We start from the raw sequence: 56,212 nt of genomic DNA, 5'->3' as shown, positions 1-56,212 counted from the left end.
CGCTCCGACCGCCCCTGGCTCCTCGTCCTGGACAACGCGGACGACCCCGCGGTGTTGAGGGACGGCGGCTGGCTACGGACGAGCCCGAGGGGGACGGTCCTGGTCACCACCCGCCAGGCCGCCCGCCACTGGTGGCCGGGCGCGGAACTGCTCCAGGTGGGCGTGCTCCCGAAGGCGGACGCGGCGCGCGTGCTCTGCGATCTCGCCCCGGCGGCCGGCACGGTCGAGGAGGCCGAGGCGGTGGCGGAACGCCTGGGCCGCCTCCCACTGGCCCTCACCCTCGCCGGCGGCTTCCTCGCCCACCAGGTCATCGACCCCTGGACGATGGCCGAGTACGGCCGCAACCTGGACGGCGGCCACGGCGCCGACCCGATCGACCTCCTCGACCAGGGTGCGGTCTCCGCGGGCGCGGACTCCCGCCACCTGGTGAGCAGCACGTGGCAGTTCTCCCTGAACGCGCTGGTCGCCCAGGGCCTCCCCGAGTCCGTCACCCTCCTCCGCCTCCTCGCCTGCTGGGCGGGCGACCCGCTCCCCCTCTCGCTCCTCTCGGGCGTCGAGATGGGCGACGCACTCCCGAGGCGGCGAGTGGAGGTGGCCCTGCGCGGCCTCCTCGACCAGTCCCTGACGGAGGTCGTCCCCGGCACCGTCCGGTGCCTGCGGACGCACGGGGTGCTGCTGGACAGCGTGTGGCGCGGGACGTCGGCCGACCAGCGCGATTCGCTGGCGGCGACGGCGGCCGGGCAGCTGCTGTCGGTACTCCCGGAGGTCCCGGAGCGGGGAAGGCCGGACCCCCGGACCAGTCTGCTGGCACCGCACGCGGTGGCGCTGCTGCGACGGGTGGTGGAGGGGCCGGACGTTGGCCGGCCGACGGTGGACTCCATTGCGGAATCGTTGCTGCGACTGGTCGTGGCCCTGCACCGGGCCGGTGACTATGCCCCGGCGCTGACCGTGGCGGAGAAAGCTGTGGAACTGGGTACGCAGCAATTGGGCGCGGACCATCCGTCGATTCTGCGGCTCCGCGAGCGGGTGGGGCGGTCCCTCTGCAGGCTCGGCAGGTTCGAGGAGTCAGAAGCCGTTCATCGCCAGGTGCTGGCGGACTGTGAGCGGGTCCAGGGACCCGCCGCGCCGGACACGCTGACGTGCAGCCTCGGTCTGGCTCGCCCCGTGAACGTACTCGGCCGGAGAGAGGAAGCCGTGGCACTTGCACGGCGAGCTGTCGCAGGCCGGACCACCACGCTGGGACCCGTTCACCCACTGACGCTGATAGCGCGCTCGCATCTCTTGTCCGTGCACCCCGAGCCGGAGGCTGGGGCGGAGTTCATGGCGGACTGCCAACGGGAGCTGGGACCGGAGCATCCGATCAGTGTGGGGGGCGCCCTCGATCATGCCTTCGCGCTGTTTTCCCTCCAGCGGACGAGTGAGGCGCTCCCCGCTGCTCGGGAGGCGTTGCGATTGTTCGAAACGAAATTCGGGGTCGACTACCCGATCACCCTGAACGCCGGTGCCTTGCTGAGCCAGGTGCTGGAAGCGCTGGGCAAGCACGCTGAGGCGCTGGGACAGGCGGAAGCCGTCGTCGAAGGGCGGATGCGCGTACTTGGTCCGGAGCACCCGTGGACGGTGACGGCGCAGGAACGACTCGCCCGCTTTCGCGGCGCGTAAACCGCGCCCCAGGCGCGCCCCCATGCCGAGTCCCCCGTGCTCGGCGTCCCCCGGTGGGCGCGCCTCAGGGCGCACGCTGCTAACGCGAAGTGACTCGCGTTAGCGGTCTGGACAATACTTGTTGTGATCGATCGCTGGCAATCCGGAGTGCCTTCATGAGCACAGCGCAGCACCCCCCGGGCCAGGCCCGCCCCGGGGGCCGTACCGCACGTACCCGTGCCGCCGTGCTCGCCGCCGTCTTCGACGAGCTGGGGGACAAGGGGTTCGCCGCGCTGTCGATGGAGGGCGTCGCACAGCGGTCGGGCGTGCACCAGGCGACGATCTACCGCCGCTGGCGCACCGTGGAGGGCCTGGTCTGCGCGCTGCTGACCGAGCGCTCCGGCAGCATCCCGGTGCCCGACACCGGCACCCTCTGCGGCGACCTGCGCACGCTGGCCCGCGGTATCGGCGCGTTCTACGAGGACGCGCGCAACCGGGCCATGATCGAAGCGGTGGTCTCCGCCGCGGCCCGCGACCCGTGCGCCGAGGAAGTGCTGCGGGAGTTCTTCGACGACCGCCTGGGCGTGGCGGGCGTCATGGTGCGGCGCGCGGTGGACCGCGGCGAGCTGCCGCCCGGTACGGACGCGGAGGCGGTCGTCGGCGCCCTCGGCGCGCCCTTCTACTACCGGATGCTGATCGTGCGCCGGCCGGTGGACCTGGAACTCGTGGAGCAGGCCACCTTCGCGACGTACGCGGCGGCCAAGGCGGGCGCGTACGTCCGTACCGCCGATGCCCAAACGAGCGAAGCCTTACCCCAACCCGCCGAAGCGCAAACCGGGGAAGCCCACACCGGCGAAGCCCAACCCGGGAAAGCGCAACGGGTGGGCGTTCAGGAGAACGCCCACCCGTGAGTGCGCCGGCCGGCAGACCGCCGGCCACCGGCGCAGGTCAGCCCTTAACGCGCGCCATCCACGCCTCGACCTCGTCCGACCGGCGCGGAAGCGCCGCCGAAAGGTTTCGGTTGCCGTCCTCGGTCACGAGGATGTCGTCCTCGATACGGACGCCGATGCCGCGGTACTCCTCCGGCACGGTCAGGTCGTCGGCCTGGAAGTACAGCCCGGGCTCGACGGTCAGGACCATGCCGGGCTCGAGGATGCCGTTGACGTACGACTCGGTGCGGGCGGCGGCGCAGTCGTGGACGTCCAGGCCGAGCATGTGACCCGTGCCGTGCAGGGTCCAGCGGCGCTGCAGGCCCAGCTCCAGTACGCGCTCGACCGGGCCCTCGACCAGGCCCCACTCCACCAGGTGCTCGGTGAGCACCCGCTGCGCGGCGTCGTGGAAGTCACGGAAGCCCGCACCCGGCTTCACGGCCGCGATGCCGGCCTCCTGCGCCGCGTACACCGCGTCGTAGATCTTGCGCTGGAGGTCGGAGTAGCGGCCGTTGATCGGCAGCGTGCGGGTGACGTCGGCCGTGTAGAGGCTGTTCGTCTCCACGCCGGCGTCCAGGAGCAGCAGGTCGCCGGAGCGGACCTCGCCGTTGTTGCGGACCCAGTGCAGGGTGCAGGCGTGCGGCCCCGCGGCGCAGATCGAGCCGTAGCCGACGTCGTTGCCCTCGACGCGGGCACGGAGGAAGAACGTTCCCTCGATGTAGCGCTCGCTGGTCGCCTCGGCCTTGTCCAGGACCTTCACGACGTCCTCGAAGCCGCGGACGGTCGAGTCGACGGCCTTCTGCAGCTCACCGATCTCGAAGTCGTCCTTGATCACGCGCGCCTCGGAGAGGTACACGCGCAGCTCTTCGTCGCGCTCGGCGGTGACCTTGTCGGTCAGCGCCGCCTCGATGCCGGCGTCGTGGCCGCGTACGACGCGGACCGGGCCGGTCGCCTCCTTCAGGGCATCGGCGAGCTCGCGCACGTCCTTGCAGGGCATGCCGTACAGCAGTTCGGCCTCGGTGAGGCTGTGGCGGCGGCCGACCCACAGCTCGCCCATGCCGTTCAGCCAGAACTCGCCGTTCTCGCGGTTGGAGCGGGGGAGGCGGTACAGCGTCGCGTCGTGCCCGTCCGCCCCGTCCGCGCGCGGCTCCAGGACGAGGACGCTGTCGTCCGTCTGGTCACCGGTGAGGTAGACGTACTCGGTCGCGGCGCGGAAGTCGTACTCGGTGTCGTTCGAGCGCGTCTTGAGGTTGCCCGCGGGGATCACCAGGCGCTCGCCGGGGAACCGGCGGGAGAGCGCGGCGCGCCGCTCGGCGGCGTTCGCGGCCTGCTCGATGGGCTGCAGGTCGCGCAGCTCCGTGTCGGCCCAGCCGGACTTCATGTTGTCGGCGAGCTCATCGGAAACGCCCGGGTAAAGGCCGTTCTTGCGCTGCTTGATCGGCTGCTCGTCGCCCTCCGGGGTCTCCGGGGGCTGCGGGCTGAGCTCGTCGGTCACTATGCCTCCTCGTTAAGACTGAACCGTTCTCCATCGTATGTGCGGACGGAAAGCGGGCCAGAGGCGGGAAGCTGTGACTTCTCAGGTCTTACGGCCTTGAAAGGTGAGCCGTAGGGCGCTGCCGCAGGGTCCTACGGCGAGCCATGGGGCCCGGCCGCAGGGCCCTCGTACGCCGTACGGGCGCCCTCACCCCTCGAAGTGCACCGCCAGCAGGACCACGTCCTCGGGCGAGCCCGGGTCGGTGAGTCCCTGCGGCAGCATCGCCCGTACGACGTGGTCGACGAGGGCCTCCGGGTCCTGGCGTACGGACTTCGGCAGACCGGCCGCCGCGGCGTGCAGCCGGGAGAAGGCGCGGTCCACCGGCTCCCCGGTGCGGTGCAGCAGCCCGTCGCTGTACAGAAGAAGGGTTTCTCCGGGGAGCGGTTCGAGCTCCACGCTCGGCGCCTCCCAGCACGCGAGCATGCCCAGCGGCGCGGACAGCGAGGTCTCCACGAACTCCGTGCGGTGCTCGCCGATGATCAGCGGCGGGCAGTGGCCCGCGCCGGCCAGCACGATCTTGTGGGCCGGCGGCCCGCCGAGCGGATCGGCCACCGGCGGCTCGGCGAACGCGAACAGCGCGGTCGCGCTGCGCGCCGGCTCGGTCAGCCGCAGCAGCAGTTCGAGGTCGGAGAGGACCGCGACCGGGTCCTCGCCCTCCATGACCGCGTATGCGCGGAGCGAGGCGCGCAGCCGCCCCATCGCGGCGACCGCGCTCGGCCCGGAGCCGGTGACGGAGCCGACGGACAGGCTCAGCGCGCCGTCCGGGAGCGGCAGTGCGTCGTACCAGTCGCCGCCGCCGTACGGCCCGGCGGCGTGCCGTACGGCGAGCCGGACGCCGGGCGCCCGCGGCAGCCGGGCGGGCAGCATCTCGGTGCGCAGGGTCTGCTCGGCGTGGCGTCTGCGGTGCAGTTCGATCAGGCGGGAGACGTGCCGGGTGGCGTAGGCGCGGTACAGGGCGAGGAGGCGGCGCCCGCGTTCACCGGGCTCGGCGGGCTCGTCGTAGAGCCAGACCACGGCCCCGAGGGGACGGCCGGCTCGCTCGGTCCCCTCGGGGCCGTCGGCCGACGGGTCGGTGATCAGCGGTACCGCGTAGCTCGCCGCGTACCCGAGACGCGCGGCGACCTCGCGCAACCGGGGGTCGAGCCCGGGGTCGCCGGCGAGATCGGGCTGCGCGAGCTCGGTGGGGACACCGGTACTCGGACGGGGCAGCGGTGGGGTGCTCCCACCGGGCAGCGGTTGCTCCACGACGCCCGCGTCCGGGGTGACGGCCGTACTTCCCTCCGCGCCGGCTCCCGCTTCCGCCCCCACGTCCGCGTCGGACGCCGCCCCCAGCCCGTCCAGGAGCCGCCCCAGCGGCATCGCGCGCCGCGGGACCGTCTCCAGGTGGCCGATGTCCGCGGGGCCGAGGCCGAGGCCGACGGTGGTCTCGGGGCCGAGGCCGTCGGGCGGTTCGAGGGTGACCAGGCCGCGGCGGGCGCCGACGAGCGCGGCGCCGGCCCGCAGCAGTTCGTGGAGCGCTGCCTCGAGGGTGTCCGTACGGGCCAGCCGGCCGGTGAGGTCGTGGAGAGCGGTGAGGTCGGAGAGGCGGGCGGCCAGCCGCTCATGGGCGGCCGCGAGTTGAGCGAACGGGCGGGTTTCCGGGGCGGCAGGGGCCGCAGTGTGCGCCGGGGCCGGAAGAGTGGGTTCGATTCCGGCCACTTTCGGGACGTGGGGGGTCGTCATGGCCGGCGGCTTACGTCGGCCCGGGCGTCATCCGAGGTGGAAGCGTCGTCCGGGGAGGTTCGCGGCGGTTTTGTGCAGGCATTTGTCCGATGTGCCCGCCAGTCGTTCACACTCAATAGCATCGCAAACCCCCATGTCATGCTGCTCCGCTATCAATGGGATCCACATGTACACGCCCCGTTGTTGCGTGTCCAGCATTGCCCTGGTGAGGATTATGGTGTCAGTGTGGCGAACAGGTTGGCCGAAAAATAGCCCCTGGAAGGTCAATTTGCGGTCGACTGACGGCGATCAACAGCGCGTCATCTCCACCATGGGGGTACGTACTCGGATAGGTGCGGGGCCAGTTGGGGCCGTGCCGGAACTCTCCGAAGGGCGCGGGCGTCTTACGCGGTGACGACCGGGCCGCACCCCCACGTGGCGGGATTGCACCACAGGACAGGCAAGCGCCATGCGCGCGCCACCCTCCGCCATGTTCCACGCTCGGCGTACGGCGTGATGCGCTGCCTTGTACGCGCAGTGATGACTGATCCACGTGACACGTGGTGTGATCCGCGCCCGGCGCGGCGGCGCACCGCACAGCGGCATGAACCGGCATGTAGTGCGATGGACATGGCCCTCGGCGTTTACGGAAAGGAACGAGCGCTCATGCGCGAGATCCTCGGAAGGCGACGCAAGTTCCAGCTCCGGCGCGGCGGACGATCGGCACTGCTCGGCGCGGCGCTCCAGTGCGCCACCGAGTGGCACTGGCCCGTCCTCCCCGGCGTCGGCCTGCGTTCGGGCGGCAAGGCCGCCCGTGGTGCGCAGCAGCAGCGACCCTGCGGCTGCCCCGACCCGGACTGTGCGGTGCCCGGAGCACATCTCTTCGACCCCGGCCTGCTGGCCGCCACGACCGACGCACGGATGGTGCGCTGGTGGTGGACGAACCGCCCGGACGCACCGGTCGTCCTGGCCACGGGCGGGAAGGCGCCCTGCGCCGTGAGCCTGCCGGCCGTGGCGGGCGCGCGGGCGCTCGCCGAGCTGGACCGTACGGGCGTGGCGGTCGGCCCGGTCGTGGCGACCCCGACCCGCTGGACACTGCTGGTCGCGCCGTACTCCCTGCCGGAGCTGGGCGAACTGCTGTACGCGCAGGACCTGGTGCCCAGCTCGCTGCGCTTCCACGGAGAGGGCGGCTACGTCGTCCTGCCGCCGTCGCAGACCGGCGCGGGCAAGGTGCGCTGGGAGCGCCCGCCGGCCGCGCGCGCCTCGGCAGCGCGCTCCGGCGCACCTTGGCTCCCGGACGTCGCCACAGTGGTGGACGCGCTGGTGGAGGCGAGCGCGGGCGCCCCGGGCGGCGGCAGCCGGCTCGCGTACTGACCGCACGCCCGCTCCCACACCCCCCACAGCACGGTTTCGGGCGCCGCGGAACAGAAGCGTTTCAGTCGCCCGGCACCGCCCACTCGTCCCTCTCACGGATGTCACGGCGCGCGGAAGATTCACTCGTACGGGTGTGAGCGAGGCGTCCATTCTCGGGAATCGGGTGTGAGGCCCCCGGAAGGGCGCCCCGTACTCGATATGTTCGGCCCACCGTCCAGCCGTTCGGGGTGCCCGGCGGCTCTCCGCATGTGTGTCGCGGAGGCCCACCGGACTTCCCGGAGGCGTCTCCAGAGCCCGTGCGCGCTCCCCCGGTCACCGGGGCGGCCCGCGTGCTCTCAACCGCAGGTGGGTCCCATGGTTCGCGAGTCGAACGTCCGTATGATCGCGCTCGCGAGCACCATCGCGCTCGCCCTCACCCTGCCGCTGGCCGCCGCAATCGCCGGCCCCTCGGAGCCCGGCGAACCGTCGCCCGGCGCGAAGCCGTCCGCGTCGTCGCAGTCCCGCGGCGAGGCCGCCGGGCGGACTGCCGGGCAGGCCGGTGAGCTGCCGCCGGGCACCCCCCGGGGCTCGGCGCAGGACGCCCCGCTGCCCGGCCGTCACGGGCCCCCGCAGGACGGCGCCCGGCACAGCACCATGGCGGGGAACGGCGCGGCACGGAACGGCGACACGTCCGGCGCCCTGCTGAGGAACCTCGGGCTCGGAAGACTCAGCGAGGATGCGGGCGACGGCCGCACCGCCCGCTGCGGCCCCGAACTCTCCTCGCCGCACGGCATCCGTGCGCAGACCTGCGTGGTGGCCGAGGACGGCCGCACGAGGGGCGTCCTGTACTACCGCAACGCCTCGGGCGGCCCGCTGCGCGCGGTGCTGACCCTGATGCGGCCGGACGGCCGGACCGTACAGACGCACTGCGCGCTGTCGGCGGCGGACGAGCCCGGTACGTGTGCGACGCCGTCCGGGGCGACCGTGCGCGGGAGTGCGCCGTACGCGGCGATCGCGGAGATCGCAGACGTACGGAGTGATCAGCTGCTGCTGCGGGCGGGGAGCAACTCCGCGCCGCCCGAAGCGGATTCGGCCCGCTGAGCGAGCCCGGTCCGAAGCCGGACCGGGTCCGGACATGGAAGCGCCCGGTCGCTGGCGACGGGGGATGCACCAGCGACCGGGCTCCTAGAACGGTAACAAGAGATCGGCCGTTCGCAAATTCGATCGCGAAATTCCGGACGCTTATTTACCGGTGAGTACGGTCGGTGTGACAGGAGTCACCGCAAACGTTTCAGGCGCGGTTACTGTCAGCTCAGCGTCACCTGACGGTTGGTGAGCCCGCCGCGCGCCCGGCGCTCGGCCGGCGTGAGGGGCGCGTCCGCGGCGAGCGCCTCTGCCAGCCGCTCGCCGAACTCCGTGGCCGGCTTGGTGATCTCTTCTGCAGTCAGCTCCGTCGGCAGGTCCCATACCGGTACGACCAGGCCGTGCGCCCGGAACGAACCGACCAGCCGGGTGCCCTCGCCCAGCGAGGAGGCGTCCGCGGCGTGCAGCCGGGCGAGCGCGTCCAGCAGCTTCTCCTCGGGGTGGTCCATCACCCAGCGCAGGTGGTTCTTCTCGCCCGCGTCGCACCAGTACGCGCCCGGGAGGCCGGCCAGGCGGGCGGTGGGGAGGGCGGCCGCGTTGGCCCGCTCCAGGGAGGCGGTGACCTCGGCCGTGGCGTTCTCGGCGTCCTCGATCCAGAACTCGAAGCCGCTGTGCACGGTGGGCTCGAAGGCCGCGTCCTGGTCCAGCAGGTCCTGCAGGCGCGGGCCGTCGGCGGGGGCGCGGCCCGCCGCGACCGGGGTGCCCGGATCGGCGGCCAGCGCGCGCCGGAGCGTGTCGGCGAGGTCGCGGCTGAGGTCGCCGGACGCGGTGTCGTTCTGCAGGCCGAGCAGTACCGAACCGTCGTCGCGGCGCAGCGCGGGCCAGGCCATCGGCAGTACGGTCGCCAGCGTTACCGAGGGCACGCCCTCGGGCAGGCCGCCCTTCAGGGACAGCGCGGCGGTGGCGGCCGGTACCAGCTCGCGCAGCGCCACCCAGTCGCACTCGCCCGGCAGGCCCTCGAAGGGGCGCTGCACCAGCTCGGTCACCGCGTGCGCCGCGGCCCGTCCGTGGCATGCCTTGTAACGGCGGCCGGACCCGCAGGGGCAGGGCTCGCGGGCGCCGACGACCGGCACCTCGCCGTCCGTGATCTGCGGGTTCGACGTGGTTGCCGACTTGGTCTGGGGACGGCGCTTCTTGCCCATGGCGAGGGGTTCTCCTGGTCGTTCCGACGCGTATCGGCGCGAGCCTAGGGCATGTGCCGCGTCCTGGCCCGGCCTTGACGCCGGCCACGGGTGCCGGCGTCGGCCATGGGTCCCGGCCCGGCGCCTGCCATGGGTTCCGGGCGCCGCGCTGGGGCCGCGAGCGCCGTGTACGAGCCCCGAGCGCCCGCACACGCGGCGCGCTACGCCGGCTCGTCCAGATCCGCCAGGGCCTTCGTCAGTTCGGCCGGGAGGCCGGCCGCCAGCTCCATGCGGGTCGCGAACGCGTCGTGCAGCGACAGCGTCGCCCAGACCGTGACCTCGCCGTGCCCGTCCCGTACGCCCCAGTCCTTGGCGAGCGAGCGGATGATGGCCAGCCCTCTGCCACCGCGTGCGGTGACCGAGGGAGTGGCTGGAAGTGGTCGGGTCGGACCACCGCCGTCGGTGACCGAAACCGTCAACTGACCCCGCGCGTCGATGCGCCAGGCGGCCCGGACCGAATTGCCTTCGCCATCCGGTGAGCCGTCCGCGCATATCGGACGCGCATGTCTGCAGGAATTGCTGAGCAGTTCGGAAAGAATGAGTACGGCGTCGTCGACGACCGTGTCCTGAACTCCGCTTGTCAGCAGCTCATCGCGCATTCGCCGCCTGGCCGAGCCCACGCCCGCAGGACCATGGGGTACGGCCATGGTCGACGACGTCGGCACCTCCTGTGCCACCACCAACGCCACCCCCGAGACCTCCTTTGCCCCACGCCACGGGATGAATGCCCCATGGCGATGGACCGGAAACCGGCCAATCCGTGTCCGGTGACGCACTTGGGACGATCAGACACGGTCTGAATGCGCCGGTGCACTCCCTGTGAACAATGGGCCACCGATATGTCCGCTCGGGCATTTCCGGGCCACCGTTTATCAGCCCTCGCCCCTTACGTCAGATTCAGCAGATTCCTCACCTGCTTGGGGCGATTCGTAATGATTGCGTCCACTCCCAGCTCGCGGCAGAGGGCGACGTCCGCCTCCTCGTTCACCGTCCACACGTGGACCTCGTGCCCGGCATGGTGCGCCTTGGCCACGTAGTCGGGGTGCGCGCGCAGTATCCGGATGCTCGGCCCGGCGATCTCCGCCCCCGGAGGCAGCCGCCCCTCCCGGTGCCGGGGGAGGATGAACTGCATGAGGTACACGGCGGGCACGGCCGGGGCCGCCGCCCGTACGCGCTGCAGCGAGCGGGCCGAGAAGCTCATGACGCGGACGGCGGACGGCGTACCGGGCGGCGGCTTGGTGTGCCCGAACCGTTCCAGCAGCTCGACCAGCCGCTCCTCGACCTGGCCCGCCCATCGCGAGGGGTGCTTGGTCTCGATGGCCAGCTCCACCCGGCGGTCGGCGTCGGCGACCAGTTCCAGCAGCCGCTCCAGGGTCAGCACGGACGTACGTTCGGTATCGCCCGCGGCTTCGTGGTCGCTGCCCAGTTCCGGATGGCGGCCGTCCGGCGCCTCGCCGGCCGCGTCGTCCTTCCAGGAGCCGAAGTCCAGCGCGGCCAGATCGGACAGTTCCAGAGCGGAGACGGCGCCGCGTCCGTTGGAGGTGCGGTTGATCCGGCGGTCGTGCACGCACACGAGGTGGCCGTCGGCGGTCAGCCGGACGTCGCATTCCAGGGCGTCCGCGCCGTCCTCGATGGCCTTTCGGTACGCGGCCAGAGTGTGTTCCGGGGCGTCCTCGGAAGCCCCGCGGTGTGCGACGACGGAAATGGCGGGCGGGGCGGGGCGGACACCTTGTACCGAGCGCGCAGTGGTCACCGAGTTATCGTGCCATCGCGCGGTGACGCGCCGTCCGGTCGGCACCTGGAGCATTACCCGGGGATGCGCCGTAAATGTCCGGGATAAAGGATGAAGGCAAGGTCACAGCCTCGGCTTACGGTGCCCTGACGGCCCGTGGGAAAGGCTTGAACCGGACACTCCCGTATAACGTCACGCCGACATGTCACCGTCAAGCCGATACGCCACGCATCGCTCGAACATGCCGGCCCTGTCATCGGGCCGGAATGGTCAGGAAGCTGAGGAGAGAGCTGTGAGCACCGAGAACGAGGGCGCCGCCGTCCCGCCGGAGGCGGAGCCGCAGGCGCCCGCCGGGGCCCAGGGGTCGGCCGCGCCTGCGTCCGGCGCGCAGGCTCCGCACACACCCCAGGACGCACCTCCCCCGCCGGCCTTCGCGCCGGTGGCCGGCTCCGCCCCCGCGCCCAAGCAACTGCCGAGCGCCGGCGCGTCCGACGGCGCTCTGCTGCCCGCGAGCGCCGGCGCTGACACCGGCGCTCTGCCGCCCGCGGCCACCGGCGCGGACGCCGGTGCTCAGCCGACGTCGGGCGCCGGTTCCGGCCCCGGCTCCGCCCCCGGTCCGCAGGGCGGCGGCTCCTCCTCGGGCTGGTCGCAGGACCCGCAGCACACGGCGGCCTTTCCGCCCGTCCCGCCCGGTGGCGGCGGACCGCACGACGCCGGCGCTCCGTACGGTGGCGGCGCGGGCGGCTGGGGCGGCCCGCCGCAGCCCCCGTACGGCGGTGGCGGCTGGGGTGCCCCGGCCGGTCACCCCGCCCAGGGACCGCGCCGCCGCGGCGGCCTGATCGCCGCCGTACTGGTGGCAGCGCTGGTCGCGGGCGGTGTCGGCGGCGGGATCGGCTACTGGGCCGCGGGCCAGGACGACACGGCCTCCACGACCGTCTCGGCCTCCGGCGACCCCCAGGCGCTGAACCGCAAGCCGACCTCGGTCTCCGGCATCGCCCAGCGCGCGCTGCCCAGCGTCGTGACCATAGACGCGCAGGGCGCGGGCGGCGAGGGCGGCACGGGCACCGGCTTCGTGTACGACAAGCAGGGCCACATCCTCACCAACAACCACGTCGTGGCGAGCGCCGCGGACGGCGGCAAGCTGACGGTGACGTTCTCCAATGGCAAGAAGTACGCCGCCGAGGTCGTGGGCCGCGCCCAGGGCTACGACGTCGCCGTCATAAAGCTCAAGAACCCCGACGACGCCACGCTCACCCCGCTCCCGCTCGGCAAGTCCGCCAACGTGGCCGTCGGCGATGCGACGATCGCCATCGGCGCCCCGTACGGCCTCTCCGGCACGGTCACCACCGGCATCGTCAGCGCCAAGGGCCGCCCGGTGGCCTCCAGCGACGGCGGGGGCACGAACGCCTCGTACATGTCCGCGCTGCAGACGGACGCGTCGATCAACCCCGGCAACTCCGGCGGCCCGCTGATGGACGCCTCCGGCAACGTGATCGGCATCAACTCCGCGATCCAGTCGGCGGGCAGCGGCGGCGGCAGCGACCCGTTCGGCGGCGAGGGCCAGTCCGGCAGCATCGGCCTGGGCTTCGCCATCCCGATCGACCAGGCCAAGCGGGTCGCCGACGACCTGATCCGTACGGGCAAGCCGGTCTATCCGCAGATCGGCGTGCAGGTCGGCATGCGGGAGACGAGCGACGGCGCGACGATCGCCCAGCGCGGCAACGGCGGCACGGCCGCCGTCACCCCGAACGGCCCGGCCGACAAGGCCGGCCTCAAGCCCGGCGACAAGATCACCAAGCTCGACGACACCGTCATCGACAGCGGCCCCACCCTGATCAGCGAAATCTGGCAACACCGCCCCGGCGACAAGGTATCCCTCACCTACGAACGCGCCGGCAAGCAGCACACAACAAAGGTCACCTTGGGCCAGCGCGTGGGCGACAGCTAACCCGCGAGATCCAGCCCGCCGGGAGATAGTCGAGGCGCGCGTTCGGCCCGCCGGGAGAAGCCGACACGCGAGCCCGGCCCGGCGGGAGACGACTGACACGCGTCCCCGGCTGGCCGGGGACCGCTGACATGCGTGCCCGGCTGGCCGGCAGACGGCCGACGTGGGAGCTTCGACCCGCCCGGAAACCGCTGACGTGCGCGGACAGCCCGCCCTCTGATCCCGGCGACCGGGCGCTCGGACAGCGCACGGAGCGAGCTGACGCGCTACCCTGATCCCCGCGTCACCGTCGGCCGACCGCCGACAGGTACCGCGGGGAGGCTTGCCCGAGCGGCCTAAGGGAACAGTCTTGAAAACTGTCGTGGCGGCAACGTCACCGTGGGTTCAAATCCCACAGCCTCCGCACTGAGAAGGCCCCTGACCAGTAACTTTGGTCGGGGGCTTCCGTCTTGAGCGCTGTCCGTCGCTGCCCGCGGTTCCCCGTTGTTCCCCGGCTGATCGGGCACGGAAGGGCACGGGCGGCGACTTGTCGGCCAGGGTCTTGTCGGGGTGTCGCGACGCGATGGCCCGTACTCTCGCGCTCTCGAGCGCGAAGGGTGAGTACATCGAGGTCCTCGACGCGGACGACATGCTCGCCCCGGCGCCCTCGCCCGCGACCTGCGCGCCCTGACCAGTGACCCTTCAATCGGCTGGGCAACGGCCCGTGTCCTCGACCTGATGCCCGACGGTTCGACTGTCGGCTTCGACCAGGACCCGCCCGAGGGCCGATCGGGCCTCCTCCTGGCCCTCGGCGGGAGGATGGCCCTGCCGGCATCGGAGGACACGGGCCTGTTGCTGGCACTGAGCGCGGGCAGCCGCGGCTGGTTCTCCGCGGAGACTGGTCTGCTGTACCGGAAGTGGCCTGGTCAGGTCACGAGCCGGGCTGCGCCCTCCGACGAGGAGGAGCGGGAGGCGCGGTTCGCAGTCGTACAGGCTCGGGCTCGGGCTTTGGCTGCCATGGAGAACTGGCGGCACGAAGCACAGTAATGTCCGTCGGCCGGCTGAGCTGACTGGTGTCGCGCCGTCAGCACGGCCGTTCTGGATACGCGGGGAGCGTTGGCTGCGGGCCAGGGCCAGACGCCCTGGCACATGGCAAGCAAGTGAGCCGAGGCAAAGTTCTCCGGAATGTGGTCAAGGTGCGTGGTGGTCAGCACGACCGCCAAGCCTGTGCCGTACGCAGGTTTGCCGTGGTCGTTCAAACAGCGTCCGGTGTTGCTGCACGGCCACATTCGCCTTAGCACTCACCGCGATAGTTAATGCCCTTCGGGTGTGGGCTGTAGGGCAGCAGGTCGGCGACGGCGCTGTGCCGGGGGCGTTGAAGGATGCGGTGTCGGTGCGGGACAGTCGCCGGCAGGGTGCGGATGGGGCCGGTCAGTCCTTCAGGCCATCGTCCCAGGAGCCGTCGAAGGGGCCGCCGTAGCTTTCAAGGAGGAGCACCAGCGCCGCAGTGACCCGGGGGTCCCATCGGTCGTCGGCCACGGTCAGGTGGCAGTCGCTCGACCAGTCGAGTACGTCCTCGCCGACACCGTCGAAATACCATTTGGTGCGGCGCGGCGTATGCCCCAGCTCACCCCCGCCGCCGTTGAGGGCGATGCCGACGAACAGGAGAGCTTGCAGGGGCAGAAGCAGCCACCACACACACCACCAGAAGAGGTTCCCCTTGTGGCCGATGGCAGCGGGGCCTCCGGTCGGCTGCACGCTCCAGCGCGTCCTGAGTCCACCGGTCAGGGCCCGTTCCCGGACGATGAGCGCCAGCGGTTCACCGGCCGGGCCGAGAACTTCGTACGTCGCGGCCTTGCCCTTTACGGCGGATTTGGTGACGACACGGGCGTGGACACGCTGCCGGTAGCGGTCGGCCCAGAGAACGAAGGTCCGAACGCCTTCCTCGCGGGCTTTGCAGTACTCCTCCGCACCGCCGGGTGGGAGCACCCGCTCGGGATAGGCCAACGCCGTGGCCTGATCACGGACTGCGCGGGGATGGATGGTGGCCTCGGCGACGCATATCTTCAGGCGTACCCCTCCGTCGTCCGGCTCCGTCTCGCGCTCGCTCCTCAAAACTTGCCCTTGCAGCCATACCTTTGTCTCCAGCGCCTGCCTCCTTGCCATTGTGCGCAGGCCAAATGCCCTGGATGACAAATGTGTAGCGCACGCTCGACGCGCCGCACTCCTCGGGGCCGTCGCGCATGAACCTCATGCCCATTGTGACGTCGACATCGCGGCCTCCCAACTTGCTTTTCGGACGGGAGATGACGCGGCACTGCTGCGGCGCGACGTGACCCGGTACCAGCCTCCTTCGGCTGAACTACTCCCCGTTCACCGGGAGTTGATATATCACTCCACGCTTCATGGTTTGCCGACGTCTGACAATAGTTGGACATTTGGCTATCCATGGACCGAAACAGCAAAATTGGGCAACGCACGAGAGTTTCACAAAATGGTCCAGCTCAAGATCCGCTCAACTCGGGTTCCCGCTGCGAGATTCAGCTAGTACATTCGTAGTTGACCAAGAGAGCGCGGCATCCGACCAATGCCGTTGCTTATAGAAGTTGAAACGGGGAGCAATTCAATGAAGAGCCTTGTCTCGGGTGCAATGTCGGCCGTTATGCTGGGAGGCGTAATTCTCGGCAGCGGTGTCGGTGTGGCACATGCCGAGTCGAGCCGGCCCGCGCCGCGTGCCGCCATGGTGAACCCCATCGAAGAGGCTCGTTCGATGTGCATGATGGACAGCAAGAGTGACTGCGCGTACTTGATGCACAACACCAAGATGCTCAAGATGGTCAAGAACTGCCTGATCAAGGGGGCAATCGGCGGGGCCGGGGCGCTGATTGTCGGTCGATACGTCAGCAAGGACGTGGCCAAGGACATCGCGAGCAAGACCGTCGTCGCCGGCGCCACCGGCTGCCTCTCGTCGCTCGCCTAAAGGCTTAGGGGATTCTGATGGCCAAGATTGTATTCACCCTCCTCTGGGCCGGCGTTCTCATCGCGGTAAACAAGCTGCTCGATGACGTCACTTGGGCCCAGTATCTGGCAACATTCGTCCTCGCGGGAATGTATGCCTTTGCTGTCACGAAGGTGCCGGGTGCGCGCAGCAAGGGCACCCAGGAAAGCTCAGAAGTGTGACTTTCTTGGCATCACGCGTCCGTGTTTCCGCCCCCTGAGAGTCAGCCGTCCATTCCTGGCGTGCGTCAAGTAATAGGCGATCTGACGGGGTAAGCAAGTCATGGCGGCGGTGCTCACTGGGCACCGCCGCCATGGCCATTGTTGTCGGTGCGTCCGCGGTCTTCAGCTATACGGCGCGCCCGGCGGGCCCGCCGTATGTCGGTATTGGATCTCCGTCCTGGTCATCCAGCGGATATCCGTTGCTACCGCGGGGCGAGTCGTTGAGGGTGCGGACCTGCTGTTGTCCGGGGACCTCATTGCAGCGGTCTACAGGACACCGGCGGCGGTCGCGGCCCACATGCTCGGTTGGGCTTGAGCTGCTGTCCAGGCGTTCACTCACGCGCTCCGCTCGCCTCCGTGTCACCACGTGGCTTTCTGGACACCATTTCGTGCGGCGAGGTAGGCCGTGGCCATGGCCTTGTCTTCTTCAGCGCGTGGTGTTCGGAAACCGATCGGTTCTTGGATGTCGGTCGGCCTGGCTACTGGGCAGCGCCTCTACGTGTCCAACCAGAATGTGTAGAGGCAGACTTCGGTCCGAAACGGATGAAGGGGCCGCGTCCGCCGGACAGTGGCGGTGGCGGCCCCTTCGAGCTCTGGGGGAGGTTTCAGGCAAGCGGCCAGGCAGCCTGAAGCCTGATCAGTCGTCGTCGCTGTCGTTGTCGTGGTCGTCCTGGTCGACGTGCTGGTTGAGGACCTTGCCACTGGCAGCGTCAATGGTGACGTCGTGGCTCTTGTGGTCCTTGCCGAGGACGTCGACCTCCCAGACGGTGGAACCGTTGCGGTCGTTGTCGTCGAGGCCGTAGGAGACGACGGTGCCGGGGACGGCCTTCAGGGCCTTGGCGGTGGCCTTGTCGTGGCCGATCTTGTCGGCCTTGATCTGGGCCTGGGTCTCGGCGGCGTCCTGGGCGGCGTCGTCGTCGCGGTCGGTGTGCTTGTTCAGGACCTTGCCGTTGCCTGCGTCGATGGTGACGTCGTGGCTCTTGTGGTCCTTGCCGAGGACGTCGACCTCCCAGACGAGGGAGCCATTGCTGTCCGCGTTGTCGAGTTCGGCGGAGGTCGCGGTGCCGGGGACGGCCTTGAGGGCCTTGGCGGTGGCCTCGGACTGGCTGATCTTGTCGGCCTTGACCTGGGCGCGGTCCTTGGCGGTGTCGTCCAGGTGGCGCTCGCTCTGGGAGAGCTTGACCGAGGAGTGCGGGGCCGGGGCATCGTCGTTCGCGAAGGCGGTCGCGGCACCCGTGCCGCCGATCACTGCGACGGCGGCGGCCGTGGCGAGGACGACTGCGCGGGGGATGAGCGTGCGCTTGGCGTTGGCCTGCATGGGGAGGTTCCTCCGGGGCGTGGTGCGGTCGGTTCCGCCGGGGGGCCTTGTCGCGCCCTTCCGACATTGATCACAGTGCCGAACGGGACCTGAACACAGCCTGAAGGGCGCTGAAGCGGTCTTCAGGTTCCGGCCCCGGGACAGGCTCCGGCTCCGGGACGGGTGAAAGGGCGGCCCAACGCGCAAGGGGCGGCTGTCCTGTGACATCGAACCTGGAGTGTGTGACGCCGAAGTTTGAGCGGTAGTTCGTTGGCACTATCGGAGTCGAGGCTGCCGGGGATCTCGAGATTCGCAGGGAAGACTGTGCGATCTCCAGCCAGGCGGTTCCGGGCACATCCCGTCTCCACTCCGCCGACCGCGGCGGCTACCGGCGGAACCGGCGGGACTGGGCGCGCAGCTTGGACATCCAGCTCGACCCCCAGGTCATGAGGGCCGCCGTCGCAGCCAAGCTGCCGAGTGTCACGAAGAAGGCCCCCGGATGGTGGTGGTTCACCCAGCAGGGTTCCCACTCGTTGAGGCAGGGCCTTGAGACGCTCTTTCGTCCGGGGATCGAGCGGGCGACGGCCAGCGCGCTCACCACGGCCACGGCCGCGTACGCGATGCCGGCCACGGCCCATCGGGACGAGCGCTCGCTCCCGGCCGAGTTGAAACGGCGGAAGGAGCGCTTGGCGGCCGTGAACGTGATCGGGAGCAGCGCGCCGACGGTGACGCCGAATCCGATGTCGGTCGCCGTCGAGTGTGCGGCCAGGTCCCACAGGTCGTCACCGAGCCACAGCGACAGTGCGAAGAATCCGAGGATGGCTACGAGCGCGGCGACCTGCTTGGCTATTGTCTTCCGGCTCGCCTTGGGACGGTTCATCAGCGGATCCTCTCGGTGGTCTTGTGTGTGCGGCCGGTTCGTGGCCGCGGGCCCGCCCGTCCGCGAGGCGTACGAAGCAGGCGGACGCGGGGCGGTGCTGCGGCGGCCGTCGTGCCAGGGCAGCCGGAACGGCTGCGAGGGATCCCTGTCACCTGCGGGGCAGCGTCGAGGCGGATCAGCCGGTCCCGCTCCAGGCACGGCTCGTACCCGATGTGCTCAGCGGTCGTGGCGCAGAAGTACCTGCCCGCGAGGCTCTTCCCGCCCTTGGGCCGGCGGAACGGCCGCACGGGCGTGAAGATCCCCAGGTCAAACGCGACAAGGTTCGGATCTGCGTACGCTCCCGCGAGCTCCCCCACTCCCACCCCTGACAACCCAGCGCGTCGTGCCACTCAAACTTCGGCGACTTCGGTGACACAACCTAATGATCACCAAGGTTCGCTGGCAAAGATCAAGGTTCGATGACACAGGACAGCGGCCCCCTGCACGCCCGCCATGCCGCAGCCCCCTGATCCGCGATGCGAGACACATCTGGGGCGGTCATCTTCCTGGCCGTCCAGCTCTGCGAAGACCGAGAGGGAATCCGCGCAGCGGACAAGACGCAGGAAGAGATGCTCGGGGAGCATCTGGAAGCGGGCCGTCTGAGAGGGCGCTCCTTCGAGCGGATCATGCTCCTCGGAGGCGACGACGTCATAGAGGCGGCCCACGAGCTCAACACCATCGCCGGGGAGATCGACTGGCAGGCGACGGGCAAGATCGCAACGCACCACAGAGCCGCGGCATTTCGGGCGGTCAGCGGGTACGTCGGCGCTCGATGCAGCCTTCTCTTGAGGTCTGTCATGGCGGTAACGGCACCGTGGGTTCAGATTCCACAGCCTCCGCCATGGATCATCAGCACGCTGTAGGCCATGGAATTGCAGGTGAGGCGGGGTGTCCGGCTTGGTCGGGGGCCCCTTTTGCGTGTGCTGCGCCGTTCTCGCCGCGTCTCGTCGTGGCTCGTTGTGCCCCTACGCGCCCCGGTCGTCCGCCCCTTCCGGACGTTTGACGGGTGGGGCTCACGCTTGCGGGGGAATCGGGGGTGGTTGTCGGTTCGGGGGGTGTCGCTTGGGCAGTTCTGGTGGCGCGACGTCGTTACGCAACAGGCCCGGGGGGGTCGGCCAACCACCCAGGGGTTACCCGTCCAAGTGGTTCCGCAGGAGGAAAGTCATGGCAAGCATCCGTACCGCTCGCACCATCGCCGCCGTTGCCGCGCTGCCGCTCGCAGCAGCCCTGTTCGCCGGGGTCGCGTATGCGGACAACGGCTCGTTCGCGTCGGCCGGGTCGGGGGCGGTGTCGGCGAGCCAGGAAGGCACCGGCGTCGGGAACGACAACAACGGCAACTCCACCACGACCCAGCAGGTCGCGAACGGGGACGGAGCGTCCAATCAGAACAACACCGCGAGTGTGAACGGCTCAGGATTCACCCACGTCGACCAGTCGAACGCGACGGTGAACTTCACGAACCTCTGGTGACCTCTTCGGTGACCTGAGGACGACGGGCGGCCGGCGCTGGGGAGAGCCGGCCGCCCGTCCCTTCGCTGCCTGACAACGACCTTGACAGTGAGCGGTTCCTGACGGACAGTCAGGAACCGCTCATTCGTGTGTCGGCGGGTGCGGAGGGGGCGGTGGTGAGCGGTACGGATTCCGGGTTCGATGAGCGGCTGAAGGCTTACGTGGGGCGGGCCGCCATGGTCGGCGGGACCGGCAAGGATCCGGTCAACGCGGCGATGATCCGGCACTGGTGCGAGGCGGTCGGCGACACCAATGCCGCGTACACCGGCGAGGGGGCGATCGCGCCGCCCACCATGCTCCAGGCGTGGACCATGGGCGGGCTCTCCGGGCATACGGGCAGGTCAGCGGCGTACGAGGAGCTGTTCGCGCTGTTGGACGGCGCCGGGTACACGGCGGTGGTCGCGACCGACTGCGAGCAGGAGTACTTGCGGGCGCTGCGTCCGGGTGACGAGGTCCGCTTCGACGCGGTGATCGAGTCGGTTTCGGCGCGGAAGACGACGAGGTTGGGGGTCGGGTACTTCGTTACGACGAAGATGGATGTACGGGTTGGAGGGGAGGACGGGGAGGGGGAGGAAGGGGAAGTCGTTGGAACGCATCGGTTTCGGATATTCAAGTACGCACCGAGGAGGAAGGGGACCGCGGAGAAGTCGGGTGGGGCGCGCGAGAGTTCCGCGCGGCGGCCTCGGCCCGTGGTCAATCGGGACAATGCCGGATTCTGGGCGGGGGTCGCCGAACGGCGGCTGTTGATCCAGCGGTGCGGTGATTGTGGACGGCTGCGTTTTCCCTGGCTGCCGGGGTGCAACGGCTGTGGGAGTGAGAAGTGGGAGACCGTCGAGGCGGGTGGCGACGGCGTCGTTTTCTCGTACGTCGTGATGCACCATCCGCCGTTTCCCGCCTTCGACCCGCCGTACGCGGTGGCGGTGATCGAGCTGGCCGAGGGGGTGCGGATGGTCAGCGATGTGGTGGGCGTGGACCATGACGAGGTGCGCATCGGGATGCCCGTACGGCTGGAATTTCGGCGGGTGGACGAGGAGTTGGTGCTGCCGGTGTTCCGCGCCGTTGGCCCCGCCACGGAAACCACCGAACCCGCCATGGAAACCACCGAACCCGCCACGGAAACCATCGGCCCCGCCACGCAAACCGCCGAACCCGCCTCCCGCGACCCCGAGTTGGCCCCTCTCGCGGTCCCGATCACCCGCACCCTGATCGTCGCCGGAGCTCTCGCCTCCCGGGATTACCAGGACGTGCATCACGATGCCGAGGCGGCCAGGGAGAAGGGTTCGCCGGACATTTTCATGAACATCCTCACCAGTAATGGGTTGGTCGGGCGGTACGTCACCGATCACTTCGGGGCCGGGTGCGTACTGCGCAAGGTGGCCATCCGGCTGGGGGCGCCCAACTACCCGGGCGACACGATGACATTGCGCGGAAGCGTCATAGAGGCAGAGGAAGGCGGGGGGCGCGCGGAGGGGCTGACCGTCGTGCGCGTGATCGGGGAGAACGGGCTGGGGCGTCATGTGACCGGCACGGTCACCGTCGCGTTGGCCGGTGGGGGCGTCGTATGAGTGTGCGGCGCGGGGACGGGCTCGGTGGGCGGGCGGCCATCGCCGGCATCGGTGCGACGGAGTTCTCCAAGGACTCCGGGCGGAGTGAGCTGAAGCTGGCGGTCGAGGCCGTGCGGGCCGCGCTGGCGGATGCCGGGCTGGCACCGGGGGACGTGGACGGCATGGTCACCTTCACCATGGACACCAGCCCGGAGGTCACCGTCGCCCAGGCGGTGGGCATCGGTGAGCTGTCGTTCTTCTCGCGGGTGCATTACGGCGGCGGGGCGGCGTGCGCGACCGTGCAGCAGGCGGCGATGGCGGTGGCGACCGGGGTGGCGGAGGTGGTGGTCTGCTACCGCGCCTTCAATGAACGTTCGGGCCGGCGCTTCGGTTCCGGCGTGCAGCAGCGCGAGCCGTCCGCCGAGGGCGCGGCGCTCGGCTGGAACCTCCCCTTCGGGCTGCTGACGCCCGCCTCCTGGGTGGCCATGGCGGCGCAGCGGTACCTCCATGTGTACGGGCTGACGCCGGAGGCGTTCGGGCAGGTGGCGGTGGTCGACCGGCGGCACGCCGCCCGTAACCCCGCCGCGTACTTCTACGGGAAGCCGATCACCCTGGAGGAGCACGCCGCCTCCCGCTGGATCGTCGAGCCGCTGCGGCTGCTGGACTGCTGCCAGGAGACGGACGGCGGGCAGGCGATCGTGGTGACGTCGGCCGAGCGGGCGCGTGACCTGCGGTGCCGGCCCGCGGTGATCACCGCGGCGGCGCAGGGCGCGGGCCGCGCGCAGGAGCAGATGACGAGCTACTACCGGGACGGCCTGACCGGCCTGCCCGAGACGGCCGTGGTGGCGCGGCAGTTGTGGCGGAGCAGCGGGCTGACGCCAAGGGAGATCGACGTCGGCATCCTGTACGACCACTTCACTCCGTTCGTGCTGATGCAGCTCGAGGAGTTCGGGTTCTGCGCGCCGGGCGAGGCGACGGACTTTGTCGCCGCGGACGCGCTGCCGCTCAATACGCACGGCGGGCAGCTCGGCGAGGCGTATCTGCACGGCATGAACGGGATCGCGGAGGGCGTGCGGCAGATCCGCGGCACGTCCGTCAACCAGGTGCCGGGCGCCTCCCGGGTGCTGGTCACGGCAGGCACGGGGGTGCCCACGTCGGGGCTGGTACTGGGCGCGGACGAGGGCTGACGGCCGGCAGCGGACGGCGGACACCCGTCAACGGGCCGCCCCGCACACGCACCCCCGCGCACACCCGCCCCGCGACCCCGCACGCGCACCCCGTACACACCCGCCCCACGACCGCTCCCACCCGGCATACGGCTGAACGGGCGGTCCCGCCCGCGTGTCCGTTCCCGGGTGGCGGAGTGTGCCCCGTTCACTCGGCGTATGAGATGGACAAAATCCGCAAAAAGTATCGCTTTGCTGGCGCTGCTGCCGACCGTCGGGCTGGTCCTCGCCCTCATGGCAGCGCTGATCCCGTCCTGGTTCTCCTCCTCCCCGAAGGCCAGTGACGCGCGGCCGGCGGAGGCGTCCGGCGCCGGCAAGGCGGGCCGCGCTGCCGAGGCCGCGGCCGCCGATCCCGCCGCTTCCCCCGGCCCCGCGGCCCGGGCCCCGGCCAAGGCGCCGCCGACCGGCCCGTACCTGTACAAGGGCTTCGGGCTCGACACGTGCGAGGCCCCGGCGGTCAGCTCGCTCCGGGCCTGGAACAGCAGCCGGTACCGGGCCATCGGCGTCTACTTCGCGGGGCGCGGCCGCGCCTGTCCCAAGCAGCACAATCTCAGCCCGCAGTGGTTCCAGGGCGCGAAGTGGGCCGGCTGGCGGGTGCTGCCCATCTACCTCGGCTCGCAGGCGCCCTGCGTGAAGAACAAGCACAAGCGGAAGTACGCCATCGGCGCCGACCCCTACGGCCAGGGCGTGACCGAGGCCAGGGTGGCGGTGAACCGGGCCCGCGCGTACGGGATCATGCCGCGCAGCCCGATCTACCTGGACATCGAGGCGTACAGCCTGTCGAACCGCGCCTGCGCGGACCGCACGCTGCGCTTCATCCGCTCCTGGAACCGTGAGGTGAGCCGCTTCGGTTACCTGCCGGGCTTCTACAGCAGCGCGAACGCCGGCGTGCGGCACATGGCGCAGGCGCGCGCGCAGGGGATCACCGACCTGCCGGCGGTCATGTGGTTCGCGCGCTGGAAGACGCCGCCGTCCGCCTACGGTGAGAAGTGGCTGCCGAACACGGCCTGGCACCCGAACCGCAGGATCCACCAGTACGTCGGCCATGTCGTGGAGACCCACGGCGGCCGCGCGCTGCGGATCGACCGCAACTGGGTCGACGCTCCGGTAGCGGTGATCCAGTGACCGGCCACCCCCGTCGGGACGGTCCCGGCCGGGAGAGCTCCGTCGGGCGGACCCTGACGGGGGTGGGGCCGCGCTCCGTCCTGAGGAGGTGGGGACAGCCCCACCCGTACAACCAGAGGCGGATGCGGCTTCGGCACCTCGGGCCGATCCCCGCCGAGCCCGGCGCTCCTAGCGTGGAGGGCATGACCACGCCAGTGTGCAAGGGCGCCTCGACCGCCGCGGCGGCACCGTCGCCGGCGCCGCTCCCGTCGCCCTCGGCGCTCCCTTCCGTCGCCTCGTTCCCGTCCTTCCCGTCGTTCGCGGCGTACGTACGGGACCGGGGCCCGGCGCTGCTGCGCGCGGCCCGCTCGCTCACCGCGAACCCCAACGACGCGGAGGACCTCCTCCAGACCGCGCTGACCAAGACCTTCGTGGCCTGGGAGCGGATCGAGGACCACCGGGCGCTGGACGGTTACGTACGGCGGGCGCTGGTGAACACCCGTACCTCGCAGTGGCGCAAGCGGAAGATCGAGGAATACGCCTGCGACGAGCTGCCCGAGCCCGGCCCCGTCACGGCCGCCCCCGATCCCGCGGAGCGACAGGTACTGCGGGACGCGATGTGGCGCGCGGTGCTCAGGCTGCCCGACCGGCAGCGGGCCATGGTCGTGCTGCGCTACTACGAGGACCTGAGCGAGGCGCAGACCGCCGAGGTGATGGACGTCTCGGTGGGCACGGTCAAGAGCGCCGTCTCCCGGGCGCTGGCCAAGCTGCGCGAGGACCCCGACCTGGCGCGGGCTGCCTGAGGGCCGGCGGCCCGAGCCGACCGTGCCACGGGTGCTCACGCACGTCGATCCTGCACGTCAAGCGGACAGCGGCGTGACGGGACACACGCCTGTTTTTCTCGGGCAGTAGTGACATACCACGTGGTACGGCAGCAGAATCGGCGGAAAATCTACTCACCCGTAACCGGTCCTCGGGAGGCCCCCCGGTGCTGAGCACGATGCAGGACGTACCGCTGACAGTGACCCGCATCCTTGCCCACGGGTCCACCGTGCACGGCAAGGCCGAGGTGATCACCTGGACCGGGGAGGGCGAGCCGCACCGCCAGACCTTCCGGGAGACCGGCCTGCGCGCCGCGCAGCTCGCCCACGCCCTCCACGACGACCTGGGCGTACGTGACGACGAGCGCGTCGCGACCCTCATGTGGAACAACTCCGTCCACCTGGAGGCGTACCTCGCGATCCCCTCCATGGGCGCGGTCCTCCACACCCTGAACCTCCGCCTGCCCGCCGAGCAGCTCGTCTGGATCGTCAACCACGCCGCCGACCGGGTCGTCCTCGTCAACGGATCGCTGCTGCCGCTGCTCGCCCCGCTGCTCCCGCAGCTGCCCACGCTGGAGCACATCGTCGTCGCGGGCCCCGGCGACCGCTCCGTACTGGAAGGCACCGCCGCGCAGGTCCACGACTACGAGGAGCTGCTGGCCGGACGCCCCGAGACGTACGCCTGGCCCGAGACCGACGAGCGGCAGGCCGCCGCGCTCTGCTACACCTCCGGCACCACCGGCGAGCCGAAGGGCGTGGTCTACAGCCACCGCTCGCTCTACCTGCACTCGATGCACGTCAACAACGCCGAGGCGTTCGCCCTGACCGGCCGTGACATCGCGCTCCCGGTCGTCCCCATGTTCCACGTCAACGCCTGGGGCCTGCCGCACGCCGCCTTCATGGCGGGCTCCTCGCTGCTGATGCCGGACCGTTTCCTCCAGCCGGCCCCGCTCGCCGAGATGATCGAGGCCGTACGGCCCACCATCGGCGCCGCGGTGCCCACCATCTGGCAGGGCCTGCTCGCCGAACTGGACGCCACCGAGCGGGACGTCGCCTGCCTGGGCACGGTGATCATCGGCGGATCGGCCTGCCCGCCCTCCCTCATGAAGGCGTTCGAGGACCGGCACGGCATCCGCGTCGTGCACGCCTGGGGCATGACCGAGACCTCGCCGCTGGGCAGCGTCGCGCACCCGCCGGCCGGCGTGACCGGCGACGAGGAGTGGCGCTACCGCTGTACGCAGGGCCGTTTCCCGGCCTCCGTGGAGGCGCGGCTGGCCGGTCCCGGCGGCGAGTACCTGCCCTGGGACGGCGAGTCGGCCGGCGAGCTGGAGGTACGCGGGCCGTGGATCGCGGGTGCGTACTACGGCGGCGCGGACGGTGAGGCGTTCCGCCCCGAGGACAAGTTCAGCCCGGACGGCTGGCTGCGCACGGGCGACGTCGGCACGATCACGCCCGACGGCTACCTCACCCTCACCGACCGCGCGAAGGACGTCATCAAGTCCGGCGGCGAGTGGATCTCCTCGGTCGAGCTGGAGAACCATCTGATGGCCCACCCGGACGTCGCCGAGGCCGCCGTGGTCGCGGTCCCGGACGAGAAGTGGGGCGAACGCCCGCTGGCCACGGTCGTCCTGAAGGAAGGCGCCACGACCGGCTACGAGGACCTGAAGGAGTTCCTCGCCGGCCGCATCGCCCGCTGGCAGCTCCCCGAACGCTGGGCGGTCATCCCGGCCGTCCCGAAGACGAGCGTGGGGAAGTTCGACAAGAAGGTGCTGCGCAAGCAATACGCGGACGGCGGGCTGGACGTGACGCGGCTCGGCTGACCGCTCCGGTGACCGGGGGAGCGGTACGTCCGGGGAGCGTGCTGCCCGGACGTACCGCGCCGCCTCAGCGGCGGCCGGGCCTGCGGTGGGGGAGGAAGCGGCCCGCGGTGAGCCAGAGGAGGGCCAGGGCGCAGACGCCGGGCCAGTGCCAGTGGGTGAAGACCGGGCCGGTGAGGGCGGAGGCCAGGGCGCCGGCGAAGAAGGCCGCGACCATGTAGGCGGTGTTGGCCGTGGCGGGCGAGCCGGTGGAGGTCAGGGCGAGGGTCTGGTTGGCCACCTGGCCGCAGACCAGGCCCGCGTGGACCAGTACGGCCGCCAGACACAGGGCCCAGAGCTGGTGTCCGCCGAGCAGGAAGAGGGGTACGGAGACCAGCGTCAGCGCGTACGCGGCGCCGACCACCCGGTCCGTGCCGAAGCGGTCGATCAGGCCGCCGGCCAGCGGCGCCACCATCGCGGAGACCAGCCCGAACAGGCCGAAGAGCCCGGCGGTCGCGGTGGAGAAGTGGTACGGCGCGCCCGTCAGCAGCAGGACCACCGCCGTCCACAGCGCGCTCCACACGCCGAACAGCCCGCCCTGACGCAGACAGGCGCGCCGCAGGTCGGCGGAGGTGATCAGCATCCCCGGGACCTGGGCGACGCCCTTGCCGATCCGGGTCAGCAGCGCGCCGGAGACCTCGCGGCGCTCGGGCGGCAGCAGCGCGGCGGTCACCGAGCCGATCAGTACGGTGAGCACCGCCGAGCCTAGGAGGACGGCGCGCCAGCCGTACGCCTGGCCGGCCAGCCCGCCCAGTACACGGGCCGCGACGATGCCGGTGAACAGGCCCGCGACCACGGCAGCGACGTGCAGGCCGCGGCGCGCGGCGGGCGCCCGCTCGGCGACCAGCGGCACGAGGAGCTGGGGGATGACGGTCGTGGCGCCGGCGACCAGCAGCGCGGCGCCCAGTGCGGGCAGGCCGGGGGCGAGCCCCGCGACGGCCATCGCGGCGGCGGTGACGACGGAGAGCACGGCGATCAGGCGGCGCCGGTTGGCGGTGTCGCCCAGTGGTGCGAAGGACAACAGGCCGATGGCGTAACCCAGTTGGGAGAGGGCGGTGATCCAGCTGACGCCGGCGGCGGGCAGCCCGAAGCCGCGCGCGATCAGGCCCAGGAGAGGCGCGGCGAGGTAGATGTTGGCGACCGTCACCGCGGTGCAGAGGGAGATGACGGCGAGGAGGAGGCCGGGCGGCGGGCCGGTACGGCCCCGTGGCGCGGCGGCCGCGGCTTCCTTGCCGGCCGATGCGGGTGAGGGGCCGGTGGCGGTGGACGGTGTGGCTGAGGGTGTGGTGGGCATGGCGGCGGTGGCTTCTCCCCGGTAGCAACCAACTGGTTGGTTGCAAGTCTCTGCGCGTGCGTCGGTCGTGTCAACCAAACAGTTGGTTACGCTGATTCCATGACAGGGACCAGGGACCCCGCGGCCACCAAGGCGCGCATCTTCGAAGCGGCGGCCGCCGAGTTCGCCGCGTACGGCATCGCGGGTGCCCGCATCGACCGGATCGCCCGCGAGGCCAAGGCCAACAAGCAGCTCATCTATGCCTACTTCGGCAACAAGAGCGAGCTGTTCGCGCAGGTCCTGGAGACGCGGCTGGTCGACCTCGCCCGCGACATGCCGATCGACGCCGATGATCCGGACGCCTGGGTCGACCGGCTCCTGGAGTACCACGACACCCACCCGCAACTGCTGCGGCTGCTGCTGTGGGAGGGGCTGGAGTACGGCACGGGGCCCCTGCCGCGCGAGGACGAGCGCACCTCGCACTACGACCGCAAGGCCGAGGCGTTCGCCGACGCGCAGCGCCGCGGCGCCATCGACACCACCCTGCCACCGCGCGACCTGGCGTTCATCCTGCTCGGCGTGGCGGCCTGGTACGCGGCCATGCCGCAGATGCGGAAGATCCTGGTCGGCGACACGGACGAGGCGCGGGCCCGGCTGCGTGAGTCGATCGGCACGGCGGTGCGCCGGATCATCAGCAAGCCGTAGGGTGCGTCGCCGCGGCGACGCACCCCGCGGCGGGCGCGCCCTAGTTGGTGCCGATCTTGGCGAGCAGGTCGACGATGCGGCCCTGGACGTCCTGGCTGGTGGACCGCTCGGCGAGGAACAGTACGGTCTCGCCGGACGCCAGCCGCGGGAGCTGCGCCGGGTCCATGTCGGCCGAGGTGTAGACGACCAGCGGGGTGCGGGTGAGCAGCCCGTTCGCGCGCAGCCAGTCCACGATCCCGGCCCGCCGGCGGCGCACCTGCATCAGGTCCATCACCACGAGGTTGGGCCGGACCTGGGTGGCCAGGCTGACCGCGTCCGCGTCCGTCGCGGCCCGCGCGACCTGCATGCCGCGCCGCTCCAGCGACGTGGTGAGCGCGCCCGCGACGGCGTCGTTCTCCTCGATCAGCAGGACGCGCGACGGGTGCTGCTCGCTGTCCCGCGGCGCGAGCGCCTTGAGCAGTACGGCCGGGTCGGCGCCGTACGCCGCCTCCCGGGTCGCCTGGGCCAGTCCGGCCGTCACCAGGACGGGCACCTCGGCGGCGCCCGCCGCCTGGCGCAGCGACTGCAGTGCCTTGCGGGTGATCGGCCCGGTCAGCGGGTCGACGAAGAGCGCGGCCGGGTACGCCGCGATCTGCGCGTCCACCTCCTCGCGGGAGTTGACGATCACCGGGCGGTAGCCGCGGTCGCTCAGCGCCTGCTGGGTCGAGGCGTCCGGCGCCGGCCACACCAGCAGCCGGCGCGGGTTGTCCAGCGGCTCGGGCGGCAGCTCGTCGTCCATGGGCGGCGGCTGGTGGTCCATGACCTCTATGGCGCCGTTCGGGCCGTCCAGCGGCTCGGGACCCTCCTGGCCCTCGCCCGGCGCGGAGATCGCGAACGCGCGGCCCTCCGTGGACTCCATCAGCGACGGCTGCGGCTGCGGCTGCCCGCCCTGCGGGGCGCGGGCGGCGGGCACCATCTCGGAGCCGGTGCCGCGTTCGCCCTCCTGCGGGGGCGCGGCGAGCTTCCGGCGGCGGCCGGAACCGGCGCTGCCGGCGCCACCGAGGGTGCCGTTGGCGCCGGGGGCGCCGCTGTTACCGGTGGTACCGCCGGCCGGCCCGCCTTGGGCCTGGCCGCCCTGGGCCTGGTTGCCCTGAGTGGGCCGGCCCTCCTGGGCGGGCTGGCCATGGCGGCCCGGCCGGCCGTTGGCCGGCTGGTGCTGGTCGGCGATCTGCTGGGCGAAGGGGACGCCCTGCCCGAGCGTGCGCACGCTGAACGCCCGGCCGTCCGACTGCCCGGCCGCGGGCCCCGCTTCCTCTTCCGGTACGGGCAGGGGCCGGCCCGCGGCGCCCTGCTGACCGGGCGCGGCCTGGCGCGGTACGGAGGGGCCGCGCCGGCCGGCGTCCTGGGACGGGGCCGGGGCCGGGGGCTGGGGCTGCGCCTGCGGCTGGGGTTGGGGCTGCGGCTGGCGTACGTCCTCGGGCTGCTGCGTCGCCTGTGCGTCCTGCGCGCTCTGCGCTGCCTGGGCCGCTTGGGCCGCCTGTGCGTCCTGGCCGTGCGGAGCGGCGGCCTCGGCGGGGCTGGGGCGGCCGCGGCGGCGGCCGGTCGGCGCGGGGGCGGCCGGCGCGGGAGCCGCGGCGTCGTCCTCGGGGTGCGTGACCTGGCCACCGGCGCCCACCACGAACGTACCGGTGGACTCCGAGCCGGCCATCGAAGCGGCGGCCCGCTCCTCGGCGGCGGCGCGGCGCGCGCGGCGCCGGCCGGTCGGCGTGTCCCCGGCGTCGGCACCGTGCAGCGCGGGCAGCGCGCCACCGGGCGCGCCGGCCCCCTCGGGCGCTCCCGCCGCGGTACCCGTTGCCTCCTCGGGAGCCCGGCGGGCGCGGCGTCGGCCGGTACCCGTGGGCACCGGCTCACCCGGACCGGCAGGCCCCTGCGGGCCCGTGGCCTGGGCGGGAAGCTGCGGGCCGGGCGCCTGGGCGGCGGCCGACCGCGGGTCGGAAGCCTGCGCCCCGGCGGCAGGCAGCGCGGGCCGCTGCTGAGCACCGGGCTGCGGCTGCCGCGCACCGGGCTGCGGCTGGGCCGAAGCCTGTGCGGCCTGGGCCTGAGCGGCCGGGGCCTGTGCGGCGGCCTGGCCCGGATGCTGGTCGGCCGCGGCAGGCGGCAGCGCGAAGGGCGTACGCGGGCCCTGCTGCCCGGCGGACGCCGACGCCTGCGCGCCCCCGGAGCGCGCGGGGCTCAGCCCAGCGGGCCCCTGCCCGCTCTGACCAGCCTGGCCGCCCTGACCGCCCTGACCGGATGCCTGACCACCGCGGCGGCCCTGACCACCGGGCTGCTGTCCCGGGCCCGGACGGCCCGGTCCCGCGGCCGGGGTCAGCGCGCTCGCGGCGGACCGCGACGGCTCCTGCCCGGGGCCGCCCTGCGGCATCTGCTGCGGCGCGTCCGTACCCTGGTTCGCCTCCTGGCCCGGTACGTGGGCCGGGAGCTGGTTCGGAATGGAGCGTCCGGCGGTGTCGGAGAGCGCACGGCGGGCCCGACGGCCGCTCGGCTGCTGTCCCTGCTGTGCGTCCGACGTCCCCTGAGCGGGCGCGGCCGGCAGCGCGGGCAGCCCGCCGCCCGCGGACTCCTGCTCCGGCTTGCCCCGCCGCCGGCCGCCCGGCGGCACGGCCTCCGCGCCCGGCATGCCCGAGTGCGCCCGCGGGCCGGCCGGCGCGCCGCCGCCCGTGCCACGACCGTCCTCCGCAGCAGCGGCACCAGTACCGGTACCGCCCTCGGCCTTGTCACCGGCACCGGCACCGGCACCGGCACCGGCACCGGCCCCGGACGCCGGCATCTCCACCGTCCCGTCCGTGCCGCCGACCTGCTGTCCGGCCGTGTCCGGTACCGCCGAGCCGTCCGCCTTGACCGGTACCTCCAGCACGTACGCGCTGCCGCCCGCGCCGCCCGGTACCTCGTGGGTCTGCAGGACGCCGCCGTGCAGCCGGACGATGCCGCGCACGATCGGGCCGTGCACCGGGTCGCCGCCGCTGTACGGGCCGCGCACCTCGATGCGGACGACCGCGCCGCGCTTGGCGGCCGCGACCACGATCGTGGAGTCACCGGCGGGCGCGGCGCCCGCGGGCGCGTTGCCCGTCGAGTCGACGCCCGCGACATCGGCGATCAGGTGCGAGAGCGCCTGTGCCAGCCGCGCCGCGTCCACCTCGGCCTTCAGGGGCGGCGCGTGCACCGCGAACTGCGCGCGGCCCGGACCGATCAGCTCGACCGCGCCCTCCACGCCCGCGGCGACCACCGCGTCCAGCGAGACCTCGGTCCGCTGCAGTTTGTCCGTGCCCGCGTCGAGCTGCTGGTAGCTGAGGACGTTGTCCACCAGCGTCGTCATCCGGCTGTACCCGGCCGTGAGGTGGTGCAGGACCTGGTTGGCCTCCGGCCAGAGCTGGCCCGCGGGGTCCGACGCCAGGGTGCCCAGCTCGGTGCGGAGCTGCTCCAGCGGGCCGCGCAGCGACTGGTCCAGTACGGCGAGCAACTGGGCCTGCCGTGCCACCAGCGCGTCCATCGGGCGCCGGTCGGTGAAGGTCATGACGGCGCCGACGAGCTGGTCGCCGTCGCGTACCGGAGCGGTCGTCAGGTCGACGGAGACCGCGCGGCCGTCCTTGGCCCACAGGACCTGGGCGCGCACCCGGTGCTTGCGGCCGGACTTGAGCGTGTCGGCGAGCGGGGTGTCCGCCCAGGGCAGGGGGGAGCCGTCGGCGCGCGAGTGGTGGATGAGCGGGTGCAGTTCCTTGCCGCCCAGCTCGCTCGCCCGGTACCCGAGGATCTGCGCGGCGGACGGATTGACGAGGACGACCTTGCCGTCCGCGTCCACGCCCACCACGCCCTCGGCGGCGGCGCGCAGGATCATCTCGGTCTGGCGCTGCTGGCGGGCCAGTTCGCTCTCGATGTCGAGCTGTCCGGAGAGGTCACGGACGACGAGCATCAGCAGCTCGTCGCCGGTGTACGAGGAGCGGTGGTCCGCGTACGCCGCCTCGAAGGCCGACTCGTACGGGGTGCGGCCGTCCTCGAGGTTGGCGCTGGTCACCTCGACCAGCATCTCCGTACCGTCCGTGCGCCGCGCGACCATCCGCGTCGGCTTCTGCCGCCCGCCCCCGTGCGTGTCGTCGGGGCGCCGCATGGAGCCGGGGATGCGCTTGGAGTCGAACGTCGGGAGCAGGTCCAGCAGGCCGCGGCCCACCAGGGCCGTGCCCGGTGCCTCGAACGTCTCCAGGGCGATGGTGTTGGCGTTGACGACCGTGCCGTTGCAGTTGACCAGGAGCAACGCGTCCGGCAGTGCGTCGAGTATGGCTGCGAGGCGAGCAGCGCCTCGGGATGGCCTGCTGCTCACGACGACGCTTCCTCCCTGGTGACCGCATCTTGCCGACACCCACCGTGGTGTGTGACTGAAACCCACCGTGGCGTGTCACTGGAAGGGAGTCTACGGGCACCGGGCGGGGACGCGGAGGCGGATGACGAGGAGGTAATGCCACGGCCCTGTGCGACTCGGCGCACGCCCGACATGTGCCCCGCGTCCGGATCTGGGGCCCTACTTGGGCACGAAACCCGGCCGGTTTTCGCGCGCGTCCGACCGGTTTTCACGGGAAGCGGAACCCCCTCTTCCATCCAGCTCGCCTCCGGGCCCCGTCTCCCGGCACCGCCCTGACGTCGACTTTTGAGCCGACTTGGGGACCGCGGGCGGGCTCTCCTAGGAGGCGGCGGAGGGCAGCACCGGGACGAGTTTCTCCCAGCGGCTGATCTCACAGCCGTTGTCGCGCTTGAAGGTGGCGTCCACCGGGCGCCCGGCCCAGCGGCCGGTGACGTGCGCGGTGGCGGGGCCGCCGTACTGCATCGTGCACTGCGCGTCGGGCGGGACGGGTGCGAAGGGGTCCTTGCCCCAGCGCGTCACCTTGTCCAGCGCCCGGCACGCGTCCTGCGCCTTGGGGTGGTCGCCGCCGGCGGGGTGGCACTTCAGTTCGTGCGTTCCGTCCATCGCGGTATTGCCGGAGTCGGTGACGGTCACGGTCAGGTGGTCCCCGCCGCGTGACAGCGGGAGCGGCATCAGCCGGTGCTGCTCCGACGGGGTGACGGCACCGGCCGCGGGCACGCCGATGGCGGGCGCGACGGCGCAGGTGGCGGCGGTCAGGACGAGGGCGGCAATGCGGCGCAGCGCCATCGGGCTCTCCAGGGCGTGGGACACGGGGACGGGAGGGGTGGGCACCCCTGTCTCTCCTAACGCTCCACCGCGCCGTACGTTGCGCAACCGTGCGACCGCGTACCGCGACCATGCGCGGCGACTGCGCGCCGCGACGTCGCTCCGCACCGGCGGAAGTGCTTTGCCCAGCCGCCCGTGCGCCTAGTACCGTAGAGCTCGATTGGTGACAGCACGCTGAGCTGTGCCATCATCTGCACACACCACATCGCGTTCGCGCGGGTGGCGTTGCGTGGAGGCGTCGCCTAGTCCGGTCTATGGCGCCGCACTGCTAATGCGGTTTGGGTCTTAAAGCCCATCGAGGGTTCAAATCCCTCCGCCTCCGCACTGTGGGTGAAGCCCCGGCCGTTTGGTCGGGGCTTCGCTGTTTTTTCGCAGGTCAGGCGGGGTCCGGCTAATGGATTTCGCGCTACGGCCCAGCTCATGTAATGTTGTTCCCGCAACGCCGACCGGCCGAAAGATGGCCGGGAAGTCAAGCGCTCGTAGCTTAACGGATAGAGCATCTGACTACGGATCAGAAGGTTGCAGGTTCGAATCCTGCCGAGCGCACAGTGCGCTGAAAGCCCCGTCGAGAGATCGACGGGGCTTTCGCGTTGTCAGGGCGCGTTGCTGCGGCCGACGCTTCGCGCTGTTGCCGTCCGGTGCAGCATTTTCGTCCTGCGTCGCTGGTCATGTAATGTTGTCTGCGCATCGCTGCCCGGTCGAACAGATGGCCGGAAAGCCAGGCGCTCGTAGCTTAACGGATAGAGCATCTGACTACGGATCAGAAGGTTGCAGGTTCGAATCCTGCCGAGCGCACAGTGCACGAAGCCCCTCCGGGTCATCCGGAGGGGCTTCGTCGTTCCCGGCGCGCGGTCAGCCGGCCTCGTGGATGCGCAGGTCCTCCCGGTCCGGGGCGAGGTGGGGGTGGAGGGTCAGGTTCGCGTCGTAGTCGCCGCCGTTCTGGGAGCGGTACGGGATCGGGGGCGTGGTCGCGAGGGTGCTCAGGCGCTCGCGCAGCCGGCCGGCGGCCTCGGCGTACTGCTCGGGGGAGAAGCGGTTGGCGCCGGCGACGAGGAGCGGGGGCAGGACGGACATGCCCGCGTACCAGAGCGTGCCGTGCTGGAGGGGGAAGAGGACGGCGTCCAGGCCGCCGTTGATGCCGCGGGGGCCCATCTCGTGCTCGCGGGCGCCGACGGTGAGCACGACCATGGCGCGCTTTCCGGCCAGCCGGCCCTCCCCGTAGCGCAGGGTGCGCCCGGTGGCCTCGTCGAAGACGCCGTATCCGAAGCCCTTCACGAAGACGCGGTCGAACCAGCCCTTGAGGATCGCCGGCATTCCGTACCACCACAGCGGGAACTGGATGATCACCGTGTCCGCCCAGTCGAGCTTCTCGTGCTCGGCGGCGATGTCGGGGGCGAGGCGCCCGCTCTCGTACGCCTCGCGTGAGTGGTTGGCGACGTCCAGGCGGTCGGCCGGGTCGTGGCCGTAGTCGTCGGCGTCCACGACCGGATTCCACTTCATCGCGTACAGGTCGGAGACCCGGACCTCGTGGCCGTCGGCGCGCAGGGCGGCGATGCCGTCGTCCTTCAGGGCGCCGTTCAGGGAACGCTGTTCGGGGTGGGCGAAAAGCCAGAGAACCTTCATGTCCTCGATCGTCCGTGGGGCGGTGGCCCGAAACGAGTGGCCTGATGGCCATGGTGTGAAAGAATCGGGCCATGGGTGCTTTCACGGAGAGCGGGCGGCACCGGGTCGCGGTCCTGGTGCGGCACGGTCTGCTGCCGATGGAGCTGGGCATCGTCCACCGGATCTTCGGGCAGGCCAGATCGGCCGCGGGGGAGCGGCTGTACGAGGTGGTGACCTGCGCCGTCGAGCCCGGTGAGGTGCGGACGGACGTCGACTTCACGATCAATGTCGCGCACGGGCCCGAGGCGCTGGCCGAGGCGGACACGGTCGTCGTCCCGGCCTCGCACGAGGACTACGACCCGGAGGACGGGCGGCTGCCCGCGCCGCTCGCCGCGGCGCTGGGCCGGATCAGGCCGGGGACCCGGGTCGCCTCGATCTGCACGGGCGCCTTCGTCCTGGCCGTCGCGGGCCTGCTGGACGGCCGCCGGGCCACCACGCACTGGCGGTCCACGGAGGACTTCCGGCGGCTGTTCCCCGCGGTGCGGGTGGACCCCGATGTGCTCTACACCGAGGACGGCAACGTCCTGACCTCGGCCGGCGTCGCCTCCGGCATCGACCTCTGCCTGCACATGGTGCGCAGCGATCACGGCGCCGCGGTGGCCAACGAGGTCGCGCGGAGCACGGTCGTCCCGCCGCACCGCGAGGGCGGCCAGGCGCAGTTCATCCGGCGTCCGGTGCCCGAGCGCCAGTTCGCCACGACCGCCAGGGCCCGGGCCTGGGCCCTGGAGCAGCTCCACCGGCCGCTGAGCCTGCGCGAACTGGCCGCGCGCGAGTCGATGAGCGTACGGACCTTCACGCGGCGTTTCCGGGAGGAGGCCGGGGTCTCGCCGCTGCAGTGGCTCACGCAGCAGCGCATCGAGCGGGCGCGGCACCTGCTGGAGGAGACGGACCTGTCGGTGGACCGGGTGGCGGCGGACGCCGGGTTCGGCACGGCGGCGTCGCTGCGGCAGCATCTGCAGGTGGCGCTGGGGGTGTCGCCGAGCCAGTACCGGAGCACATTCCGGGGGCCGGAGGCGGGGCCGCAAGCGGGGTCCGAACTGGACGCGAAAGCGGGGGCGACGGCCGCGGTGAGGGCGGCCGGGTGAGGACGGCGGGGCGAAGGGCGGCGGGTGCATGGGGACGAGCTGGCGGTGCACGGGGCCGCGCTGGTCGGGCGAGGCGTTCGGGCTGGGCTGGTGCCGTCCGCAGCGCGCCGAGGAGCGGTTGAGCGCGCTGCCCGCCGGGAAGCCGCTGGCGTTCGCCGTGGAGGGGGAGCGGCGCTGTCTGGGCGTGCGGCGGGCCGGGCGGTGGATCCTCTGTCCGCGCGCCGCGGTGCTCGACGGCGCGGGCGCGCGCGACCAGTGCGGTGACTGCGCGCGGCTGGACCGTTCGCGGTCGGTGGCGGCGGACACGATGGCCGACAACCCGCGCCCGTACGGCGTCTATCTCGCGTATTTCGGGCCCGGCCTGCTGAAGGTGGGGATCACCGCGGCCGAGCGGGGCGCGGCGCGCCTTCTGGAGCAGGGCGCGGTCGGGTACTCCTGGCTGGGGCGTGGGCCGCTGATGGCCGCGCGGCGCGCCGAGGCACTGCTGGGGAGCGCGCTGGCGGTACGGGACCGGTTCGGCAAGGCGGAGAAGCGGGCGGCGCGGCGGGCGCTGCCGCCGGCCGCAGAGCGGGCCGCCGCGGTGGCCGCGCTGCACCACGAGGCACAGTCGCTGCCGGGCTGGCCGGAGGCGCTACAGCAGGCTCCGTACGCGTACGTCGATCACTCCGAGGTGTTCGGGCTGGACCGGATTCCGGCGGAGCCGGGGGCCCTGGCGGCGATCGCGGCGCTGCGGGCGGGGGACGAGATCGTCGGGGCTGTGCTGGCGGCGGCCGGATCGGACCTGTACCTGGAGCAGGCCGGTACGGGGCCCGTGCTCGTCATGGACACCCGGCTGCTGGCCGGATGGGTGCTGCGGGGCGCGGCCGGGCAGGTGACCACGGCGGCGGTGGTGCGGGAGGGGCGCCCCGAGGACGAGGGACGGCAGGAGGGGTTGTTCTGAGCACGACGGAGGGGCCGCGCGGGACGGCGGCCGAAGGGGACGAGCGGGTCGGGGCGTTCTGGCGGGAGCTGGGGCTCCCCGGGCTGATCGATGTGCACACGCACTTCATGCCGGAGCGGGTGCTGGAAAAGGTCTGGGCGTACTTCGACGCGGCCGGGCCGCTCGTGGGCCGGGAGTGGCCGATCACGTACCGGTACGAGGAGGAGGAACGTCTCGCCGTGCTGCGCGGCTTCGGCGTCCGCGCGTTCACCTCGATGATCTACCCGCACAAGCCCGGCATGGCCCGGTGGCTGAACGGCTGGGCGGCCGGCTTCGCGGCCCGCACGCCGGACTGCCTGCGGACCGCGACGTTCTTCCCCGAGGACGGCGCCGCCGGGTACGTACGGGAGGAACTGGCGGACGGGGCGCGGATCTTCAAGGCGCATGTGCAGGTCGGCGCGTACGACCCGGCGGACGAGCGGCTCGACGGGGTGTGGGGGCTGATCGAGGACGCCGGGGCGCCGGTCGTCATCCACTGCGGGTCGGGGCCCGCCCCCGGCAAGCACACCGGGCCCGAGCCGGTCGGCCGGGTACTGGCCCGGCACCCGCGGCTGCGGCTGGTCGTCGCGCACATGGGGATGCCCGAGTACACCGACTTCCTCGACCTGGCCGAGCGCTATGAGAGCGTGCAGCTGGACACCACGATGGCCTTCACCGACTTCGCCGAGCGGGCCGCGCCGTTCCCGCGCGCGGAGCGCGGGCGGCTGGCGGACCTCGGCGACCGGGTCCTCTTCGGCAGCGACTTCCCCAACATCCCGTACGGCTACGCGCACGCGCTGGAGGCGCTGACGCGGGTGGAGCTGGGCGACGACTGGCTGCGCGGGGTCTGTTACGGCAACGCGGCACGGCTGCTGGGGCTCTGATTCCCGGGGCTTCCGCGGCCGGGCGTCCACGCCGTACGGAGGGCCCCGGTTGGACGTCAGCGCCGTACAAAGGGCCACCGCCCCCGCGCTCAGGGCCGATTGTCAGTGGTGCCTGCCATGCTTTTCCCAGTGAGACCGGCTGGACCGCGCGGGGGGCGGCCCAGCCGGTCTGCCGACCCGCTGCCTGCGTTTCTCAGCAGATTCACAGAAACCCGAAAGGGGGTTCTCAGAGGCCGCGGCCAGGCTGTGGAGCATGACTGCCACTGCCGGATCGCCGCCCTCCGTGAAGAAGCACCCGGAACTGCTGCGCCCCGACGGGAGCCCGGTGCGCGTGCTCGTCGTCGACGACGAGGCGTCGCTCACCGACCTGCTCTCGATGGCGCTGCGGTACGAAGGCTGGGACATCCGCTCCGCCGGGGACGGCGCGAGCGCGCTGCGGGCCGCGCGCGAGTGGCGGCCGGACGCGGTGCTCCTGGACGTGATGCTGCCGGACATGGACGGCCTGACCGTACTGGGCCGGCTCCGCCGCGACCTGCCCGATGTGCCGGTCCTCTTCCTCACGGCCAAGGACGCCGTGGAGGACCGCATCGCCGGGCTGACCGCGGGCGGCGACGACTACGTCACCAAGCCGTTCAGCCTGGAGGAGGTGGTCGCCCGGCTGCGCGGACTGCTGCGCCGGGCCGGTGCCGCCGCCGTACGGCCCTCGTCGGTGCTCGCGGTGGGCGACCTCCTGCTGGACGAGGACAGTCACGAGGTCTCGCGCGGCGGGGTCGACATCCACCTCACGGCCACGGAGTTCGAGCTGCTGCGCTACTTGATGCGCAATCCCCGCCGGGTGCTCAGCAAGACCCAGATCCTGGACCGGGTCTGGTCCTACGACTTCGGCGGCCAGGCCAACGTCGTCGAGCTGTACATCTCCTACCTGCGGCGGAAGATCGACGCGGGCCGCAGCCCGATGATCCACACCCGGCGCGGCGCGGGATATCTGATCAAGCCCGGAGAGTAACGGTCATGTTCCGTACTCCCGGCGGCCGTTCCGGTCGGCGCCCGTGGTCGCTGCGCACCCGGCTGGTGGTGGCCGCCGTCGCGCTGATCGCCGTGGTCGGCACCGTCATCGGGACGGTCACCGCCATTGCGCTGCACGACTACCTCCAGAACCAGCTCGACCACCAACTGGGCGATGCCGTGCGGCGCACGCAGGGCGGCCCGATCGCGCACGATCCGCTGAAGCGGCAGACCCTGGACTTCCTCGCCATGCCGGGCCAGCCGATCGCCACCGTCGGCGCCCGGGTCGCGCCCGACGGCGGCATCGCGCAGGGCGCGAAGAGCAACGATTCGAGCAGCCACGAGCTCTCCGACCACCTCGACGCCCTGAACGACGCGCAGCTCCGGGCGCTCGCGGCGGTCCCCCGGGACGGCGAGCCGCACACCGCCACGCTGCCCGGGCTCGGTGACTACCGGATCGAGTCCACGGGCGACGGCTCGATCGTTGTGGGCTTCCCGCTGGACCAGGTGCAGGAGACGGTCGGCACGCTCATCGTGGTCGAGGTCTGTGTGACGGCCGCCGGGCTGATCGCGGCGGGCATCGCGGGCGCCTCCATGGTCGGACTCGCGCTGCGGCCGCTGCGCCGGGTCGCGGCCACCGCCACCCGAGTCTCCGAACTCCCGCTGCACCAGGGTGAGGTGGCGCTGCACGAGCGAGTCCCGGCGGCCGAGGCAGACCCGCGTACCGAGGTCGGCCAGGTGGGCGCGGCTCTCAACAGGATGCTGGGGCACGTCGGTTCGGCGCTGGCCGCGCGCCAGGAGAGCGAGACGCGGGTGCGGCAGTTCGTCGCCGACGCCAGTCATGAACTGCGTACGCCGCTCGCCTCGATCCGCGGCTACGCCGAGCTGACCCGGCGCGGCCGCGAGGACCCCGGGCCGGACACCCGGCACGCGCTGGGCCGCATCGAGTCCGAGGCGACCCGGATGACCGGGCTGGTGGAGGACCTGCTGCTGCTCGCCCGGCTGGACGCGGGACGCCCGCTCTCGTATGCGAGCACCGATCTCTCGCCGCTGGTCGTGGACGCGGTCAGCGACGCGCGCGCGGCCGGCCCCGGCCACCACTGGCGGCTCGAACTCCCCCAAGCGCCGGCGCTCGTACGGGCCGACGCGGCACGCCTCCACCAGGTACTGGTCAACCTCCTCGGCAACGCGCGCACGCACACGCCGGAGGGCACGACGGTCACCGCGCGGGTGGCCCGGCACGGCCCGTCCGTGCTGCTGGAGGTCGTGGACGACGGTCCGGGCATCCCGGCGGCGACGCTGCCGCACGTCTTCGAGCGGTTCGCGCGCGGCGACGCCTCGCGGTCGCGGGCCGCCGGGAGTACCGGGCTGGGCCTGGCGATCGTCCGCGCGGTGGTGGCCGCGCACGGCGGCGAGGTGGGCGTGGACAGCGCTCCGGGCCGCACGGTTTTCACGGTCCGGCTGCCCGCGGAGGCAGGCAGTTTCGCGTCCCGCTGAGGCGGGCAGTTCGCGCCCCGCTGAGGACTCACAGCCGGGCCACAGCCTCACCACACGGTCGTGACAGCGGGGCCGACGAACGTCGGTCCCATGACGACGACACAGCCGGCCCCGGGCTCCCAACCGGCCCCGGGCACCACTCAGGCCGCGGCCCCGGGGCCCATCCGGACCACCGTCCCGCTGGGCTCCCTGCCGCCGCGCGAGCATCTGCGCCCCGGCCGCACCACGACCGTCCTGGACGTCGTGATCCCGGTCTACAACGAGGAGCGCGACCTCGAACCGTGCGTCCGGCGGCTCCACGACCACCTGGCCCGCACCTTCCCGTACGGCTTTCGGATCACCATCGCCGACAACGCGAGCACCGACACCACCCCCGAGGTCTCGGCCCGGCTCGATGACGAGATCCCCGAGGTCACCGCGGTACGGCTGGAGCAGAAGGGCCGCGGCCGGGCGCTGCGCACCGTCTGGACGATGTCCGGCGCGCCCGTCCTCGCGTACATGGACGTGGACCTCTCCACCGACCTGAACGCGCTGCTGCCGCTGGTCGCGCCGCTGATCTCCGGCCACTCCGACCTCGCCATCGGCTCCCGTCTGGCCCGCAGTTCGCGCGTCGTGCGCGGCCCCAAGCGGGAGTTCATCTCGCGCGGCTACAACCTGATCCTGCGCGGCTCGCTGGCCGCCCGGTTCAGCGACGCGCAGTGCGGGTTCAAGGCGATCCGCGGCGACGTGGCCGAGCGGCTGCTGCCGATGGTCGAGGACACCGGCTGGTTCTTCGACACCGAGATGCTGGTCCTCGCCGAGCGGGCCGGGCTGCGCATCCACGAAGTACCGGTGGACTGGGTGGACGACCCGGACAGCACCGTGCACATCGTGAAGACCGCCACCGATGACCTCAAGGGCGTGTGGCGGGTGGGGCGCGCGCTGGCCACCGGCGCGCTGCCGCTGGACCGGCTGGCCCGGCCCTTCGGCGACGACCCGCGCGACCGGCAGCTCACCGGCGTACCGGGCGGCCTGGCCCGCCAGTTGGTCGGCTTCTGCGTGGTCGGCGCTCTCAGCACGGTCGCGTACCTCCTGCTGTACTCGCTCTTCCGGCTCGGCGTCGGGCCGCAGCTCGCCAACGCGCTGGCGCTGCTGGTCTCCGCGTTCGGCAACACCGCGGCCAACCGGCGGCTCACCTTCGGCGTACGGGGCCGCGACCGCGCGGTCCGCCACCAGGCGCAGGGCCTGGTCGTCTTCGCCATCGGCCTGGCCCTGACCAGCGGTTCGCTGGCGGCCCTGAACGCGGCGGCCGGCTCCCCCTCGCACGGTACGGAGCTGGCGGTACTGGTCGCCGCGAACCTCGCCGCGACCGTGCTGCGCTTCCTCCTCTTCCGCGCCTGGGTCTTCCCGGGCACCGCCTCCGCCCCGCACGAGGGCAACGACCCCAGGAGCATCCGATGACCGCCCCGCCGACGTACGACGCGCCGCGGACGGACGCGACGCACGAGCCGGAGACACCGGAGCGGCGCGCCGACCCCCGTTGGGCCCGCCCCGGCCTGCTGCTCCTCCTCGCGGTCACCGCCGCGCTCTACCTCTGGGACCTGGGCGCTTCCGGGTACGCCAACCAGTTCTACTCGGCGGCCGTGCAGGCCGGCAGCGAGAGCTGGAAGGCGTTCTTCTTCGGCTCCTCGGACGCCGCGAACTCGATCACCGTCGACAAGCCGCCGGCCGCGCTGTGGCCGATGGCCCTGTCGGTGCGGCTCTTCGGGCTCGGCGCCTGGCAGATCCTGGTGCCCGAGGCGCTGATGGGTGTCGCTGCGGTCGGCGTGCTCTATGCCACCGTGCGCCGGCGCTTCGGCGCGGGCGCCGGACTCCTCGCGGGCGGCGCGTTGGCGATCACTCCGGTTGCCGCGCTGATGTTCCGCTTCAACAACCCCGACGCGCTGCTCTGCCTGCTGATGGTCTGCGCGATCGCCTGTGTGCTGCGCGCCCTGGAGGACGCGCGGACGAAGTGGCTGGTGCTGGCCGGGCTCTGCTTCGGTCTCGCCTTCCTCACCAAGACCCTGCAGGCGTGGCTGATCCTGCCGCCGCTGGCCGTGATCTACGCGGTCTGCGCGCCCACGACCGTACGGAAGCGGATCGGTCAGCTCCTGCTCGCCGGGCTCGCGCTCCTCGTCTCCGGCGGCTGGTGGGTGGCGCTCGTCGAACTGTGGCCCGCGTCCTCCCGCCCGTACATCGGCGGCTCGCAGAACAACAGCTTCCTGGAGCTGACCTTCGGCTACAACGGCCTGGGCCGGATCAACGGCAATGAGACCGGCAGCGTCGGCGGGGGCGGCGGTGGCCGGGGCGGCGGCGGTGGCGGCGGCTGGGGTCAGACCGGCATCGACCGGCTGTTCTCCTCCGACATGGGCGGCCAGATCTCCTGGCTGCTGCCCGCGGCCTTCGTGCTGCTGATCGCGGGGCTGTGCGTCCTGTGGCGGGCCCGGCGCGCGACGGACGCCCTGGCCGCGCAGCAGCGGAACGCGTTCTGGGTCTGGGGCGGCGCGCTGCTGATGACCTTCGCGACCTTCAGCTTCATGTCCGGGATCTTCCACCAGTACTACAACATCGCCCTGGCGCCCTACATCGCGGCGCTGGTCGGCATGGGCGCCGCGCTGCTGTGGCAGCGGCGGCAGCACGTCGCGGCGACGGCGGTGCTCGCCGTCACGGTCGCGGGCACGGCGGTCTGGTCGTCCGTCCTGCTGGACCGGTCGCCGACGTGGCTGCCGTGGCTGCGCTGGGTGGTGCTGGTCGGCGGGCTGCTCGCGGCGGTCGCGCTGGCGGCCTTCGGGCGGGGCACTTCGGGCGCCGGGCGCCGGCTGGCCGTCGGCGCCGCCGGACTGGGCCTCGCGACGTCGCTGGCCGGACCCCTCGCGTACACGCTGAACACGGTGACGACCCCGCACACGGGCTCGATCATCACGGCAGGCCCGTCGGTCTCCGGCGGCATGGGCGGCCCGGGCGGCATGGGTCGCCCGGGAGGTATGGGCGGACCGGACGGGAAGCCCGGCGGCAACGGAGGCCCGCCGGGAATGCCGGGCGGCCAGGGCGGCCAGGGCGGCGCGCCGGGCAGGACGGGCATGCCGCCCCGCACGGGCACCGGCAAGACGGGCATGCCGCCCGGCATGCGTACCGGCGAGCGCGGCGCGATGCGCGGGGGCGGCGGCATGGGCGGCCTGCTCAACGGCTCGCAGGTCAGCACGGCGGTAAAGCAGAAGCTGCTCGCGGACGCCGACCAGTACACCTGGGTCGCCGCCTCCATCGGCTCGCAGAACGCGGCGAGCTACCAACTGGCGACCGGCAAGCCGGTCATGGCCATCGGTGGCTTCAACGGCAGCGACCCGTCCCCGACGCTCGCGCAGTTCAAGGAGTACGTGAAGGAGGGGAAGATCCACTACTTCCTCGGCGGCGGCATGGGCGGCCCCGGCGGCAACTCGGGCAACTCCTCGAAGATCACCGCCTGGGTGACGAAGAACTACGAGAAGGTCACCGTCGGCAGCACCACGCTGTACGACCTGACCAGCCCCGAGAAGTAGCCCCGCGGCCCGGGCCGACGCCCGGCCGAAAAACTGAATGTACGGCGTATAAGAGCTCCCTGTACGGTGTAAGTGTCCCGCTCACATCCGTACAGGGAGCCTGCATGCCGTCCCCCGTGGCCTCCGCTGCCGCCCCCGCCGAGAGCCCGCCGCGCCATCCCACGCGCTGGATCATCCTCGGCGTCATCTGCCTCGCGCAGCTCACCGTCCTCCTCGACAACACCGTCCTCAACGTCGCCGTGCCCTCCCTCAACAAGGAGCTGGGTGCGACCACCGCCGACATCCAGTGGATGATCAACGCCTATTCGCTGGTCCAGTCCGGTCTGCTGCTCACGGCCGGCAACGCCGCCGACCGTTACGGCCGCAAGAAGATGCTGGCCATCGGCCTGGTGCTGTTCGGCGTCGGATCGGTGTGCGCCGGCTTCGCGCAGTCCGCCGGCCAGTTGATCGCCGCACGCGCCGGCATGGGCATCGGCGGCGCCCTGCTGATGACCACCACCCTCGCCGTCGTCGTCCAGATCTTCGACAACGAGGAGCGACCCAAGGCGATCGGCATATGGGGAGCGGTCAACTCCCTCGGCTTCGCCGCCGGGCCGCTGATCGGCGGCACCCTGCTCAACCACTTCTGGTGGGGCTCGATCTTCCTGATCAACATCCCCGTCGCGGTGCTCGGCCTGGTCGCCGTGCTGAAGCTGGTACCGGAGTCCAAGAACCCCTCCGGCGACCGTCCCGACCTGCCCGGCGCCCTGCTGTCCATGATCGGCATGGTCGCCGTCGTCTTCGCGATCATCTCGGGCCCCGACCACGGCTGGCTCTCCGCCCGCGTGCTCGGCTCCGCCCTCGTCGGCCTCCTCGCGCTCGCCGTCTTCGCCCGCTGGGAGCTGCACACCCCGCATCCGATGCTGGACATGCACTTCTTCCGTGACCGGAAGTTCGTCGGCGCCGTCGCGGGCGGCATCCTCGTCGCGTTCGGCATGGGCGGCTCGATGTTCCTGCTCACCCAGCATCTGCAACTGGTGCTCGGATACGAGCCGCTGGAGGCGGGGCTGCGCATCGCGCCGCTCGCCCTGACCGCCGTGGTCCTGAACTTCTCCGGCCTCGCGGGCCGGCTGATGGTCAAGCTCCGTACGCCGCGGACCATAGCCGTCGGCATGACCCTGCTCGCGGGCGGCCTCGCGGCCATCTCGCTCTCGGGCGCCGGCTCGTACTCCGGCATGCTCGCCGGACTGATCGTCATGGGCATCGGCGTCGCGCTGTCGATGCCGGCCATGGCCAACGCCATCATGTCCGCGATCCCGCCCGCCAAGGCCGGCGTCGGCGCCGGCGTCAACGGCACGCTCATGGAATGCGGCCAGGGCCTGGGCGTCGCCGTGCTCGGCGCGGTCCTCAACTCCCGCTTCGCGGCGCTGCTCCCGGCGGTCGCGGCCGGTGCCGGCTCGCTGCCCGCCGCGCTCGCGGCAGCCCGTACGGACGCGGACCGCGCCGCCGTGCGGGACGCGTTCGCGACCGGCATCCAGACCAGCCAACTGGTGGGCGCCGCCGCGGTGTTCGCGGGCGGGCTGCTCGCCGGCATCCTGCTGGGCCGCGCCGAACGCGCCGAACGGGCGGGGCACCCCCGCGCCCAAGCGGAATAGCATCGAGGCGGCAGACCGCGTACGACCAGTTCAGCGATGAGGGAGGGCCGGCCATGGAAACGACGGGCAGCCGCGCCGGGAAACCACGGAAGAGTGTCTGGCTGACCGAACGCCCTCCGCTGAAGCGGAAGGCGGACCAGCCGGCCGGGCTGGATCTGGACAAGATCGTCGAGACGACGGTCCGGCTGCTGGACGCGGAGGGGCTCGCGAAGTTCTCGATGCGCCGGCTGGCCGCCGCGCTCGGCGTCACGGCGATGTCGGTGTACTGGTACGTCGACACCAAGGACGACCTGCTGGAGCTGGCCATCGACGCGATCGCCGGCGAGATCGACCTGCCGGACGAGAGCGACCCGGAGGCGGACTGGCGCGACCACCTGCGGCATCTGGCCGCCGAGTACCGCAAGGTGCTGGTCACCCACCGCTGGGCGCCGCGGCTGCTGGGGGAGTACCTCAACGTGGGCCCGCACGCGATCGCGTTCTCCAACGCGACGCTGCGCGTCATGCAGGGCAGCGGGCTCTCCCCGGAGGAGATCTCCGGCGCGCTCGGCGCGATCTTCCAGTTCGTCTACGGCTTCAGCACGATCGAGGGACTGCACGAGGAGCGCTGCCGGGAGACCGGCAGGACGCTGGACGAGCACTTCCAGGAAGTGGTCGGGGCGGTCCAGGGCCGCCCGGAGTTCGCCGAGACGATGGAGATGTCTGCGAAGGCGCTGGAGATCCAGCAGGGCGTCGGCGTCCGCGAGATGCGTGAGCGCGACTTCGCCTATGCGCTGGACGTGCAGATCGCGGGCATCGAGGCGCTCCGCGACCGGGGCCGCCGGCCCTGACGGGCGCGACGGAAGCGGTATCCGGCCGGCCGTCGGGAGTGAGCGGCCGGCCGGAGCGATGCGTACGGGCCGTCCGCGGTGTTCCGCGAACGGCCCTGGGGGCACCCCTGCTCGAACGCGGTCGAGCTCGGGGGAGGGCTCCTCAGCCGGCCATCGGCAGCGAGTCGCCCTGGACCGCCTGGATGTCCAGCTCCACCTTCAGGGTGGTGCCGATGGCGGCGATACCGGCCGCCACGACCTGGTTGTAGTTCATCTTGAAGTCCTCGCGGTGCAGCTCGGCGGTGGCGCTGAACGCCGCCCGCGTACCGCCCCACGGGTCCGGGCCCGTGCCCAGGTACGACAGGTTCAGGTCCACCGGCCGCTCGACGCCGTGCAGCGCGAGGTCGCCGTGGACGATCCAGCGGTCCGGGCCCGCAGCTTCCAGACCCGTGGAGCGGTAGGTCAGCTCCGGGTAGGTCTCCACGTCCAGGAAGTCGGAGTTGCGCAGGTGGCTGTCGCGCATCCCGTTGCCGGTGTCGATCGACGCGGCCTTGATGACCGCCTCGACGCGCGACTTCTCCACGTCCTCCGCGATGTCGATCCGGCCGGAGAACTCGGTGAACCGGCCGCGCACGCTGGAGATCCCCAGGTGCTGCGCGGCGGCGGCCACCGACGAGTGCATCGGGTCGATCATCCACGGTCCGGGCGGCGGCAGCTCCGCGCCGCCCTGCCGGGCCAGCGTCACGTTGCCGATGTCCATCCGGCCGCTCGCCGTCACGATCGAGGTCGAGGCGACCGGCGCGTAGCCCACGGCCGTCACGATCACCGTGTACGGGCCGGGCTGCAGCGGGGCCGCGTCGCGCACGACGCCGTCCTCGTCGGCCGTGGCGCGCAGGACCTGCGTGCCCGTCATGTCCGTGACGGTCAGCACCGCGTGCTTGACCGCCCAGCCGTCGCGTGTCCGGACCTGTGCCCGAACGCCCGCGCCAGTCGAACTCATACCCACTCCCGATTCGTGCTTGGTACATGTGGGCCCCGGCCGGCGGCGTGCAGGCCGTCCCCTGCCTGTGCGCCCGCCGCCGCCGGGGCCCGTGGTCCGGCCCGGGGCGCGTCTCCGCTCAACGCGCGCCCCGGACCGGGGCTGTGCTCTCAGGGCGATGATCCCGCCCCGGCCCCCGTTTTTCCTGTTGCCGGTCTCAGTCGCCGGGGTGTGCGAGCTCGACGTCGTAACCGTCGACTCCGCCCGCGTCGACCGACAGCGCGTTGGCCACCGGCGGGTACCCGCTGGCGATCACCGTGTAGTCGCCGGAGTCCAGGTCGGTGAAGGCGTACGCGCCGTCCGCACCGGTCGTGGAGGTCGCCACGACGTTGCCCGCGGCGTCGACCAGCGTGACGCGCGCGTCCGGCAGGGGACGGCGGTCCGCACCGGCCCGTACGACGCCCTGGACGCGGGCGCCGGACTGCAGCGCGATCTCGATGCGGGTGGTGCCCTGGCCGCTGACCTCGACCGGCTGTGCGGTCGGCCGGAAGTCGGTGGCGTTCACCGCGACGGTGTACGTACCGGCGGCCAGCTCGTCGAAGGCGAAGTTGCCCTCGACGCCGGTCTTGCCGGTCGCCAGCACCTCACCGCGGACGTCCGTGACCACGACCATCGCGCTGTCCACCGGCGCGCCGGTGACCACGCTGCGGACCTGGCCCCGAAGGCCGCTGGTGCCGCTGAGCAGGATGTCGTAGCCGATCGGCTGGTCGCCGACGACGACCGTGGACGCCTGCGGCTGGTGGCCGTCGGCGGCCGCGATCAGGACGTACGAGCCGGCGCCGGGGGCGTTCAGCACGTACGAGCCGTTGGCCTGGGCCACCGAGCGGCCGAGCTGGCGGCCGCTGAGCGAGATCAGCGTGACCGCGGAGCGCGGGACCGGGCTGCCGTCACCGTTGCGGACGAAGCCGGTGATGGCAGGGCCCTCCGGGGTGCCGGGGTCGCCGGCGGAGGCGTACGCCGCCAGCGGCTGGGCCTGGGTGGCCCGGGCGGGCTGGCCCTGCGCCCAGGAGGGCGTCCGGTCGTCGGCCACGGAGGGGGCGCCGACCAGGGCCGGCTCCCGCTCCTCGGACGCGGCGGCCGGAGCGGCGGCGGCCGAGGCGGTGGCCGGGGCGGCAGCGGCGTCGGCCGGAACCGCCGTCGCGTCCGTGGTGGCGCCGGACGCCGTGGCGTCCGAGCCGTCGTCGGAGGACTGTGCCAGTCCACCCTTGGTCTTCAAGGCGACCTCCTTGATGAAAAGCGTCAGAAGGAAGGCGAGCAGCGCGCACGGGGCGGCGATCAGGAAGATGTCCGCGACAGCGTGCCCGTAGGCACTCTCCATGACCGTCCGGAAGGGCGCCGGGAGGGCGTCCAGGTCCGGGATTCCTCCGCCGCCGGCCCCGCTGGACTGGGCGGCCTTGGCGGCAGCCGGTCCGAGGTCGGTCAGGCCGTCCTTGACGTAGTGCGTGACTCGGGTTGCCAGCACCGCGCCGAGCGCCGAGACACCCACCGCACCGCCGAGGGAGCGGAAGAAGGTGACGACGGACGAGGCGGAGCCGAGGTCCTGGGGGGCGACCTGGTTCTGCGTGCACAGGACCAGGTTCTGCATCATCATGCCGATGCCGAGACCCATCAGGGCCATGAAGATCGCGATGTGCCAGTACTCGGTGTCGTACCGGATCGTGCCCAGCAGGCCGAGGCCCGCGGTCAGCAGCACGCCACCGGAGACCAGCCACGCCTTCCACTTGCCGGTCTTGGTGATGATCTGGCCCGACACGGTCGAGGAGACGAACAGCCCCGCGATCATCGGGATGGTCATCACGCCGGACATCGTCGGCGACTTGCCGCGCGCGAGCTGGAAGTACTGGCTGAAGAAGACGGTGCCGGAGAACATCGCGATACCGACGAACAGCGAGGCCAGCGAGGCCAGCGTGATCGTCTTGTTGCGGAACAGCCGCAGCGGGATGATCGGCTCGGCCGCCTTGGTCTCGACCAGGACGAAGATCAGCGCGAGCACGACGGCACCGCCGACCATGGCACCGGTCTGCCAGGACATCCAGTCGTACTTGTCGCCGGCCAGGGTGACCCACACCAGCAGCAGGCAGACCGCCGCGCTGATGAAGAAGGCGCCCAGCCAGTCGACCTTGACGCCCTCGCGCTTGATGACGGGGAGCTTCAGGGTCTTCTGCAGCACGATCAGCGCGATCACCGCGAAGGGCACGCCGACGTAGAAGCACCAGCGCCAGCCGAGCCACGAGGTGTCGGTGATGACACCACCGAGCAGCGGACCGCCGACAGTGGCGACGGCGAAGACAGCGCCGAGGTAGCCGCTGTACCGTCCCCGCTCACGCGGGGAGATCATCGCGGCCATCACGATCTGGGCCAGGGCGGACAGACCGCCCACGCCTATGCCCTGCACGACACGGCAGGCGATCAGCATGCCGCTGTTCTGCGAGAGGCCGGCGACGACCGAGCCCGCGACATAGATGACCAGCGAGAGCTGCACCAGCAGCTTCTTGCTGAACAGGTCGGAGAGCTTGCCCCACAGCGGGGTGGTCGCCGTCATCGCCAGCAGCGAGGCCGTCACGACCCACGTGTAGGCGCTCTGGCCACCGTTCAGGTCGTGAATGATCTCCGGGAGCGCGTTCGACACGATCGTCGAAGAAAGGATGGCGACGAACATACCGAGCAGCAGCCCGGACAGCGCCTCCATGATCTGGCGGTGCGTCATGGGCGCTCCGGCGGAGGCGTCTCCGCCGCCTCCGTGCTTGGCGTGGCCGCCCCGCACACCGGCTGGTGTGGTTGTAGCCATGTAATTCCTTATCGTCCTGCTGATGTACGGGTGGTTTGGCTCCGCGTGACGTCCGTACGTGTGACGTCGGTACGCGTGGGTTCCTGGTGCGCCCGGGTGCGGCAGTCGCCGAAGCTCTCGTGCAACTTCGCGAGCAGCTCGTTCAGCCGGCCGACGTCGTCGTCGGACCAGTCGTCGAGGTACCGGGCGAGGGAGTCTGTGTAACGGACGGACAGCTCGGCGAGCAGTTCGCGTCCGCGGTTTGTCAGTCGCAGCAGCCTGGACCGCTTGTCCAGCGGGTCGGGCTCCCGCTCGATCCAGCCGCGCTCCGCGATGTGGGCGACGTGCCGGCTGGTCACCGACATGTCGATCATCAGCAGCTCGGCCAGCTTGCTCATCCGCATCTCGCCGTACCGGTCGAGGATGGTGAGCACGCCTACCGAGGCGGGCGGGCAGTCGTGGGGGAGGATGCGCCCGAGCTCGCGTTTCACGGCACCGATGGCGCTGAGTTGCCTGGCCAGCTCCTGGTACTGACCCTGCGCGGCCATGGGCACCTCCACACATCTTTTGTTGCTTGAGGCAACCATAGAACCACTTGGTTGCCGAAGGCAAACGAATCTGGGGTTCACGAGGTAAAGGAAACCAAAAAGATGTATCGCACACGAGTCAAAGGTGCGGATGTGCTCCGTAAATCCGCAGGTCAGAGCGGTGTGCGAACGTCCTCCCCGGGGCATACGGAGCCCCTTGTGCCCCCTCCGGCGCTTTGCGGCGCTCTGACCGGCTCCCCACCGATGTCCGCCCGCCCGGGACGTTGCCGTGTCCCGGGCGGGCGGGGGTGTCCCTCCTACCCGCCGGTTCGCTAGGGTCTCGGCCTATGGCGAACAACCCGCAGACGCCCGACGGCAACCACGACCCGGCCGGCAGCACGCAGATGTTCCGCGCCTTCGTCGACGAAGGCGCCCCCCAGACCCCCCGCACCGCCGCGGCCACCCCCCAGTCCTCCTCGGGCCCCCGCGCGGGCATCATCATCGGCGTAGTCGTCGCCATCGTGATCATCGCAGCGGCCGCCTGGCTGGCCCTGGCCTGACCGGGCCCGGCTCACTCCCCCTTACTTGTCATCACGTCGGACAGCGGCGCCCCGCGGGGCACCGCCGTCCTCTGCGTACGACTGCCTTCTGCGTACGATCATCGCCGCGCGTACTAACTGCCGCCGTGCGTACTACTGGTCATGCCGGGCCGCCCGCTCACCCCGACTCTCAGCAATCCTGATCGCATCCCGCAACGCCTCGACAAGTCCGTACGCAAGCACTCTCAACTCACCCGGGCGTAGCGGCGAGGCGGCGTTGCCGCGTCTCCCGAGCACCGCCTCGCTCCGCTCCGCCAGCCGCGCCCCCATAGCCAGCTGCACGACCTCCACCTCATCGGCGAGTTGCGACACGTACCCGCTCCCGTCCTCGTCCGTCGACAGGTAGCACCGCCGCCCATCACTCCCGGCCCAGGGCAGCAGCCGCAGCCGCTCTTCCCCGCTCACGACACGTACACCGATACGCCGCCCTGGTACGCGAAGAGCCGAGCGGCCTGCTCCCGCGCCCGCCGCTCGGCGACAACGAGGTACGGCCGCACGAGACGGGACGCGTCGCCGTCGATGGGCACATCGAGCAGGCGAGGGGGCCGTGAAGGCCGGGAAGGGGGACTGGTTGTTCTCCGGTTACCGGAAGCCGGACAGGAGTGGTTGACCGTCGTAACGGGCCGGGAGCACAGGTCTCCCAGCCACGCTACGGCCCGGACGATACGGTGACGCATGTCGGCGCTCCTCTTCAGGGCTCGCGTTGACCACACCCCGGGGTCGTTGCCGCGACCGCCGGGGCTTTGGAACAGCTCTACTGCAGTCTGCTACCCCTAGGTTGCCTAGGCACCGTAGCTACGTGTCGCGTGGTATGGCGTGGGCTGCTTACCTTGGTTGCGTGATGGAGTTTGCACCGGACGAGCCGCGATGGCGGCAAGTGGCAAGGATCATCCGCGCGCGCATAGAGGACGGCACTTACCCACCAGGTACGCGAGTGCCATCCGTGGCCGAGATGCTGGAAGAGTTCGGCATCGCCACGTCCACCGGTCAGAAGGTCCACCGCGGGCTGCGTGCAGACGGACTGATCCAGACGCAGGTTGGCATGGGCTCCTTCGTGACGAAGAGCGCGAAGGAGAAGCTGGCCGAGAGTCCCCACGATGGATGAATGACGCTCCGAAGAAACGCTTCCGTGCGCCTAGGAGAAGTACCGTCCGGCTGTGATGGACTTCGCACCGGACTGCCCCCGCTGGCGCCAGGTCGCTGACGTGATTCGCCAGCGCATCGCGGACGGCACCTACGCCCCCGGCACGCGCGTCCCATCCGTACTGAACCTCTCGGCGGAGTTCGGCATCGCCACCTCCACATCGCAGAAGGTGCACCGGGCCCTGCGCGCAAACGGGCTGATCCGGACTCGGGCAGGCATGGGCTCCTTCGTGGCGAGAGAGCTGCCGGTGAAGCCGTCCGAGAAGCCGACCGAGGATCCTGCCGACGGATGAACCGTGCCTTGACCTGGCTCGATCGCGCAGCCGAGCGCTGTACCGTCCGCCGGTGATGACGTTCGACCCGACAAGACCCAAGTGGGTCCAGATCGCCGACGTGATCCGCAGCCGGATCGCGAGCGGGGAGTACCCGCCCCACCACCTGATCTCCGAGGCCCAGATGGAGCGGGAGTTCGGCGTCGCGCGAGTGACCGTACGCAAGGGCCACCGCAGCCCTCCGCGCCGAGAGCCTCATCGTCACCACCCCGGGCATGGGCTCCTTCGTCTCGAAGTAACTCCCGGAAGTCTCGCCGGCGCACCCACGGACGCCTGACCGGAGCTCGATCGGGGCCTGCACCCGCCTGCGCCGCCGAGTGGCGTACCGCCCAGCGCGACCCGCGGCCATTCCAGCGACTACCTGCTCTATGTCACCCGTTGGGATGACGGTATAAGGATTTCCTTCTAGAGCTCGCCGGTCTACGCTGGGATGTGGCGCATGACCTGGGAGATCAATCTCCACCCATCGGTGGAGCTGTGGCTGCTCAAGCTGGCAGAGGAGGATCCGGTGAGTGCGGACCTCGTCGCAGCGGCCATCGACATGCTGGCTGAGAGCGGACCGATTCTGGGCAGGCCATTGGTCGACCGGATCACCGGCAGCCGGGTGCACAACCTCAAGGAGTTGCGGCCGGGAAGCGCAGGCAGAACCGAGGTACGGGTCCTGTTCGTCTTCGATCCGGTACGTGAGGCGGTTCTTCTTGTGGCAGGTGACAAGGTCGGCCGTTGGAACCAGTGGTACGAAGAAGCAATTCCACTTGCCGAGGCCCGTTACAGCGCGTACTTGACGAGCGCCCACCGCGCAGGAGAGGACCGGGACGCCTGATGAACGGTTACAGCAGTTGGGCAAAGGTGAAGCGCCAGATGCGCGAAGCCCATCCCGAGATCACCGATGCCGAGTGGGAAGCCCGAAAGCAGGCGGCGCGGACGGCGACCGAGGCACATGTGCTCGGCTATCACCTGCGCATGATCAGGGAAGAACAGGGACGCACACAGGCCCAGGTGGCGGCTGCGGTCGGCATTTCCCAGGCGCGGGTGTCCCAGATCGAACGGGGAGAGATCCACAACCTGGAGACGATGCGCACGTACGCCGCGGCACTGGGGGCCCGGATCACGCTGTCCATCGAATACGGCGACCGAGTGATCGGCGCTGCCTGAGAGGTCTTCCCCTCCCGCGCGGGCGCCGCGGACCGGTGCCGCACCTCGAGCCGTCACGCCCACTCGACGTCCACAGACCAAGTGGATTCAGCGAATACGAGCACCCCAGCGGAGCGCACACCAGCGGCCCCTACTCGACCGTCATTCATCCCGGCCAAGCCGCTCGCCCTCACGCGGAGTCGAACTCTCCGCGCTCGATGAGCTCCGCGACGAACTCGCTCTGCGCAGCCACATCCTCGATCCGCCCCACGGGAACCTCGCTCAGGCCGATCTCGCCGGACTCATGCAGACAATCCGCCTTCAACCTGCGCCCATCCCGGTAAACCTGCACCTTCCTCACTTCATACCCGTCATCCCCGACTTCGCTGTAGAACACGACCGCCTCATCCGGAAACCCGTGATTCCAGCGAACCTTCCAGTACTCCACCAACTCAACCCCGCCCCGGCAAACGCCACGGCCGCTTACTTCCAAGCGGAATCAACATCTTCGTATCGGTACGCACCCCAGTGACACTTGCCACGAATCGACACGCACAGGATTGACTAGCTATTCAGCCAGAAGGTCTGATTGTGTGAATATGCCTAATTGTCGTGTCGGAGTGCCTGAAGGGCGGCGTTGCAGAAATCCTCGGGCGGCAAATATGAATGACTGTCGACGTAATGCACAATCATTGCAGGAGCGGCGTATGTAGTGCCGCGAGGGCCGGTCACGTGAATTTCCCCACTACCGATGAAAATGTCATTCCAAGACGTGTTTTCGCGAGCTACTTGGAAAGAAGGGCAAAGTTCGCAGAAATGCATGCCGCGCTGAATGTTCACTGACTCCTTGGCCAGTTTGGCGAGCGCCTTGGTGAGTCCTTTGGGGGCTTCTCCCCTTCGGTAGTCATGATCCCTGGAAAGCCAGCCGACGTTCAGCATGGGTTCGTCAGACTCGGAATATGCGTAAGCGCTAAGGTCGGGGTAGTAAGTCATCTGTATTCACCAAGGTTTGATGTGTTCGCGGCAAATTACGACATGCACGGCACCCATGCCCTCAGTGACGATATCACTGAGTCGAGTAGGCGCATTTACGGTTATTGATTTGCTGCTGATGTTTAGGTTCTTGGGTACGTCAACGGTGTAGTCGGGGAGGCTCTTGCCAGGGCCGAAAGTCTCGAATGGCGTCCTGTTTCCGCCAACTTCGATCTCATGGCCGATGGCGTCCGAAAGGCGTTTCCCGTCCTCGACGTAGAACTTCAACCATGTTCCTGCAGGGACAGTCATGTCGCCTGCACCGAACTCATAGTATCCGTGACCGGAGATGACCTGAGAGTTGTCGGTCCTCCCCTTTTGCGTGACGCTCTTCGCCCAGTCGTTACCATTTCCCTCGCCGTGTGCGGGTGGCTGTGCACGTCTGTCTTGATCTGGCGGACACGGACCCAGGCCAAGCGGATCCGTCGATGCCAATGGATTGTGAACATACGTGGCCGGGTTAGGGGCAGGGATCAGACCCAAAGGGTCAGGGCACGCGTAGCGGGCACTTTCGGGGTCGTAATACCGGAAGTAGTTGTAATGCAGCCCGGTTTCTGGGTCGAAGTATTGGCCTGGGAAGCGGAGAGGGGTGTACGCGGTCGCGTCGGCGTTCCAGGTTGTGGTGCCCCAGAGGGTCGTGCGGGTGTGCCAGGCTATTTTGCCTTCGGGGGAGACGAGTTCGGTGGGGGTGCCGATCAGGTCGGTGATGATGGCGAAGAAGCGGGAGTCTA

The 56,212-nt window shown here is 71.2% G+C and carries 48 protein-coding genes, 4 tRNA genes and 2 pseudogenes (2 of these 54 cut by a window edge); 35 read left to right on the top strand and 19 right to left on the bottom strand.

What is annotated here, in order from left to right; translation table 11 throughout:
- Both IG84_RS0100530 and IG84_RS0100525 read left to right on the top strand, forming a co-directional pair.
- Positions 1 to 1,659, top strand: the 3' portion of a protein-coding gene (locus IG84_RS0100530) for a tetratricopeptide repeat protein (RefSeq protein ID WP_031049760.1). Its footprint begins 489 nt before the window's first position; the window shows 1,659 of its 2,148 coding nt (coding positions 490-2,148); its start codon lies off the left edge, out of view; it ends in the stop codon at positions 1,657 to 1,659.
- A 155-nt stretch (positions 1,660 to 1,814) separates the two neighbouring features.
- The gene (locus IG84_RS0100525; protein ID WP_063761724.1) at positions 1,815 to 2,549 is read left to right on the top strand and encodes a TetR/AcrR family transcriptional regulator; all 735 of its coding nucleotides are present in this window, start codon (positions 1,815 to 1,817) and stop codon (positions 2,547 to 2,549) included.
- A gap of 37 nt (positions 2,550 to 2,586) precedes the next feature.
- On the opposite strand, the gene IG84_RS0100520 is transcribed toward IG84_RS0100525, so the two are convergent.
- The gene (locus tag IG84_RS0100520) at positions 2,587 to 4,062 is read right to left on the bottom strand and encodes an aminopeptidase P family protein (RefSeq protein WP_031049754.1); all 1,476 of its coding nucleotides are present in this window, start codon (positions 4,060 to 4,062) and stop codon (positions 2,587 to 2,589) included.
- A gap of 186 nt (positions 4,063 to 4,248) precedes the next feature.
- Positions 4,249 to 5,823, bottom strand: a complete 1,575-nt coding sequence (locus tag IG84_RS0100515) for a PP2C family protein-serine/threonine phosphatase (RefSeq protein WP_031049752.1) — start codon at positions 5,821 to 5,823, stop codon at positions 4,249 to 4,251.
- A 645-nt stretch (positions 5,824 to 6,468) separates the two neighbouring features.
- On the opposite strand from IG84_RS0100515, the gene IG84_RS0100510 reads away from it, so the two are divergent.
- Together IG84_RS0100510 and IG84_RS41985 are read left to right on the top strand one after the other, a co-directional pair.
- Positions 6,469 to 7,176: a bifunctional DNA primase/polymerase gene (locus IG84_RS0100510; RefSeq protein ID WP_031049749.1), complete on the top strand. Its 708-nt coding sequence runs from the start codon at positions 6,469 to 6,471 to the stop codon at positions 7,174 to 7,176.
- Between the two features lie 354 nt (positions 7,177 to 7,530).
- Positions 7,531 to 8,256, top strand: coding sequence for a hypothetical protein (locus IG84_RS41985; RefSeq protein ID WP_245659179.1), 726 nt, complete (start codon positions 7,531 to 7,533; stop codon positions 8,254 to 8,256).
- Between the two features lie 206 nt (positions 8,257 to 8,462).
- Here the strand turns inward: IG84_RS41985 and IG84_RS0100500 are convergent, their stop codons facing one another.
- The 3 genes from IG84_RS0100500 to IG84_RS0100490 form a co-directional block, all read right to left on the bottom strand.
- Positions 8,463 to 9,440 (bottom strand): DUF5926 family protein, encoded by a 978-nt coding sequence (locus IG84_RS0100500; RefSeq protein ID WP_031049741.1) that lies wholly within the window; start codon positions 9,438 to 9,440, stop codon positions 8,463 to 8,465.
- 200 nt (positions 9,441 to 9,640) lie between these two features.
- On the bottom strand, positions 9,641 to 10,255 hold the full coding sequence (locus tag IG84_RS0100495; protein WP_078648519.1) for an ATP-binding protein: 615 nt from the start codon (positions 10,253 to 10,255) through the stop codon (positions 9,641 to 9,643).
- A gap of 110 nt (positions 10,256 to 10,365) precedes the next feature.
- Positions 10,366 to 11,286: a glycerophosphodiester phosphodiesterase family protein gene (locus IG84_RS0100490; RefSeq protein WP_107053783.1), complete on the bottom strand. Its 921-nt coding sequence runs from the start codon at positions 11,284 to 11,286 to the stop codon at positions 10,366 to 10,368.
- Between the two features lie 217 nt (positions 11,287 to 11,503).
- On the opposite strand from IG84_RS0100490, the gene IG84_RS0100485 reads away from it, so the two are divergent.
- The 3 genes and pseudogenes from IG84_RS0100485 to IG84_RS37590 all read left to right on the top strand — a co-directional run.
- A complete protein-coding gene (locus IG84_RS0100485; protein ID WP_031049736.1) occupies positions 11,504 to 13,159 on the top strand; it encodes a S1C family serine protease in 1,656 nt (551 codons plus the stop codon).
- 313 nt (positions 13,160 to 13,472) lie between these two features.
- Positions 13,473 to 13,559, top strand: a tRNA-Ser gene (locus IG84_RS0100480).
- Positions 13,560 to 13,709: 150 nt separating this feature from the next.
- Positions 13,710 to 14,182, top strand: a pseudogene (locus tag IG84_RS37590) (glycosyltransferase family A protein); the annotation flags it as partial.
- Positions 14,183 to 14,566: 384 nt separating this feature from the next.
- Here the strand turns inward: IG84_RS37590 and IG84_RS37585 are convergent.
- A complete protein-coding gene (locus IG84_RS37585) occupies positions 14,567 to 15,301 on the bottom strand; it encodes a hypothetical protein (protein WP_031049719.1) in 735 nt (244 codons plus the stop codon).
- Positions 15,302 to 15,761: 460 nt separating this feature from the next.
- Here IG84_RS37585 and IG84_RS41760 point away from each other — a divergent pair, with 460 nt between their 5' ends.
- Together IG84_RS41760 and IG84_RS0100460 are read left to right on the top strand one after the other, a co-directional pair.
- Positions 15,762 to 16,115, top strand: a complete 354-nt coding sequence (locus IG84_RS41760) for a hypothetical protein (protein WP_157848799.1) — start codon at positions 15,762 to 15,764, stop codon at positions 16,113 to 16,115.
- A 17-nt stretch (positions 16,116 to 16,132) separates the two neighbouring features.
- Complete coding sequence (locus tag IG84_RS0100460; protein WP_031049714.1) at positions 16,133 to 16,315, top strand: hypothetical protein; 183 nt, start codon at positions 16,133 to 16,135, stop codon at positions 16,313 to 16,315.
- Between the two features lie 676 nt (positions 16,316 to 16,991).
- Here the strand turns inward: IG84_RS0100460 and IG84_RS40975 are convergent.
- Both IG84_RS40975 and IG84_RS0100450 read right to left on the bottom strand, forming a co-directional pair.
- Entirely contained in the window at positions 16,992 to 17,672 is a 681-nt protein-coding gene (locus IG84_RS40975) for a PepSY domain-containing protein (protein ID WP_157848798.1), read from the bottom strand.
- 364 nt (positions 17,673 to 18,036) lie between these two features.
- Entirely contained in the window at positions 18,037 to 18,531 is a 495-nt protein-coding gene (locus tag IG84_RS0100450; RefSeq protein ID WP_031049711.1) for a hypothetical protein, read from the bottom strand.
- A 515-nt stretch (positions 18,532 to 19,046) separates the two neighbouring features.
- On the opposite strand from IG84_RS0100450, the gene IG84_RS0100445 reads away from it, so the two are divergent.
- The 7 genes and pseudogenes from IG84_RS0100445 (at position 19,047) to IG84_RS0100415 (ending at position 26,594) form a co-directional block, all read left to right on the top strand.
- A complete protein-coding gene (locus IG84_RS0100445) occupies positions 19,047 to 19,433 on the top strand; it encodes a hypothetical protein (protein ID WP_051861200.1) in 387 nt (128 codons plus the stop codon).
- Between the two features lie 301 nt (positions 19,434 to 19,734).
- Positions 19,735 to 20,040, top strand: coding sequence for a hypothetical protein (locus IG84_RS0100440; protein WP_031049705.1), 306 nt, complete (start codon positions 19,735 to 19,737; stop codon positions 20,038 to 20,040).
- A gap of 215 nt (positions 20,041 to 20,255) precedes the next feature.
- A pseudogene (locus IG84_RS41980) lies at positions 20,256 to 21,146 on the top strand (bifunctional MaoC family dehydratase N-terminal/OB-fold nucleic acid binding domain-containing protein); the annotation flags it as partial.
- Between the two features lie 494 nt (positions 21,147 to 21,640).
- Entirely contained in the window at positions 21,641 to 22,810 is a 1,170-nt protein-coding gene (locus IG84_RS0100430; RefSeq protein ID WP_031049698.1) for a lipid-transfer protein, read from the top strand.
- 198 nt (positions 22,811 to 23,008) lie between these two features.
- A complete protein-coding gene (locus IG84_RS0100425; RefSeq protein WP_051861198.1) occupies positions 23,009 to 23,974 on the top strand; it encodes a DUF1906 domain-containing protein in 966 nt (321 codons plus the stop codon).
- A 182-nt stretch (positions 23,975 to 24,156) separates the two neighbouring features.
- Complete coding sequence (locus tag IG84_RS0100420) at positions 24,157 to 24,756, top strand: SigE family RNA polymerase sigma factor (RefSeq protein WP_031049693.1); 600 nt, start codon at positions 24,157 to 24,159, stop codon at positions 24,754 to 24,756.
- 185 nt (positions 24,757 to 24,941) lie between these two features.
- Positions 24,942 to 26,594, top strand: coding sequence for a long-chain fatty acid--CoA ligase (locus IG84_RS0100415; RefSeq protein WP_031049689.1), 1,653 nt, complete (start codon positions 24,942 to 24,944; stop codon positions 26,592 to 26,594).
- Positions 26,595 to 26,658: 64 nt separating this feature from the next.
- On the opposite strand, the gene IG84_RS0100410 is transcribed toward IG84_RS0100415, so the two are convergent.
- Positions 26,659 to 27,924: an MFS transporter gene (locus IG84_RS0100410; RefSeq protein WP_051861197.1), complete on the bottom strand. Its 1,266-nt coding sequence runs from the start codon at positions 27,922 to 27,924 to the stop codon at positions 26,659 to 26,661.
- 99 nt (positions 27,925 to 28,023) lie between these two features.
- Here IG84_RS0100410 and IG84_RS0100405 point away from each other — a divergent pair, with 99 nt between their 5' ends.
- Complete coding sequence (locus tag IG84_RS0100405) at positions 28,024 to 28,608, top strand: TetR/AcrR family transcriptional regulator (protein WP_031049683.1); 585 nt, start codon at positions 28,024 to 28,026, stop codon at positions 28,606 to 28,608.
- Positions 28,609 to 28,648: 40 nt separating this feature from the next.
- Here the strand turns inward: IG84_RS0100405 and IG84_RS0100400 are convergent, their stop codons facing one another.
- Positions 28,649 to 32,959, bottom strand: coding sequence for a PAS domain-containing protein (locus IG84_RS0100400; RefSeq protein WP_078648517.1), 4,311 nt, complete (start codon positions 32,957 to 32,959; stop codon positions 28,649 to 28,651).
- 357 nt (positions 32,960 to 33,316) lie between these two features.
- Positions 33,317 to 33,829 carry an SSI family serine proteinase inhibitor gene (locus tag IG84_RS0100395; RefSeq protein ID WP_245659178.1) on the bottom strand — a complete coding sequence of 171 codons (513 nt, stop codon included), beginning with the start codon at positions 33,827 to 33,829 and terminating at the stop codon, positions 33,317 to 33,319.
- A gap of 225 nt (positions 33,830 to 34,054) precedes the next feature.
- Here IG84_RS0100395 and IG84_RS0100390 point away from each other — a divergent pair.
- The 3 genes from IG84_RS0100390 to IG84_RS0100380 all read left to right on the top strand — a co-directional run bounded on the left by IG84_RS0100390 (position 34,055) and on the right by IG84_RS0100380 (position 34,618).
- A tRNA-Ser gene (locus IG84_RS0100390) sits at positions 34,055 to 34,145 on the top strand.
- Positions 34,146 to 34,296: 151 nt separating this feature from the next.
- Positions 34,297 to 34,369, top strand: a tRNA-Arg gene (locus IG84_RS0100385).
- 176 nt (positions 34,370 to 34,545) lie between these two features.
- Positions 34,546 to 34,618, top strand: a tRNA-Arg gene (locus IG84_RS0100380).
- Between the two features lie 57 nt (positions 34,619 to 34,675).
- Here IG84_RS0100380 and IG84_RS0100375 read toward each other — a convergent pair.
- Entirely contained in the window at positions 34,676 to 35,446 is a 771-nt protein-coding gene (locus IG84_RS0100375) for an NAD(P)H-dependent oxidoreductase (RefSeq protein ID WP_031049678.1), read from the bottom strand.
- A 71-nt stretch (positions 35,447 to 35,517) separates the two neighbouring features.
- Between IG84_RS0100375 and IG84_RS0100370 the strand changes: the two genes are divergently transcribed.
- From IG84_RS0100370 to IG84_RS0100330, 9 genes are all read left to right on the top strand, one after another.
- Positions 35,518 to 36,570 (top strand): GlxA family transcriptional regulator, encoded by a 1,053-nt coding sequence (locus IG84_RS0100370; RefSeq protein WP_078648516.1) that lies wholly within the window; start codon positions 35,518 to 35,520, stop codon positions 36,568 to 36,570.
- Between the two features lie 28 nt (positions 36,571 to 36,598).
- The gene (locus IG84_RS0100365) at positions 36,599 to 37,510 is read left to right on the top strand and encodes a DUF2797 domain-containing protein (protein ID WP_031049676.1); all 912 of its coding nucleotides are present in this window, start codon (positions 36,599 to 36,601) and stop codon (positions 37,508 to 37,510) included.
- Positions 37,414 to 38,412, top strand: coding sequence for an amidohydrolase family protein (locus tag IG84_RS0100360; protein WP_078648515.1), 999 nt, complete (start codon positions 37,414 to 37,416; stop codon positions 38,410 to 38,412). Before IG84_RS0100365 ends, IG84_RS0100360 begins: the two co-directional genes overlap by 97 nt.
- A 253-nt stretch (positions 38,413 to 38,665) precedes the next feature.
- The gene (locus IG84_RS0100355; protein WP_031049672.1) at positions 38,666 to 39,418 is read left to right on the top strand and encodes a response regulator transcription factor; all 753 of its coding nucleotides are present in this window, start codon (positions 38,666 to 38,668) and stop codon (positions 39,416 to 39,418) included.
- Positions 39,419 to 39,423: 5 nt separating this feature from the next.
- Positions 39,424 to 40,914 (top strand): sensor histidine kinase, encoded by a 1,491-nt coding sequence (locus tag IG84_RS0100350; RefSeq protein ID WP_031049669.1) that lies wholly within the window; start codon positions 39,424 to 39,426, stop codon positions 40,912 to 40,914.
- 90 nt (positions 40,915 to 41,004) lie between these two features.
- The gene (locus tag IG84_RS0100345; RefSeq protein ID WP_382467452.1) at positions 41,005 to 42,354 is read left to right on the top strand and encodes a bifunctional glycosyltransferase family 2/GtrA family protein; all 1,350 of its coding nucleotides are present in this window, start codon (positions 41,005 to 41,007) and stop codon (positions 42,352 to 42,354) included.
- On the top strand, positions 42,351 to 44,468 hold the full coding sequence (locus tag IG84_RS0100340) for an ArnT family glycosyltransferase (RefSeq protein WP_078648514.1): 2,118 nt from the start codon (positions 42,351 to 42,353) through the stop codon (positions 44,466 to 44,468). Before IG84_RS0100345 ends, IG84_RS0100340 begins: the two co-directional genes overlap by 4 nt.
- Before the next feature lie 104 nt (positions 44,469 to 44,572).
- Positions 44,573 to 46,102 (top strand): MFS transporter, encoded by a 1,530-nt coding sequence (locus tag IG84_RS0100335; protein ID WP_031049660.1) that lies wholly within the window; start codon positions 44,573 to 44,575, stop codon positions 46,100 to 46,102.
- A 53-nt stretch (positions 46,103 to 46,155) separates the two neighbouring features.
- Positions 46,156 to 46,929 (top strand): TetR/AcrR family transcriptional regulator, encoded by a 774-nt coding sequence (locus IG84_RS0100330; protein ID WP_031049657.1) that lies wholly within the window; start codon positions 46,156 to 46,158, stop codon positions 46,927 to 46,929.
- Positions 46,930 to 47,071: 142 nt separating this feature from the next.
- Here the strand turns inward: IG84_RS0100330 and IG84_RS0100325 are convergent, their stop codons facing one another.
- The 3 genes from IG84_RS0100325 to IG84_RS0100315 form a co-directional block, all read right to left on the bottom strand.
- Complete coding sequence (locus IG84_RS0100325) at positions 47,072 to 47,908, bottom strand: YceI family protein (RefSeq protein WP_031049654.1); 837 nt, start codon at positions 47,906 to 47,908, stop codon at positions 47,072 to 47,074.
- Positions 47,909 to 48,104: 196 nt separating this feature from the next.
- Entirely contained in the window at positions 48,105 to 50,654 is a 2,550-nt protein-coding gene (locus IG84_RS0100320; RefSeq protein ID WP_465270445.1) for an MFS transporter, read from the bottom strand.
- Between the two features lie 89 nt (positions 50,655 to 50,743).
- Entirely contained in the window at positions 50,744 to 51,262 is a 519-nt protein-coding gene (locus IG84_RS0100315; RefSeq protein ID WP_051861196.1) for a MarR family winged helix-turn-helix transcriptional regulator, read from the bottom strand.
- A gap of 326 nt (positions 51,263 to 51,588) precedes the next feature.
- On the opposite strand from IG84_RS0100315, the gene IG84_RS0100310 reads away from it, so the two are divergent.
- Entirely contained in the window at positions 51,589 to 51,801 is a 213-nt protein-coding gene (locus tag IG84_RS0100310; protein WP_031049647.1) for a hypothetical protein, read from the top strand.
- 440 nt (positions 51,802 to 52,241) lie between these two features.
- On the opposite strand, the gene IG84_RS42540 is transcribed toward IG84_RS0100310, so the two are convergent.
- Positions 52,242 to 52,367 carry a hypothetical protein gene (locus tag IG84_RS42540; RefSeq protein WP_281179296.1) on the bottom strand — a complete coding sequence of 42 codons (126 nt, stop codon included), beginning with the start codon at positions 52,365 to 52,367 and terminating at the stop codon, positions 52,242 to 52,244.
- 284 nt (positions 52,368 to 52,651) lie between these two features.
- Between IG84_RS42540 and IG84_RS37580 the strand changes: the two genes are divergently transcribed.
- The 5 genes from IG84_RS37580 (at position 52,652) to IG84_RS0100280 (ending at position 54,470) form a co-directional block, all read left to right on the top strand.
- The gene (locus IG84_RS37580) at positions 52,652 to 52,945 is read left to right on the top strand and encodes a GntR family transcriptional regulator (protein WP_031049644.1); all 294 of its coding nucleotides are present in this window, start codon (positions 52,652 to 52,654) and stop codon (positions 52,943 to 52,945) included.
- A 55-nt stretch (positions 52,946 to 53,000) separates the two neighbouring features.
- Positions 53,001 to 53,276: a GntR family transcriptional regulator gene (locus IG84_RS0100290; RefSeq protein WP_031049641.1), complete on the top strand. Its 276-nt coding sequence runs from the start codon at positions 53,001 to 53,003 to the stop codon at positions 53,274 to 53,276.
- 55 nt (positions 53,277 to 53,331) lie between these two features.
- Entirely contained in the window at positions 53,332 to 53,592 is a 261-nt protein-coding gene (locus IG84_RS39410) for a GntR family transcriptional regulator (RefSeq protein WP_342668388.1), read from the top strand.
- Positions 53,593 to 53,754: 162 nt separating this feature from the next.
- The gene (locus IG84_RS0100285; protein ID WP_037798984.1) at positions 53,755 to 54,138 is read left to right on the top strand and encodes a type II toxin-antitoxin system RelE/ParE family toxin; all 384 of its coding nucleotides are present in this window, start codon (positions 53,755 to 53,757) and stop codon (positions 54,136 to 54,138) included.
- Positions 54,138 to 54,470 carry a helix-turn-helix domain-containing protein gene (locus IG84_RS0100280; protein ID WP_031049633.1) on the top strand — a complete coding sequence of 111 codons (333 nt, stop codon included), beginning with the start codon at positions 54,138 to 54,140 and terminating at the stop codon, positions 54,468 to 54,470. The genes IG84_RS0100285 and IG84_RS0100280 overlap by 1 nt, the downstream gene beginning before the upstream one ends.
- 169 nt (positions 54,471 to 54,639) lie before the next feature.
- Here the strand turns inward: IG84_RS0100280 and IG84_RS0100275 are convergent, their stop codons facing one another.
- The 3 genes from IG84_RS0100275 to IG84_RS0100270 all read right to left on the bottom strand — a co-directional run.
- The gene (locus IG84_RS0100275; protein WP_031049631.1) at positions 54,640 to 54,897 is read right to left on the bottom strand and encodes a DUF6881 domain-containing protein; all 258 of its coding nucleotides are present in this window, start codon (positions 54,895 to 54,897) and stop codon (positions 54,640 to 54,642) included.
- 155 nt (positions 54,898 to 55,052) lie between these two features.
- A complete protein-coding gene (locus tag IG84_RS40970) occupies positions 55,053 to 55,442 on the bottom strand; it encodes a DUF7919 family protein (protein ID WP_157848797.1) in 390 nt (129 codons plus the stop codon).
- A 6-nt stretch (positions 55,443 to 55,448) separates the two neighbouring features.
- A protein-coding gene (locus IG84_RS0100270; RefSeq protein ID WP_031049629.1) for a putative T7SS-secreted protein crosses the window boundary here: on the bottom strand, positions 55,449 to 56,212 show its end. It continues 4,165 nt past the right edge of the window; 764 of the gene's 4,929 nt are visible here — the last part of the coding sequence; its start codon lies beyond the right edge, outside the window — the gene reads right to left on this strand; it ends in the stop codon at positions 55,449 to 55,451.

This window comes from Streptomyces ochraceiscleroticus (assembly GCF_000720485.1).
GTDB lineage: Bacteria > Actinomycetota > Actinomycetes > Streptomycetales > Streptomycetaceae > Streptomyces > Streptomyces ochraceiscleroticus.
Note: the sequence above shows the minus strand (reverse complement) of the source record. Positions and strands in the feature narration are given on the sequence as shown.

Excerpts from the sequence above, each read along its gene's own strand:
- IG84_RS0100525 (WP_063761724.1), top strand. The coding sequence starts at position 1,815 with ATGAGCACAGCGCAGCACCCCCCGGGCCAGGCCCGCCCCGGGGGCCGT.
- IG84_RS0100515 (WP_031049752.1), bottom strand. The coding sequence starts at position 5,823 with ATGACGACCCCCCACGTCCCGAAAGTGGCCGGAATCGAACCCACTCTT.
- IG84_RS0100510 (WP_031049749.1), top strand. The coding sequence starts at position 6,469 with ATGCGCGAGATCCTCGGAAGGCGACGCAAGTTCCAGCTCCGGCGCGGC.
- IG84_RS41985 (WP_245659179.1), top strand. The coding sequence starts at position 7,531 with ATGGTTCGCGAGTCGAACGTCCGTATGATCGCGCTCGCGAGCACCATC.
- IG84_RS0100500 (WP_031049741.1), bottom strand. The coding sequence starts at position 9,440 with ATGGGCAAGAAGCGCCGTCCCCAGACCAAGTCGGCAACCACGTCGAAC.
- IG84_RS0100490 (WP_107053783.1), bottom strand. The coding sequence starts at position 11,286 with ATGCTCCAGGTGCCGACCGGACGGCGCGTCACCGCGCGATGGCACGAT.
- IG84_RS37585 (WP_031049719.1), bottom strand. The coding sequence starts at position 15,301 with ATGGCAAGGAGGCAGGCGCTGGAGACAAAGGTATGGCTGCAAGGGCAA.
- IG84_RS41760 (WP_157848799.1), top strand. The coding sequence starts at position 15,762 with ATGAAGAGCCTTGTCTCGGGTGCAATGTCGGCCGTTATGCTGGGAGGC.
- IG84_RS0100460 (WP_031049714.1), top strand. The coding sequence starts at position 16,133 with ATGGCCAAGATTGTATTCACCCTCCTCTGGGCCGGCGTTCTCATCGCG.
- IG84_RS40975 (WP_157848798.1), bottom strand. The coding sequence starts at position 17,672 with ATGCAGGCCAACGCCAAGCGCACGCTCATCCCCCGCGCAGTCGTCCTC.
- IG84_RS0100450 (WP_031049711.1), bottom strand. The coding sequence starts at position 18,531 with ATGAACCGTCCCAAGGCGAGCCGGAAGACAATAGCCAAGCAGGTCGCC.
- IG84_RS0100445 (WP_051861200.1), top strand. The coding sequence starts at position 19,047 with ATGCGAGACACATCTGGGGCGGTCATCTTCCTGGCCGTCCAGCTCTGC.
- IG84_RS0100440 (WP_031049705.1), top strand. The coding sequence starts at position 19,735 with ATGGCAAGCATCCGTACCGCTCGCACCATCGCCGCCGTTGCCGCGCTG.
- IG84_RS0100430 (WP_031049698.1), top strand. The coding sequence starts at position 21,641 with ATGAGTGTGCGGCGCGGGGACGGGCTCGGTGGGCGGGCGGCCATCGCC.
- IG84_RS0100425 (WP_051861198.1), top strand. The coding sequence starts at position 23,009 with ATGAGATGGACAAAATCCGCAAAAAGTATCGCTTTGCTGGCGCTGCTG.
- IG84_RS0100420 (WP_031049693.1), top strand. The coding sequence starts at position 24,157 with ATGACCACGCCAGTGTGCAAGGGCGCCTCGACCGCCGCGGCGGCACCG.
- IG84_RS0100410 (WP_051861197.1), bottom strand. The coding sequence starts at position 27,924 with ATGCCCACCACACCCTCAGCCACACCGTCCACCGCCACCGGCCCCTCA.
- IG84_RS0100405 (WP_031049683.1), top strand. The coding sequence starts at position 28,024 with ATGACAGGGACCAGGGACCCCGCGGCCACCAAGGCGCGCATCTTCGAA.
- IG84_RS0100375 (WP_031049678.1), bottom strand. The coding sequence starts at position 35,446 with ATGAAGGTTCTCTGGCTTTTCGCCCACCCCGAACAGCGTTCCCTGAAC.
- IG84_RS0100370 (WP_078648516.1), top strand. The coding sequence starts at position 35,518 with ATGGGTGCTTTCACGGAGAGCGGGCGGCACCGGGTCGCGGTCCTGGTG.
- IG84_RS0100365 (WP_031049676.1), top strand. The coding sequence starts at position 36,599 with ATGGGGACGAGCTGGCGGTGCACGGGGCCGCGCTGGTCGGGCGAGGCG.
- IG84_RS0100360 (WP_078648515.1), top strand. The coding sequence starts at position 37,414 with ATGGGTGCTGCGGGGCGCGGCCGGGCAGGTGACCACGGCGGCGGTGGT.
- IG84_RS0100355 (WP_031049672.1), top strand. The coding sequence starts at position 38,666 with ATGACTGCCACTGCCGGATCGCCGCCCTCCGTGAAGAAGCACCCGGAA.
- IG84_RS0100350 (WP_031049669.1), top strand. The coding sequence starts at position 39,424 with ATGTTCCGTACTCCCGGCGGCCGTTCCGGTCGGCGCCCGTGGTCGCTG.
- IG84_RS0100345 (WP_382467452.1), top strand. The coding sequence starts at position 41,005 with ATGACGACGACACAGCCGGCCCCGGGCTCCCAACCGGCCCCGGGCACC.
- IG84_RS0100340 (WP_078648514.1), top strand. The coding sequence starts at position 42,351 with ATGACCGCCCCGCCGACGTACGACGCGCCGCGGACGGACGCGACGCAC.
- IG84_RS0100335 (WP_031049660.1), top strand. The coding sequence starts at position 44,573 with ATGCCGTCCCCCGTGGCCTCCGCTGCCGCCCCCGCCGAGAGCCCGCCG.
- IG84_RS0100330 (WP_031049657.1), top strand. The coding sequence starts at position 46,156 with ATGGAAACGACGGGCAGCCGCGCCGGGAAACCACGGAAGAGTGTCTGG.
- IG84_RS0100325 (WP_031049654.1), bottom strand. The coding sequence starts at position 47,908 with ATGAGTTCGACTGGCGCGGGCGTTCGGGCACAGGTCCGGACACGCGAC.
- IG84_RS0100320 (WP_465270445.1), bottom strand. The coding sequence starts at position 50,654 with ATGACGCACCGCCAGATCATGGAGGCGCTGTCCGGGCTGCTGCTCGGT.
- IG84_RS0100315 (WP_051861196.1), bottom strand. The coding sequence starts at position 51,262 with ATGGCCGCGCAGGGTCAGTACCAGGAGCTGGCCAGGCAACTCAGCGCC.
- IG84_RS0100310 (WP_031049647.1), top strand. The coding sequence starts at position 51,589 with ATGGCGAACAACCCGCAGACGCCCGACGGCAACCACGACCCGGCCGGC.
- IG84_RS37580 (WP_031049644.1), top strand. The coding sequence starts at position 52,652 with ATGGCGTGGGCTGCTTACCTTGGTTGCGTGATGGAGTTTGCACCGGAC.
- IG84_RS0100290 (WP_031049641.1), top strand. The coding sequence starts at position 53,001 with ATGGACTTCGCACCGGACTGCCCCCGCTGGCGCCAGGTCGCTGACGTG.
- IG84_RS39410 (WP_342668388.1), top strand. The coding sequence starts at position 53,332 with ATGACGTTCGACCCGACAAGACCCAAGTGGGTCCAGATCGCCGACGTG.
- IG84_RS0100285 (WP_037798984.1), top strand. The coding sequence starts at position 53,755 with ATGACCTGGGAGATCAATCTCCACCCATCGGTGGAGCTGTGGCTGCTC.
- IG84_RS0100280 (WP_031049633.1), top strand. The coding sequence starts at position 54,138 with ATGAACGGTTACAGCAGTTGGGCAAAGGTGAAGCGCCAGATGCGCGAA.
- IG84_RS40970 (WP_157848797.1), bottom strand. The coding sequence starts at position 55,442 with ATGACTTACTACCCCGACCTTAGCGCTTACGCATATTCCGAGTCTGAC.